Annotated in this window: 51 protein-coding genes (1 of these 51 only partly in view); 11 read left to right on the top strand and 40 right to left on the bottom strand. The window is 44.5% G+C overall.

The window, feature by feature from the left end:
* The first annotated feature begins 113 nt into the window (after positions 1 to 113).
* On the top strand, positions 114 to 1013 hold the full coding sequence (locus EDD67_RS11475; protein ID WP_121440142.1) for an HNH endonuclease: 900 nt from the start codon (positions 114 to 116) through the stop codon (positions 1011 to 1013).
* A 707-nt stretch (positions 1014 to 1720) separates the two neighbouring features.
* Here the strand turns inward: EDD67_RS11475 and EDD67_RS13990 are convergent.
* Positions 1721 to 2095 (bottom strand): hypothetical protein, encoded by a 375-nt coding sequence (locus EDD67_RS13990; protein ID WP_121440141.1) that lies wholly within the window; start codon positions 2093 to 2095, stop codon positions 1721 to 1723.
* Positions 2096 to 2338: 243 nt separating this feature from the next.
* On the opposite strand from EDD67_RS13990, the gene EDD67_RS11465 reads away from it, so the two are divergent.
* Entirely contained in the window at positions 2339 to 3622 is a 1284-nt protein-coding gene (locus tag EDD67_RS11465; RefSeq protein WP_121440140.1) for a flavin monoamine oxidase family protein, read from the top strand.
* A 159-nt stretch (positions 3623 to 3781) separates the two neighbouring features.
* Here the strand turns inward: EDD67_RS11465 and EDD67_RS11460 are convergent, their stop codons facing one another.
* From EDD67_RS11460 to EDD67_RS11450, 3 genes are all read right to left on the bottom strand, one after another.
* Positions 3782 to 4831 (bottom strand): 5-methylcytosine restriction system specificity protein McrC, encoded by a 1050-nt coding sequence (locus EDD67_RS11460; RefSeq protein WP_123875842.1) that lies wholly within the window; start codon positions 4829 to 4831, stop codon positions 3782 to 3784.
* A gap of 5 nt (positions 4832 to 4836) precedes the next feature.
* On the bottom strand, positions 4837 to 6984 hold the full coding sequence (locus EDD67_RS11455) for an AAA family ATPase (protein ID WP_158638229.1): 2148 nt from the start codon (positions 6982 to 6984) through the stop codon (positions 4837 to 4839).
* A 102-nt stretch (positions 6985 to 7086) separates the two neighbouring features.
* Entirely contained in the window at positions 7087 to 7404 is a 318-nt protein-coding gene (locus tag EDD67_RS11450) for a hypothetical protein (RefSeq protein WP_121440137.1), read from the bottom strand.
* 601 nt (positions 7405 to 8005) lie between these two features.
* Here EDD67_RS11450 and EDD67_RS11445 point away from each other — a divergent pair.
* Positions 8006 to 9874 (top strand): sensor domain-containing protein, encoded by a 1869-nt coding sequence (locus EDD67_RS11445; protein WP_121440135.1) that lies wholly within the window; start codon positions 8006 to 8008, stop codon positions 9872 to 9874.
* 340 nt (positions 9875 to 10214) lie between these two features.
* Positions 10215 to 11888: a methyl-accepting chemotaxis protein gene (locus EDD67_RS11440; RefSeq protein ID WP_121440134.1), complete on the top strand. Its 1674-nt coding sequence runs from the start codon at positions 10215 to 10217 to the stop codon at positions 11886 to 11888.
* 164 nt (positions 11889 to 12052) lie between these two features.
* Here the strand turns inward: EDD67_RS11440 and EDD67_RS11435 are convergent, their stop codons facing one another.
* Complete coding sequence (locus EDD67_RS11435; RefSeq protein ID WP_121440133.1) at positions 12053 to 12946, bottom strand: fructose bisphosphate aldolase; 894 nt, start codon at positions 12944 to 12946, stop codon at positions 12053 to 12055.
* A 230-nt stretch (positions 12947 to 13176) separates the two neighbouring features.
* Here EDD67_RS11435 and EDD67_RS11430 point away from each other — a divergent pair, with 230 nt between their 5' ends.
* Positions 13177 to 15054: a KAP family P-loop NTPase fold protein gene (locus EDD67_RS11430; RefSeq protein ID WP_121440132.1), complete on the top strand. Its 1878-nt coding sequence runs from the start codon at positions 13177 to 13179 to the stop codon at positions 15052 to 15054.
* A 97-nt stretch (positions 15055 to 15151) separates the two neighbouring features.
* Here EDD67_RS11430 and EDD67_RS11425 read toward each other — a convergent pair whose 3' ends face one another.
* The 17 genes from EDD67_RS11425 to EDD67_RS11345 all read right to left on the bottom strand — a co-directional run bounded on the left by EDD67_RS11425 (position 15152) and on the right by EDD67_RS11345 (position 30928).
* Entirely contained in the window at positions 15152 to 15358 is a 207-nt protein-coding gene (locus tag EDD67_RS11425; protein WP_307723692.1) for a DUF6366 family protein, read from the bottom strand.
* Complete coding sequence (locus EDD67_RS11420; protein ID WP_121440130.1) at positions 15339 to 15545, bottom strand: hypothetical protein; 207 nt, start codon at positions 15543 to 15545, stop codon at positions 15339 to 15341. The genes EDD67_RS11425 and EDD67_RS11420 overlap by 20 nt, the downstream gene beginning before the upstream one ends.
* A 125-nt stretch (positions 15546 to 15670) precedes the next feature.
* Positions 15671 to 16306, bottom strand: a complete 636-nt coding sequence (locus EDD67_RS11415; protein ID WP_121440129.1) for a hypothetical protein — start codon at positions 16304 to 16306, stop codon at positions 15671 to 15673.
* Between the two features lie 217 nt (positions 16307 to 16523).
* The gene (locus tag EDD67_RS11410) at positions 16524 to 17600 is read right to left on the bottom strand and encodes an ABC transporter permease (RefSeq protein ID WP_121440128.1); all 1077 of its coding nucleotides are present in this window, start codon (positions 17598 to 17600) and stop codon (positions 16524 to 16526) included.
* A 1-nt stretch (position 17601) separates the two neighbouring features.
* A complete protein-coding gene (locus tag EDD67_RS11405; protein WP_121440127.1) occupies positions 17602 to 18843 on the bottom strand; it encodes an ABC transporter permease in 1242 nt (413 codons plus the stop codon).
* 14 nt (positions 18844 to 18857) lie between these two features.
* A complete protein-coding gene (locus EDD67_RS11400) occupies positions 18858 to 19790 on the bottom strand; it encodes an ABC transporter ATP-binding protein (protein ID WP_121440126.1) in 933 nt (310 codons plus the stop codon).
* A gap of 156 nt (positions 19791 to 19946) precedes the next feature.
* The gene (locus EDD67_RS11395; protein WP_093072580.1) at positions 19947 to 20579 is read right to left on the bottom strand and encodes a response regulator transcription factor; all 633 of its coding nucleotides are present in this window, start codon (positions 20577 to 20579) and stop codon (positions 19947 to 19949) included.
* Positions 20576 to 21697: a sensor histidine kinase gene (locus tag EDD67_RS11390; RefSeq protein WP_121440125.1), complete on the bottom strand. Its 1122-nt coding sequence runs from the start codon at positions 21695 to 21697 to the stop codon at positions 20576 to 20578. Before EDD67_RS11390 ends, EDD67_RS11395 begins: the two co-directional genes overlap by 4 nt.
* A gap of 90 nt (positions 21698 to 21787) precedes the next feature.
* The gene (locus tag EDD67_RS11385; RefSeq protein WP_158638228.1) at positions 21788 to 22159 is read right to left on the bottom strand and encodes a DUF4181 domain-containing protein; all 372 of its coding nucleotides are present in this window, start codon (positions 22157 to 22159) and stop codon (positions 21788 to 21790) included.
* A gap of 91 nt (positions 22160 to 22250) precedes the next feature.
* Positions 22251 to 22841 carry a hypothetical protein gene (locus EDD67_RS11380; protein WP_121440123.1) on the bottom strand — a complete coding sequence of 197 codons (591 nt, stop codon included), beginning with the start codon at positions 22839 to 22841 and terminating at the stop codon, positions 22251 to 22253.
* Between the two features lie 209 nt (positions 22842 to 23050).
* Complete coding sequence (locus EDD67_RS11375) at positions 23051 to 23509, bottom strand: hypothetical protein (protein WP_121440122.1); 459 nt, start codon at positions 23507 to 23509, stop codon at positions 23051 to 23053.
* Positions 23510 to 23526: 17 nt separating this feature from the next.
* A complete protein-coding gene (locus tag EDD67_RS11370) occupies positions 23527 to 25701 on the bottom strand; it encodes an MMPL family transporter (RefSeq protein WP_121440121.1) in 2175 nt (724 codons plus the stop codon).
* A 118-nt stretch (positions 25702 to 25819) separates the two neighbouring features.
* A complete protein-coding gene (locus EDD67_RS11365; RefSeq protein WP_121440120.1) occupies positions 25820 to 27229 on the bottom strand; it encodes a HAMP domain-containing sensor histidine kinase in 1410 nt (469 codons plus the stop codon).
* Positions 27222 to 27920: a response regulator transcription factor gene (locus EDD67_RS11360; protein WP_277872130.1), complete on the bottom strand. Its 699-nt coding sequence runs from the start codon at positions 27918 to 27920 to the stop codon at positions 27222 to 27224. The genes EDD67_RS11365 and EDD67_RS11360 overlap by 8 nt, the downstream gene beginning before the upstream one ends.
* 252 nt (positions 27921 to 28172) lie before the next feature.
* Positions 28173 to 28355: a hypothetical protein gene (locus EDD67_RS11355; protein ID WP_121440119.1), complete on the bottom strand. Its 183-nt coding sequence runs from the start codon at positions 28353 to 28355 to the stop codon at positions 28173 to 28175.
* Positions 28356 to 28611: 256 nt separating this feature from the next.
* Positions 28612 to 30114 carry an amidase family protein gene (locus EDD67_RS11350; RefSeq protein ID WP_121440117.1) on the bottom strand — a complete coding sequence of 501 codons (1503 nt, stop codon included), beginning with the start codon at positions 30112 to 30114 and terminating at the stop codon, positions 28612 to 28614.
* A gap of 73 nt (positions 30115 to 30187) precedes the next feature.
* Positions 30188 to 30928 (bottom strand): GTP pyrophosphokinase, encoded by a 741-nt coding sequence (locus tag EDD67_RS11345; protein ID WP_121440116.1) that lies wholly within the window; start codon positions 30926 to 30928, stop codon positions 30188 to 30190.
* Positions 30929 to 31318: 390 nt separating this feature from the next.
* Here EDD67_RS11345 and EDD67_RS11340 point away from each other — a divergent pair, with 390 nt between their 5' ends.
* Positions 31319 to 32206 (top strand): diacylglycerol/lipid kinase family protein, encoded by an 888-nt coding sequence (locus EDD67_RS11340; protein ID WP_121440115.1) that lies wholly within the window; start codon positions 31319 to 31321, stop codon positions 32204 to 32206.
* A gap of 365 nt (positions 32207 to 32571) precedes the next feature.
* Here EDD67_RS11340 and EDD67_RS11335 read toward each other — a convergent pair whose 3' ends face one another.
* Positions 32572 to 33522: an alpha/beta fold hydrolase gene (locus EDD67_RS11335; protein WP_121440114.1), complete on the bottom strand. Its 951-nt coding sequence runs from the start codon at positions 33520 to 33522 to the stop codon at positions 32572 to 32574.
* Between the two features lie 247 nt (positions 33523 to 33769).
* Between EDD67_RS11335 and EDD67_RS11330 the strand changes: the two genes are divergently transcribed.
* Positions 33770 to 33991 (top strand): hypothetical protein, encoded by a 222-nt coding sequence (locus EDD67_RS11330; protein ID WP_123875841.1) that lies wholly within the window; start codon positions 33770 to 33772, stop codon positions 33989 to 33991.
* A 298-nt stretch (positions 33992 to 34289) separates the two neighbouring features.
* On the opposite strand, the gene EDD67_RS14120 is transcribed toward EDD67_RS11330, so the two are convergent.
* Positions 34290 to 34571, bottom strand: a complete 282-nt coding sequence (locus EDD67_RS14120) for a LysM peptidoglycan-binding domain-containing protein (RefSeq protein ID WP_242006033.1) — start codon at positions 34569 to 34571, stop codon at positions 34290 to 34292.
* 7 nt (positions 34572 to 34578) lie between these two features.
* Positions 34579 to 35358, bottom strand: coding sequence for a polysaccharide deacetylase family protein (locus EDD67_RS11325; protein ID WP_242006039.1), 780 nt, complete (start codon positions 35356 to 35358; stop codon positions 34579 to 34581).
* Between the two features lie 431 nt (positions 35359 to 35789).
* Here EDD67_RS11325 and EDD67_RS11315 point away from each other — a divergent pair, with 431 nt between their 5' ends.
* Entirely contained in the window at positions 35790 to 36986 is a 1197-nt protein-coding gene (locus EDD67_RS11315; protein WP_158638224.1) for a DUF418 domain-containing protein, read from the top strand.
* Between the two features lie 138 nt (positions 36987 to 37124).
* Here the strand turns inward: EDD67_RS11315 and EDD67_RS11310 are convergent, their stop codons facing one another.
* On the bottom strand, positions 37125 to 37628 hold the full coding sequence (locus EDD67_RS11310) for a ferritin (protein ID WP_121440111.1): 504 nt from the start codon (positions 37626 to 37628) through the stop codon (positions 37125 to 37127).
* Positions 37629 to 37962: 334 nt separating this feature from the next.
* On the opposite strand from EDD67_RS11310, the gene EDD67_RS11305 reads away from it, so the two are divergent.
* Positions 37963 to 39174 carry a TsoY family (seleno)protein gene (locus EDD67_RS11305; protein WP_121440110.1) on the top strand — a complete coding sequence of 404 codons (1212 nt, stop codon included), beginning with the start codon at positions 37963 to 37965 and terminating at the stop codon, positions 39172 to 39174.
* Positions 39175 to 39228: 54 nt separating this feature from the next.
* Here the strand turns inward: EDD67_RS11305 and EDD67_RS11300 are convergent, their stop codons facing one another.
* From EDD67_RS11300 to EDD67_RS11235, 14 genes are all read right to left on the bottom strand, one after another.
* Complete coding sequence (locus EDD67_RS11300; RefSeq protein ID WP_121440109.1) at positions 39229 to 40554, bottom strand: APC family permease; 1326 nt, start codon at positions 40552 to 40554, stop codon at positions 39229 to 39231.
* Between the two features lie 14 nt (positions 40555 to 40568).
* Positions 40569 to 42263 (bottom strand): FAD-dependent oxidoreductase, encoded by a 1695-nt coding sequence (locus tag EDD67_RS11295; RefSeq protein ID WP_121440108.1) that lies wholly within the window; start codon positions 42261 to 42263, stop codon positions 40569 to 40571.
* Positions 42264 to 42303: 40 nt separating this feature from the next.
* The gene (locus tag EDD67_RS11290) at positions 42304 to 43614 is read right to left on the bottom strand and encodes a YeeE/YedE family protein (RefSeq protein WP_199739611.1); all 1311 of its coding nucleotides are present in this window, start codon (positions 43612 to 43614) and stop codon (positions 42304 to 42306) included.
* 555 nt (positions 43615 to 44169) lie between these two features.
* Positions 44170 to 44523 (bottom strand): (Fe-S)-binding protein, encoded by a 354-nt coding sequence (locus EDD67_RS11285; protein ID WP_307723708.1) that lies wholly within the window; start codon positions 44521 to 44523, stop codon positions 44170 to 44172.
* Positions 44524 to 44588: 65 nt separating this feature from the next.
* Complete coding sequence (locus tag EDD67_RS11280; RefSeq protein WP_121440107.1) at positions 44589 to 46607, bottom strand: DUF1365 family protein; 2019 nt, start codon at positions 46605 to 46607, stop codon at positions 44589 to 44591.
* Positions 46604 to 47890: an NAD(P)/FAD-dependent oxidoreductase gene (locus EDD67_RS11275; RefSeq protein ID WP_121440106.1), complete on the bottom strand. Its 1287-nt coding sequence runs from the start codon at positions 47888 to 47890 to the stop codon at positions 46604 to 46606. Before EDD67_RS11275 ends, EDD67_RS11280 begins: the two co-directional genes overlap by 4 nt.
* 55 nt (positions 47891 to 47945) lie before the next feature.
* Positions 47946 to 49004, bottom strand: a complete 1059-nt coding sequence (locus EDD67_RS11270) for an SAM-dependent methyltransferase (RefSeq protein WP_121440105.1) — start codon at positions 49002 to 49004, stop codon at positions 47946 to 47948.
* Positions 49005 to 49217: 213 nt separating this feature from the next.
* The gene (locus EDD67_RS11265; RefSeq protein WP_121440104.1) at positions 49218 to 49553 is read right to left on the bottom strand and encodes a nucleoside triphosphate pyrophosphohydrolase; all 336 of its coding nucleotides are present in this window, start codon (positions 49551 to 49553) and stop codon (positions 49218 to 49220) included.
* Positions 49554 to 49578: 25 nt separating this feature from the next.
* Entirely contained in the window at positions 49579 to 50694 is a 1116-nt protein-coding gene (locus EDD67_RS11260; RefSeq protein ID WP_121440103.1) for an MBL fold metallo-hydrolase, read from the bottom strand.
* 195 nt (positions 50695 to 50889) lie between these two features.
* Complete coding sequence (locus EDD67_RS11255; RefSeq protein ID WP_121440102.1) at positions 50890 to 53232, bottom strand: ABC transporter permease; 2343 nt, start codon at positions 53230 to 53232, stop codon at positions 50890 to 50892.
* An 11-nt stretch (positions 53233 to 53243) separates the two neighbouring features.
* Positions 53244 to 53942, bottom strand: coding sequence for an ABC transporter ATP-binding protein (locus EDD67_RS11250; protein ID WP_121440101.1), 699 nt, complete (start codon positions 53940 to 53942; stop codon positions 53244 to 53246).
* A gap of 190 nt (positions 53943 to 54132) precedes the next feature.
* Positions 54133 to 54531 (bottom strand): hypothetical protein, encoded by a 399-nt coding sequence (locus tag EDD67_RS11245; RefSeq protein WP_121440100.1) that lies wholly within the window; start codon positions 54529 to 54531, stop codon positions 54133 to 54135.
* Positions 54532 to 54704: 173 nt separating this feature from the next.
* Positions 54705 to 55052, bottom strand: a complete 348-nt coding sequence (locus EDD67_RS11240; protein ID WP_093072557.1) for a DoxX family protein — start codon at positions 55050 to 55052, stop codon at positions 54705 to 54707.
* A gap of 114 nt (positions 55053 to 55166) precedes the next feature.
* A complete protein-coding gene (locus tag EDD67_RS11235) occupies positions 55167 to 56480 on the bottom strand; it encodes a globin-coupled sensor protein (protein ID WP_121440099.1) in 1314 nt (437 codons plus the stop codon).
* Between the two features lie 202 nt (positions 56481 to 56682).
* Between EDD67_RS11235 and EDD67_RS11230 the strand changes: the two genes are divergently transcribed.
* The gene (locus tag EDD67_RS11230; RefSeq protein WP_121440098.1) at positions 56683 to 57060 is read left to right on the top strand and encodes a GntR family transcriptional regulator; all 378 of its coding nucleotides are present in this window, start codon (positions 56683 to 56685) and stop codon (positions 57058 to 57060) included.
* Positions 57057 to 57671 carry the 5' portion of an ATP-binding cassette domain-containing protein gene (locus tag EDD67_RS11225; protein WP_307723709.1) on the top strand. Its footprint extends 273 nt past the window's final position, so 615 of the gene's 888 nt are visible here — the first part of the coding sequence; its start codon is at positions 57057 to 57059; its stop codon lies beyond the right edge, outside the window. The genes EDD67_RS11230 and EDD67_RS11225 overlap by 4 nt, the downstream gene beginning before the upstream one ends.

The raw sequence follows: 57671 nt of genomic DNA, 5'->3' as shown, positions 1-57671 counted from the left end.
GTACTTTAAAGCTGTCTTGGAATTGGACTATCAGAACAAGCTAGCTTTCGACTTCTCTGAAAAATAATTGTAAACAAGTAGTTCTCTTAATATTCAGAAAGGAATGAATTTAAATGAACGAAAACTTCTTATACAACCAAATCTATGAATATGCTTACCCTATACATGGAACACCGCCTCCCAAAGTATTTTTAGGAAATTCTGAAGATAAGCAATGTATTTTTTGTAATAGAGTTACTAGTGAAGTTACTTTCAGAAAAATTGCTCACGTAGTACCAGCAGCGTTAGGTAATAGAAGTCTTTTTAATCATAATGAATGTGATGAATGTAATGAACTAATATTTAGCAAATATGAAAATGACCTTGTTAACTACCTTCAATTAGAACGAATTTTTATGAGAGGTAGACCACGAAAAGGTTCTCCCAAATATAAGCCTAGTGGTGATGAATCATTTATTGCCAGTAACTTTGGGTCAAATCAAGTAAGTATTTTTTTAGAAGAAGAGGAAAAGATTTTTGAATTATTGGATGAAGATGAGCAGTCAAAAACATACACTTTGAAGTGTAACAATCTTCCTACCTATAATCCTGTGGGAATTTGCAAAGCTTTAGTTCACATGGGATTTTCTGTTATCGAAGAAAACATGAGAAATAAATTCACTTATTTATATGAATGGCTGAAAGGTAATAATTCTATTTTACCGATGTATTTAGATATGGTATATATTCCAGGCGGAGGAATGGCTCATGTTATTCTAGAGGTATGGGAAAATAAATCATCTGATGCATTAGATTTTCCACTTGTAATAAGATTTACTTACGGTCATAAGTTAATTACATTGTATGTACCTGCAAATGGAGAAGTAGAAACAAAGCCATCTCATTTCAATTACATTATTCATGGTCCTGAAAACATTACACAAATTGAAGGCAATCGTTGGACTATATCTTCTGATAAGGCTATTCGGCCCGATGATGTTACTTTTAACATCTCATATACTCATAAAGAATAACCTCGTATTTAATAATTACTTAATATTATGACTTTATTTATGCAGTGTTAGTAAAAAATATATAATGATCCGATATTTGGATTTATAAAGCCGAATTCATCTTCGGTAAGGGGATCCAGCTTTAAATGATTGGAGAGCTACAAAATAAAGTCTGATTTCATGACAAATTTGTAAGCTATTCTTTTATCGGGGCTCTTCAGAAAAATGCGGATTTGCAACGTTATACCACTTTTATTGGAGGTTACCTTTAATAGGGTTACTACTGCATGAGTTAACATAATCCCGATTATCAGAAGTAATGCATATTCAAACATTTTCCGGATATCCCCTTAATAATCAAATAACCTATGTCCACAATTTCTGTACTCACAATAGATACTATAATTTTCCCAACATGCAGCAAAGTCAAAGGAGTCTTAGCATGTTGTGACTGCTGGACTAAAGTAGACTTTTTTTTGCTCGATAAATTTGATCACTTTTTACCAACAAATTCAATCTTTCCAACACTCAATAAGTAATTGTTGCAATGTGTTCCACAAGCAGAGTATTATCAAAATACCGGTGGAATTTTTTTGCTAAAAAACATAATGTGTTATTTTCAATTGTTTGTTTACTAAGCTGCATCTCTAATAAAAAGCACTCAGCACACCTCACTTCAGCTGAGTGCTTTTTACTTTCGCTCAGAACTTTTCTTCAAAATTTTATCATCAATAATAAACAGGGTTATTCGCTCCGATCATCGCACCGATTAATACGCCAAAGAGACCGGCAGCGACGCCGACAATCATCAGTACTGTCCCGTGAGTATCTTCGCCTTTCTTTTTCACCATGTATCCCATAATTACGGACAATGCTGCGAATAATATCGGTACTAGCAATAAAGAAAATGCGACTGAAATCCAGCCGATTAATTTAATCGTCATTGTGTTAGATGCTGTGGGAGTGCTTGCAGTGATGTTGGCTGTTTGATTACTGACGATTGGCTCGTTCGTGTTCGCTTGTTGTTGGGTGCTCGTTCCGCAAGACGGACAAAACTTTGGGTTGTTCGTTAATTTATTCCCGCAATTGGCGAAAAAAATCATCGTGACCGCCCTTGCGTTATACATTAATAGAATTCGTATTCATACTCTCAATAACATCCATTCTTCAAATTTAGTAAAACTCCTGTTTCATTCATTCCCATGTATCGTCAATGCAATCTTAAAACAATTATTTCAGCGATTTACTGATTGTGATAAGAGGGTATAAGATGTATGACCCGATGTCTTCAACTAGAACGAACTCAGATTCGAGCAAAGTACATTGCACTGGAGTGAGCAACCCCTATGAACAACCATTATGATGTCATTGTCGTCGGCGCCGGTCTTGCTGGGCTGTCTGCGGCCAATCGCCTGAAGGAAAAAGGATACAGTTATAACGTGATTGAAGCTTCGTCAAGGACCGGGGGCAAAGTCCAGTCGGTGCAGCGTCCAAAGAGCGGCCGTTCGTTTGAACTCGGAGCGCAATTTATCAATCCTGATATGACAGAGCTCATGAAATGGATTGAACGTGCCGGAATGCAGCTGACGGAAACCGCTACGCCGGCAGATGCTGTCAGTATGATTTATCCGGCCAAAGAATTAAGTTCTGAAGCGATCGACGAGCATGAAGAGGAATTAGCTGACTGGCGGACAGATCTTCAAGGTGACGATTTGCGGCTGAGTGATCTCATTTCTCGCCTCTCGCTGACAGATACCGAAAAGCAAGCGGTCGCGAGCAGCTATGCCGAACTGATCAATCTCCCTCTCGATCAGGCCAGTGCCCGGGGCGTGATCGAGCTGATGACGCGCTACACTTCCGAACTGGAAGACAGCCATCAGTTAAACGCTCCGCTAGCTGACTTAATTCAGTATATGACAAATACCATTTCGGAGCAGATCTGTTACGACGAAGCGATTGTTAATATCGAGGAGACCGCTTCCGGCTATCGCGCCGTGTCAGATAACCATTCTTACGAAGCCGACACCGTCATTATGGCTGTCCCTCCCGCTGTTGCCAGCAAGCTGACATACAGCCCTGCACTGGAAAACCGGTATCGCCAGGCGCTCAACAGTTATCTTAACGGGTCGATCATCAAAACGACTTGGGTGTATGATGACCCTTTTTGGTATGATTACAACCTTAACGGCGACAAAGAAGCGATCATGGATGTCGTCTATACCGATCCATCCGGGGTGACTGTCGTTGATTCGTCTAAGCAAGGCGACGGATACCGGCTCACCATGTTTATCGGAGCCGATGCTGCAATAGACATCGCAAAGCAAAGCAGCCGTGAGCAAATGGAGACTGCGCTAAACTTACTGGAGAACGTCTTTGGCTCCCCGGCCCGAGCCTTTAAAGATGCCGAACAAAGCGTTTGGGTCGACGAGCCATTTTGCGGCGGCGGCTACGGCGCAGCCGTTAAATACGGCGGGATTCCGGATGCAGCAGAGATCTTGCGCACCCCGCACGGGCCATTTGCCTTTGCTGCGAGCGAACTGGCCGAACAGTTTCCCAATCATATGGAAGGCGCGATCCGTGCCGGTCAAGCCGCGGTTGAACAAGTCATCAAGCTAAAAAATCAACAATAAATACTAATTTTTATTGCGCGACCTGCGACGTAATCAGTTATTGTATGAGGAATGTTAACGAAGCGAAATAAGCCTATCAGATCAGCTTTTGATTTGATAGGCTTTTACATATTTAAGCTAAGTTTATGAGTCAGCGCTTTATACATTGAATAGCCTTGCTTATGTGATCAAACCTTTTAACCGCGCCGAAATCACGTCCCACTCCGCATTCAAATTCAAAGTTCGGATCGAGACGGTTTGCTCGCGCAGTGAGTAATCGGCATTGATTTCCTCCTCGATTGTCGGATAGAGCAGCATTCCGTTTACTTCACCGGGAAAATCACTTTGCTGCATGTAGGTAAGCAGTTGGTACAAGTGGTTGGAACGGAGCTTCTCCGTTTCCGAGCGGTAGCCGGTCAACAGTGTTTCTGCGTAATACTTTGCGTCAATAATCAGCTGTGTCTCAGTCAGTTTATTTTCAACGACAATGTCTGATTGCATCCGCGGCAGCAAGCGTTCTTCTTTCAGACTTACTCGCTCATCTAACTGCCAGCTGAATTGCGGCGCATGAACCTTATAGTGCTTTTTGTTTAAGTGATAGTGATAGAAGTTCAGAATAAATTTTTCATACAGCTTCGCCATCTGCCCGTCACGGACAAAGTCTGAAAAGGTGTATGCTTGGTTTTCTTCTGTTGTCAGCGAGCGTTCGACAATGAGCTGACTGATGTGCAGCAGCATGCGGTAATAATGATTGTTTCGGTTGTAACGGATCGACGTGAAGACTGTTTTCGTCAGGCGGATGTCTGCAACGTCAGAAAACGCATAACGCAGCTTTTTCAGCTGATGTTTCAGCTTGTCATCCACCGCGTAGGTTTTTAAAAGCAGCGTCAGCGTCGCTTTGACGATCTGATTTAAGAGGATGTCTTCCGAGAATTCATCGTACTCGCAGATCATTTGCCGTTTCGTCAGCGTCCGCTGTTTGACCGATTCCGTCACATTGATTTTTCCTTTCAGCGTGGAAACGGCCGCTTGTTCTTCAATGTAATAGCGATGCAAGCCGCGTTTGATAATATTTTTCGTCCCGTTGATATAGATACGGGCGAATAAGTTGTAAATGTTATCGAATTTTTCACTGCCTGCCAAGACGCGGTCTGATTGATCGAGTTCGTTCCACGCATAACAAAGCATCGCATAAATATTTTTCACAGGGATCTTATCAGCATGGCTCATCGCGATCACCTTAAGAGTTCCTGGATTTTCTGCTCGGCTTTTTCTTCTTCATCAAACCAATATTCCTTGATTAAGGGGGCGATTTCATACTGAATGATCTCGTCGTACCAATCTTCGGAATCGTTGTAATCGGTAAAGTAACTGTGTCCGATGCGAAAACCTGGCCCGAGATTGACATCTTGGCTGATTTCTTCATTCAGCCGGCCGATGCGCCAGTTGATTTTTTCAATCATCTCTTCCTGGGCACCTTGTTCGCGCAAGTGATTGGCAAAGCTCTCTGTCTCAAACGCCGGTTCTAATTCGTAAAAGCTGAAGCGTCGGCGCAGGGCGTAATCGATGATCGCCAAACTGCGGTCAGCGGTATTCATCATTCCGATTAAATAGACATTTTCCGGGACAGAAAACGGCTCGTTCGTGTACGTCAACTTCAGTTCGTCGCCGCGTTTGTCGCCTTCAATCAGCATCATTAGTTCACCGAAGATCTTGCTTAAATTGCCGCGGTTAATTTCATCAATAATGAAATAATAGCTCTGCTCCGGATCATCTGCTGCCATTTTGCAAAACTGGTAAAACGGTCCCTCTTGCAAGACAAATCCGTTCTCATTCGGGCGATAGCCCATAATAAAATCTTCGTACGCGTAACTTTGGTGAAACTGAATCATCATTATCCGCGATTCATCTTTCTCACCCATCTGTGAATAGGCGAGCCGCTTCGCCGCAAATGTCTTGCCGACACCGGGTGCGCCTTGCAATATCAAATTCTTTTTTCGATCCAGTAACGCCGTGATCGTATTGTACGAAGCTTCAGAAATAAAGACTTCGGCGAGGAAATCTTCTTTCGAATACGAATTTATCTCTTCTGAACCTTCGTCGCCGTAAGGTGTTTTTTCTTCAGCCAGGTTCGAATGATATTGAGTCAGTTCGATAGATTCTTGCCAAGCTTTAAACGAGAGATCCGGGTAAGAATCAGACGGGAACTCCTCTTCTTCAAACTTATCATTCAAAAAGTCGATCAGCCGCAAATAGTCCTCCCCGGTAATCGTTTTATTTTTTTTATGAACTGGCACTTCAATCTTTAGTTTATTTTCTAACGCATCTTTTGTACGAGAATCGAGCGGCAGATAATCCCAAGGTCTAATCCAATACAAACCGAATGTGATATTCCATTTAATACTGCTTTGTGTAATTACACGATTAAAATATTCGATAAACTGATTTCTGTTCTCTTCTGAATCTTTTTTGGTAAGTAAAATCGCGGATTCAAATACTTCCCAAAGATTATCAATATCAGATGGTTCGGGATCACTAGTAAAAAAACGCGATGCCATGTTACTGACCACCGGAATACCTTCGAATTGTGTCGGGATTGTTTCCTCAAGGCCGAGAAATTCATTGAGAACGGAAATGATTTTTATACGGTTCTCATCCGTGTACCCTTTATTAAACAACGCATAAAATGTGAACGGGCAAATATCATCAAGTAGAACGCTCTCACCCTCAGCATTTTGAGTTAACAATGGATTGCGTAGATCGAGTTTTTCAAAGGCGGTATTCATCTTTTCAAGCAGTTCTTGGCGCCGGTCTTTATAACTTAAGAGCGCATTCGCCATCTCTTCATAAAACGTTGTCCAAAGAAACATGTTCGGATCTTCATACCTGTACTTCCAATAAGGTTCATCTAAAAATTGTTCGATCATTTGTTCTTCTTGATTAAAAGCGAAGTCAATTAAATTTCTCCTCATCCACGTATGTTGATCAATATTTTTTCTTGTTACCTTCCACACATTTTTCATATTGGTGAAAAAATACCATTCTTTTAAAGTTGAAAAAGGTTCGTCCCAATCGACAAACACTCTTTTTCCGTCTTGCGGGTTTTCTTTGATTACACCGGTGACTTTAATTTTCATCGTTGAGACTAGGCGATTTTGGTCTCCAAACGATAAGCCTTTGCTTTTCGTGTATGTAGATTTGATCGCGATTTTGTCGCCGGGTTGCATCGATTTAACCTCATCATGATATTTTTCATCATGGCCGTTTTCCCAGATACCTTCCTGTAAGAAACGCTCAGTTTGATCCTCACCATCGAAGTGAGACCCGACAAACCAAGCAACTTCAGTCTCTGTTTTGGGATTTTGCGCAGTTGTTTCAGTCATCATTGACCCGTCCTTTCGAAAACTTCATATTTAAATCTTTATCAATTCATCTGTCGCTATTTTAACTTACACGCTCCCGAAAAAATCAGTGATGGATACCGATCAGACAGAAGCGCCGAAAAGAATAAGATACGGCATTGCGATCAGCAGGAGTCCGCCGGATAAAAAGAGCACCGTCGCCATAGACCCTAACTGTTCGGACGGTTCTCGCCTGACCCAGCCGGAATACTGGAGTTTGTTTTTATAAAGCACGTATATGACTATGTAAATGCCGAAGCCGCCCAGCCATTGATGTTGCTGCGCTTGCGCGTCAAATGCATACACATGGACGAGAACCATATACCAAAGCACACCGCCAAGCCCGATAAATATGACAGTGATCCGCAGCAGTTCAAGAAACAGTTTTATTAACGTCGTCATCAATATACTCCTATAGTTTATGATCGTTGTTGACAGAGTTATGTTTTCACGAAATCTATTAATATCATCTTGCACGCGAGGTTAAGCCGGCTTTACGTTTTTCATTACGAGGTGAGAAATGAGCAATGACATGGCTGGAACGAGTGGCAATATAATAAGCCAACTCTCTATTCCGCTAAGATAAAGAACTGTTACCAATAGAGGAATGCTGCCAAATAGTAAGAACAATTGAGATTTAGTTTTCAACCCATGAGCGAACAACAAAAATCCGATCACACTCAATAGTAAAAGGGATAACCAAAGCATGTATTCACCTCCCCATATCTGCCCTGTTAATTTTTTGTCTGCGCAGCCTGTAAAGCGCTGCCTTTCGTTTTGTCATATGTATCATGACACACAAATAGCGATTGTTGGTTTTTAATTACGAATATTGAATGATTTTTTTCCATTCTATTATAATTCTTTCATCCCATCTACACCTTTCTGTCAACTGACAGGGCAACCATAAAAGGGGTGTTATGGTTTGAATCCTCGCAAAAAAGTGAATAGACTTTACTATATCGAACGATTTTCGGGACAACGAACATAGGAGGGCTCAAGCTTGAAATATACCGGACGATTGGCTGTCTGCTTTTCGAGTGTTTTGGTTACGTTAATTGCGATGATTTATCTTGAGGTAACAAGAACCGATGCGATGGCTTACAGCGAAGTCACCATTTTTGTCCTCGTCTTGCAGCCCTTTTTCTGGTGGCTCGGCAAGCAATACGATCAATCAAATGATCTGTCTAAAAAGTATGATTTACAGCAAAGAGAGCTGGAAAGTCTCTTTACGAACAGCGGCGCATTTCTCTGGATGCTCGATGAGAAAGAAAAAAAGTTCTCTGTCTCCAAAGGAATCGAAGATGTCATGGGATTCACGTCAACCGAGTTTGAGCAAGACTTTAATCTCTGGATCTCACGTACATATCCTCAAGATGAGACAAAGGTTGCTGCTCATTATCATGATTTGCTTGCGGGAAAAACCTCCAATTGCGAGTGGCGAGTTTACCGGAAAAACGGGGACTTGCGCTGGTTAGAGGTGTACGGACAGCCGATATTAAATGAAAACGGCGACGTCATAAAATTAAATGGCGTTGCGTACGATATCACCGAGCGAAAACAAATGGAAGAACAATTAGAAAGTATCGCCTATTATGACAGTTTAACCGGGCTGCCAAACCGCAGGTATTTCAAGCTCGCCGCTAAACAAGCGCTCGCACGTTGCCGTGATCAGCAAAAACAATTAGCGATCATGTTTATTGACTTAGACAGGTTTAAGTTCATTAACGATACGTTGGGGCACGACAGCGGCGATGAGCTGCTGAAAAAAGTCAGTCGGAGAATCAAACAAAGTATTCGTGAACAAGACATCGTTGCCCGGCACGGCGGCGACGAGTTCATTATTTTGATCGACGGCACAGATGAAGCAGGCGTAAAAGAACTGGCTGCACGCATTCTCAATCGCTTTTCTGCTTCGTTTGCGTTGAATGGGGGTGAGTTTCATACAACGCCCAGTATCGGAATAAGTATGTATCCAAAGGATGGCGACAGTCTGACACCCTTGATCAAGCATGCAGACGATGCGATGTACTTAGCCAAGGAACGCGGGAAAAATAACTTCCAATTTTACATTTATAAAGACGAGGACATTATTGCCCGAAGAGAAAAAATCGAGCATGAATTGTTTAATGCGTTAAGCAACAATGAGTTTGAACTTTATTACCAGCCGAAAATCACCTTGTCTTGCGGAAAAGCTTACGGGGTTGAAGCTCTGCTGCGATGGCGCCATCCGGAACTGGGGATGATCCCGCCGGCTGAATTTATTCCGATCGCCGAGAGTGCGGGAGCGATGAATACGATCTGTGAGTGGGTGATTCAAGAAGCTTGTGCTCAAATTAAAGCCTGGCAAGCGTCCGGTCTGAATGTAAACGTTGCTGTGAATGTCTCGAGTATTCAATTTGACCAAGACGATTTCGCTACCAACATTTCGGAGGCGTTAAAACGAAGCCGACTATCTCCGGAACATTTAGGCATTGAGATCACAGAGAGCGTGATGTGTCATTTAGAACGAACGAAAAAAACGCTTCAAGAATTAAAGAACCTCGGTGTTCACGTTGCGATTGATGATTTCGGCACCGGCTACTCTTCCTTGCACCTGCTCAGCCAATTACCGATTGACGCAGTGAAAATTGATAAATCGTTTATTCAAGACATCTTAACCGATCCCAACAAAGCATCGTTAGTCAAAACGATGATTTCGATGGCGAAAGACTTGAATTTTGAATTGATTGCCGAAGGAATTGAACACGACCATCAGGTGAAATTCCTCCTCGACAACGGCTGTCATTTCGGACAAGGCTACTTATTCAGCCCGCCTCTTCCGGCAAACGATGCCGAAAATTTCTTACAACGGCAGATGATTAATGCTTAAACGGAGACACCTTGTGTGTCTTTTTTTGCTTTGATATTGCAACTGTGTTCATACACATAAATGCAGGGGTACAGAAATATTAAATTTAAAAATCTGACCTTAAGAAGCTAGAGTCACGAAAAATTCAAACTTACATTTCCCAATATGTATTTTATTCACAGCTTCTTTATGGTTTAATAAGTAAGTATGTACATAAGTACTTAGAATGACATATTTGACAAAAATGTTTAGCATTATGCTTGATTGCCGAGATGAATGCTTCATAATATGGTCAAAATGTCCCGCCTGCATACTCATTTCCGTTATACATCTGCGAGGAAATTAAAACCGGGAGGCTGTTATGAAAATACCATCTATGAAAAAGAGAGTAACAATGTATATGATTGTCTTATTTACTGCCGTGATGCTCGCCAGTACATACTTTCTTTATCAAGTGCTTGAAAATGAAATTATTGATTCCGGAGTCGAGCAAGCGACACAAACAGTCGAGGAAATTGCTGCTCAAGCAGAAATGATCATCGCTCAACACGATGATGTTCCTGTTAATGAATTGCAAGAATTCGTGGACTCGATTGCAGCGAATGACGATTTTGCTTATGCGATCGTAATTGACGAGGAGAATATCGAAGCCGTTGCACACAGCGATACCGAACGCATCGGCACAACGTATGACGATGACAGCTATACTGTAAGCGGAGCAGGTGAAGGTGAAATCATGACCTCACGATTTTTCGCTGACCTTCAAGACTCTTGGGCTTATGACATCATGGTACCGATCGAAGCCGACGGCGAATTATTTGGCGCAATGGACGTAGGTGTTGAGGAGCAGCATTTAACATCCACGATGCAAACATTGTTGGTTGTGCAAGCGCTCGTGATTGCCGCAAGCGTTCTGCTCTTCGCTGCGATAACTTGGCTGATGCTAAGAAAGATGTTCCAGCCGCTGAACCGTTTAATTGACCATTGCAAACGAATCGGAGACGGAGACTTCACGAAAAAAATCAGCGATGACGACAACAGAAAAACATATGCAGAACTTCATGAAGTTGAAGCGGCGGTAGATCAAATGCAAGATTCTTTTGTCGACTTGATCGCCAACACTGTCCGCCGCTCTGAAGATATTGCCGAAATGTCCGAAGAGCTTCACGAAAATACAGCTAATATTGAACAACTATTTGATGACTTGGAAAACACAATGAACGAGATTGCACAGTCCGCAGAGTACGGGGCCGAATCGACCGAAAACGGGACGAAAGCCAACCTGGAAATAGCAGCAAACCTGGAAGAAAGTGCGAAGGAACTTCATGCGTTAAACGCGTCAATGACAGACGTTGCTCAATTAAGTGAACAAGGACAGCAATCGGTAGAACGCGTCATGTCATCGAATGAACATACTTCAAAAGCGGTTAATGATATTGCCGATGTTGTGCAAACGACTAAACACAGCACAGAAAAAATTGAGGCGGCGAGTAAACAGATCGGCTCGATTGCTGACCAAACAAACCTGCTCGCTTTAAATGCGTCGATTGAAGCAGCCCGGGCAGGAGAAGCCGGAAAAGGTTTCTCGGTCGTAGCTGATGAAATCCGCAAGCTTGCGGAACAATCGAACCGTTTCTCGCAAGAAATTGACGGTGTGATTGAGGAGTTGACAGAAAAAGCCGATCGCAGTGTCACGATTATGAAAGACCTTTCCGAAAGTGCTCATTATCAGACTGAGGAAATTCAATCCACCAGTTCCGCGTTTTCAAAAATTAAGACGGGGCTCGATCATAATCAACAAGAGATGACTGCAATCAACGAGCGGACAAAACAATTACTCAGTCAAAAAGATACCTTGGTTGAAGTAATGGAAAACTTGTCTGCATTGTCTGAAGAAAATGCTGCCGGAGCGGAGCAAATGACTTCATCTTTATCAGAATCGGTCAACCGGATTAAAGATGCCTCTAAGCGAGTCGAAAAGCTATCGTCTTTAGCAAAAGAGATGCAAAGTCAAACGTCGACCTTCCGCTTCTAAACAGAATATTTTTTATTTAACGTGAGAGCCGCATCCAGGCTCTCACTTTTTTTACGAAAAAAAGAAAGGCAGAAGTAAATAAACTTAGACAAGATTATATAAAAACAGAAAAAAAACCGATCAAATCAGTTTTTGATTTGATCGGCTTCCTGTATTATTTTACCTTAGTTTTTATTCACGCTCGCGTCATAGATTGATTCCACGGCTTGTTGCAGCGCCGCGTTGAATTCAGCTTCAGTTTGGTTCGCGTTTAAGTCCGCTGTGAGAGCGCGGGAGAAGCTCGCGATCACGCCGTCGTTTTCTTTCAGCTTTTCGTTCGCCCCTTCACGGGTATAGCCGCCGGAAAGAGCGACAACGCGGACGACACGCGGATGGTCGACTAATTCTTTAAATGCATTTGCATTGTCAGGAATCGTCAGCTTTAACATCACATTGTCTTCTGAGGATAAGCTGTTTAAGTGATTGAGCAGTTCTTCTTTTAAGATCTCTTCCGACTGAGCTTTATCTGTGCTGTGAATGTCGACTTCCGGTTCGATGATCGGTACAAGACCGGCAGCAAGAATTTGCTTCGCAACCTCAAATTGCTGCTCGACAACCGCTTTAATTCCTTCACGGTTTGCTTCTTTCACGACAGAACGCATTTTCGTCCCGAAAATATTGCGCTCATTCGCGCGGCGAAGCAAGTCGTCGAGTTCCGGGTTCGCCTTCATCAGCTGCACACCGTTTGACTCCTCGGCGAGCCCTTTATCAACTTTTAAGAAAGGCAGCACGCCTTTATCTTCTAACAGATAATCCGCCGTGTATTTCCCTTCAATCTTGCGGTCCATCGTGTGCTCAAACAAAATCGCGCCCAGGATATGAGTGGAATCAAACGCCGGTGCTGTAATGATTCTTGTCCGCATCTCGTGCACAAGATCAAACATTTCTTCGTCAGTGGAATACGAGCTCTCCGGTACACCGTAATCAGCTAAGGCTTTCGGAGTGCTCCCCCCGCTTTGGTCGAGCGCTGCAATGAATCCTTTACCATTTCTCATTTGTTCCATTTGCTTATCAGTCATTTTCTCACTCCTTCATCATTTTGAATCCATCTCTATAATGAAGGAAGAAACGTCTACAGTCAAACCTCCTAATAACCCCCTTTTTAACCAGCGCAGCAAAATCAGCTAAATTCGTGATAACTCTTTCCAGCAGTAAATTAACGTACACTTCCATAGCGATCTATAGTATAATCAATTTACAAAATATTCAAATAAATAGGTTCGTTGATTTAATTTAAAGGAGGGTTCTTATGAGTAAATATAATAAGTCAACAGCTCCATATAGCAGACCGACCGCAGCAATCAGAAACAAACATCAGGATTTATTTAACAGGTATGATTTTTCAAAACGAATAGCTGAATCGATCTCCGCAAGAAAAGACGAAAGCAGTATTGTGATTGGTATCAATGCGGAATGGGGGGATGGTAAAACGTCCGTATTAAATTTAATAAATCAGAATTTACGCGGTAAACCTAACATCGTACGCTTAAAGTTTAATCCTTGGAGGTTCGGTTCTGAAGAAGAAATCCTTGCCAACTTTTTTAATGATCTCGCAAATGCGCTCGACGCCTCTCTTAAAGATAATAAGGATCTAATAAGAGAAATGCTAGATAAAATCAACCCGCTGGTTAAAGCGTTGGAAAAACTTCAGCCTGCGGCAGGAGCATTCGGGAACGTGATCATGTCAGGAACGAAACTGCTTTTTCCCAAGAAAGAACTTGAGGAAGTTCGCGATAAAGTAGAGCATTTATTAGAGGAAGAGAAAATAAGGGTGGTCGTTTTAATCGATGATATTGACCGCTTAGAAAAAAATGAAATCCATGCCGTTTTTCGGCTCGTGAGACTGACAGCTGACTTTAAATACACCGCTTATATTTTGGCATATGATAAACAAATCGTTACAAGCGCGTTAGCGGATAAGTTCGGGCATACGGACTCTCTCTCAGGAGAAACGTTTATCGATAAAATCATCCAGGTTCCGTTGGAATTACCAAAAGTCATTGAGCATGATTTACACCAATATCTTCTTGATGAAATAGATGAATTGTTGACGTTTTTCGATATTAACTTACCTGCAGCGGACGCAGATGATTTTTATTTTCACATTACTGACTCTTTAAGTCCGTTTATAACGAGCCCCAGTCAAATAAAGCTTTACGCAAACACACTCACCTTTTCGACGCCGATCATCGTAAAGGACGTCAATATGAGAGACCTGATGCTGATTGAAGGGATACGAATATTTGTGCCGGAATTATATGACTTTATTAAAAGCAACAGGAATCAATTTTTATTTCCTGGATCTGCCGGATCCTTTACAACAAATAAAGATATGGCGGAACTTAATGAGAATTGGAAAACTAAGATAGACGGGCATTTAAAAAAGATATCTGCGCCAGAACCTGCAAAACTGTTAAAACTGATAATGACTTTATTTCCTCAAATCGAAACATTATACGGCAGCAAACAGTATGACCTATCTTCAGCAACAAGCTGGGCAGATCATAAACGCATCTGTTCTTCAGAATGCTTCGATCGCTACTTTTCCTATGCAATCACGGAAGGAGACGTATCTGATTTAACGATTGATCAGTTAATCAACGACATCATGGGAAAAAGTTTTGCTGGCGGGGAGTATGCAGATTGGTTTGACAAAAAAATAACGGCATCGAACATTTCTGTATTATTTTATAAATTAAGAAGAAGAGTGTATAAGTTTGATCAGGACCAGTTAGAAAAACTGCCGGTTTCATTAGCACGCTTAAGTCAGGTATTAAAAGCTAAACATACGGATCGAAAACTTGGCACAGCTTATTGGGGCGCTTTTCATTTTATATCTGACTGCTTAGAGAATCTGGATCACAATAAGCGTCTGCCAACAGCAACAAAAGTCATTTCAGAAGCAAGCAGTCTCGAATTTGCTTTTGAGTGGTTGAATTCATTTAAAGGCCGGGTTAGACAAACGCATCATCCCGAGCTGATGTCAAAAGAAGAAGTCGATCAATTAAACCAATTGATGACGGATCAAATTCTTCTCGCTCACCCTGAAATTGATCAAAAGCCGGATGGAACACTTTCTGAAAGCGAACGTTTATTCAAAGAGTTTGTAAAAGAAACCCCGGTGTGAATGACAACACCAGGGAGATCGGCCTCTGCAAACTAATCATAATTTTTCAACGGACCTTCTTTCGCTGCTGACTGATTCTTTGCTGATCTTGATCGAATCACCCGATAATTGCATAGACAACAAGCGCAAGAATCATCACAAGAAGGGCAATACCCATGCCCTTCCATCCTAATGACGTAACGAGGTCAACGAGACTGCCGCGCGAAGCCCGTTGAAAGGAATCACTCATCGTTCCAACCGGATTGTTTTTTAGCTCTTGCTGACGCTGTTTTTCTTGCCGTCTCTCATTGGTTTCTTTGTTCATGATTATCCCCTCTGTTGACGTTGATTTCGCTTTCTTGTTCCTGAAGAAGCGAGAGAATTTCTCGATTCATTTTCACTTGCTCATCCGAATTCTTCTTAATGTTAAAAAGCCATTTAAATGCCAGGATCATGATAATAAACGGCACTAACGAGATGAGTAACCCGACAAAATTAAAAGTTTCCACCATGCATCGTTCCTCCTCAAATTTACAAATGATCTCTTCAATGCGAGATATCTTCTATCATACGCCATACAATGCAGGACGCAATGCGATATATATCAAGGCGCCATTCAACGATGAATCTCTTTCAATTAAAATATTAATACGTTCCACGCAATGATCGCAGCGACAACCAATATGCCGGAAAAAGCAAAGATGCTTTCCCATAGAAGACGGCGTTTTATATTTTTTTGTGCGTTTAAACGGACTAATTTGTCTTTAATCTCCGGCCATTCCTCTGCCAACTCGCTTGGAAATTTGCTGTCGACTTGGAGCGCAACATTATCAGCATAATCGCTGTTTAACGGTGATTTGTCCCATGTAAGCTTCAGCTTCTCCTTCGTGTCTTCGATGATGTATTGGATCTCTGACTTATCTTCATTTTCTTTTTTCTGCAATCGCTCCTCGTAACGGCGCAATTGACTGTCAATCACTTCTTCGACCTCGTGCTTTGATGATTGATAAACTGTCAGCTTAGAAAATCCATAAAGAGACGAATAAATCAACTTACTAACCAGTAAAACGACAATCACAATAATCAGCCAGAAAGCTCCTGAAACGTAGTTGGAGACGATCGTTAATACGCTGATCAAAGCCACGGCCATAACGAGGTACTGCATTGCAGAAGTTTTCTCAGCCAACCCGTAGCGGCGTATTTGCCGCAAACGTACCAGCGCTTCAATATTTAAAAGGATTAACGGAAAAACAGTGAGCCAGAAGTTAGACATATCAACACCTCTTACGTATGTATGTTCGTCGTTACTGATAGGTAATATAGAAAATAGTGCAGCCAAATTATACCATCTGCTTTTTTTTAAAATATACATTTAATTACACGTATGCCTGTACGAAAACATACTTAATGACCTGATAAAAAGCGTGCCGATGAATCAGCACGCTTTACTCTGAAGTTTTCTCATCAGCAAATCTATTTATTAAAACCTCTCAGCGCCGTTCGATTAAATTAAAACCGATACCGGCGAACAAGACACTCATCAACAGCAATATTGAGGCGGACAGCATCAGGCTCTCCAGTGAAGCTCCGCCATAAGTGGTTCCGATCAATAAGTCCATCCCGTGCTTAAGCGGTATCAACTCGCCAATTTGTTGCAACAGCCCGGAAGGAACGAGTTCAATCGGCCAAAAGGCGCCGCCGAGCATGGCCATTGAAACAGCTGTCAGCGGGATGATTGCATCGAGCATTTTATAAGACCGGACCAGTCCGCTTAAAAGGATACCTAAACATACAACCGCGAGCACGTAAGGAATAACTGCTGCGAGCGTGAACCAAAATCCGCCATGAAAATCGACTTGAAACACAAACCGGAACAGAAATAAAATCATATACATCTGCATCAATCCAAATAAGAAAGCGAATGTGACATGACCGAGGTAGAGCTGGATCTTGGTTACCGGCGATAAGATCAATCGGTCCCACGTGCCGTCATTTCGTTGCGCTACGATCGTGGAGAGACTAAACGCGACCGCATAGATGACAAAAAAGAGCATAAAGCCAAACAGTGGATGCAAAGATTGATCGTAAGGAAAGGCTCCTTCGGCCTGTTCAAGCTCATACTGGAATCCATAATCCGCTACCCGCTCCCGCCACAAAGAGAGATCAAGCGACTCGGCAACCGCTGTTTCCATGTTTTGCTCACGGTAGAAAGACTGCACTTCCGACAGAAGCAATGCCGTTTCCGGCGCCTCATACACTTGAATGACAGAGCCTTCCGTTTCTTCAAGCATAAAGCCATAAGGTGGGCTGCTGCGGCGGATTTTCTCCTCCATCTCATTAACGCTCGACGGATCCACACTCAGCCGATTTCCTGCTTGATCTGAGAGTCGTTCAGCGGTCTCGGCTAAATCCTCGTCTGCCAACGTATCGGAAGCTGCCGGAACAGTCAGCTGTCCCCCTCCGCCGCCTAATACAGCAGCAAACAAGATCGTCAAGATCATACTTCCCCAAAATGCGAGAGGACGTCGACGGATCATACATAAATATTGATAAAGAACCGCACTCATTTTAGAGGTCCTCCTTTCTAGGAAATACCAATAACGCCGCACCGGCAAATAACACACTGAATACTATGATAGACAGCAGCATCGGATAAATTAATTCCGACCCCGCTCCTCCCATCACGGCAAGCAAGCTTTGCATAGCTGCACCGTTGGGAAGAATCCGCCCGATCGTGGCTACTGTCTCTGACAGCTGACTGACGTTAAAAAAACTGCCGCCGAGAAAAGCGAGAATCGTTACGCCGACACTGGCAAATAATGCGCTCGCCTGTTCATTGCGAATCCGATAGTTCACCGCCGTCAACAGCATTGACAACGATCCGACCGTCAAGGCTAAACCGCCTGCAATCACAGCTGTCAAACCGAGGTTTTGAAACGAAACATCAAAAACGAGCGAGGAAAAAGTAAAAATTAAGCTAAGCTGCAACAGTGACAAAAGCACCCCTGCCCCGCCTTTACCGGCAAGATACATCCACATCGGAACATTCGATGTCAGTAAACGATGATAAACGTGACTTTTTCGCTCGGTATGAGCGGTCGTCGCTAAAAACGTCGCGGTATAAAGAACGAACATCACGGCCATTCCCGCCGTATAATAATCAAACGACGTGATAACTGAACGGTTATCGAGCTGTTCAACGTTGACTTCCGTTTGAATAGGCTCTGGTAGCGCTTCTCCTTCCGCTAAAGCCAGGTAAGTCGCTTCTTTTTGCCAGTTCAATTCGTTAAAGAATGCGTCACTCACCCCTTCAATAACGGCTGTTTGACCGGAGGCTTCCACTTCTGCCGGCTCAGGTCTCTCCTCTCCGAGAAACATTTGCTTCCAAGCTTGCTCGCGGTAATCCGCTTCAAAATGCCAAACCCCGTCATAGTTGTCTTTTTCAGCAGCGCCTCCTGCGTATTCAGAAACGACCAAAAACCCGTCATCTGCTAACGCATTCAGCGTTTCGGTCAACAACTCAGGCACGGAAACGTTCACCGCCTCTTCAATCAGCGTTTCCCGCTCTTCTTCAGGTATTTCTTGATTGGCGATGTAGTCTGCGAAGTTATTGAGCTCTTCCTCTTGAGAGGTCTCAGAGACAACAGCGGTTGTTACTTTGTCTGTTCCTGCTGAACCGGGGGACATCATATTTTGGAGCGCACTGCCTAAAATAGTGATTAAAATCACCGGCATGATCAAGAGCGTTAACAATTCGCTCCGCTCCCGTAAAAGCTGCTTCACTTCTTTGCCTAGCATTGTTTTAAACATTATTCTCCCCCCCCTTACTGCCGGAGCGTCCGCCCGGTTAAATGCAAGAAAACATCCTCAAGGCTTGGCGAGCGGACTTCGACCGATTTGATGTCGACACCTGCCGCTCTTGTCAACTGAATTACCGATTCCAATACGGGGGTATCTTTGACCGCACGGATCATCGCTTCCTCGCCTGACGTATGAATGTGCGTGATCGCTGGATTCTCACGAAGTTTCTCGGCAAATTTTTCTGCCGGTTCACTCAGCGTAACGACGACGCTGTCTTCTTCCATCAGCATCGCCTTCAGTTCCTTCTTTGACCCCGCTGCGATGATTTCCCCGTGATCCATAATGTAAATGCGGTCGCATAAATACTCGACCTCTTCCATGTAATGACTTGTGTAAATGATCGTCATATTTTTCGTCCGGTTCAGCTCTCTGACGGTTTCTAAAATATAACTGCGCGACTGCGGATCAATCCCGACCGTCGGTTCGTCCATAATGAGCAGTTCCGGTTCGTGCAATAACGCCACTGCAATGTTCAGCCGGCGTTTCATCCCGCCGGAATACGTTTTGACAAATTCATCAGCGCGTTCACTTAAACCGACGATCTCCAATACGTGCTCGACACGTTCTTGAAGTTCGTTTCCTTTCAGCTTATAAGCTCGGCCGAAAAAACGCAGGTTTTCTTGAGCTGTCAAATCTTGAAATAGTGCAATTTCTTGCGGAACAACGCCGATCATTCGGCGGATTGAGGTACGGTCCTTTTTAACCGAATATCCGCCTAAAAAAATTTCACCCGCGGAAGGAGCAACGAGGCTGGAAATCATCGAGATCGTTGTTGATTTGCCGGCCCCGTTCGGACCGAGAAGTCCGACGACCTCACCTTTCTCAATAAAAAAATTTACATGGCTGACTGCGGTCCGCTCCTTAAATGATTTTGATACATCGATCACTTCGAGCATGTGATCCGCCTCCTTTCTTCATCTGTATCCAGTATAGCCTGTATCGTAAATAAATGGACGTAGCGCAAGTCATCAGTTTCCTTGTTCACCCATGACTCGAGTCACCTTATGCAACTCTCGTCTCCAACGAAGCCAAAAAAACCCCGTGTAAATGCTTTACACGAGGTTTTGGCGGATCGCAAAGATCGCAAGCTGCGTCCGGTCTCTTAGCTCCAGCTTATCGAGAATAACTGAAATATGATTTTTCACGGTCCCGACCGATAAAAACAGTTCCGATGCAATCTCTTGATTTGTCCGTCCTTCGCCGATGAGAATCGTAATGTCGCGTTCGCGCTTTGTCAAAGAAATGTTCGTCTGAGGCGGTTTCTCTTTTTTCATCAGATCAGGAATAATTCTTCCGGCAACCCCTTCATCAATCGTGATCCCGCCTTCAAGCGCTTTTTTCATCGCCGTAATCAGCTTCGACGCATCGGCATCTTTCAGCATAAACCCTTTCGCCCCGTTCTCAAGCGCTTCGATCGCATAGGCATCATCATCAAACGTCGTTAAGATCAGAACCGGCAGTTCCGGGAATAGTTCGATCAGTTCGCGGCAAGCGGCAAGTCCTGTCATTTCAGGCATTCGCACATCCAATACGGCAATGTCGACATCGGCGGTTTTCCCTTGCATTACCGCCTCTCTTCCGGTATCAGCTTCGGCCGTTACAGAAAATTCCCCAGTCTCTTCAATCATCATGCGAATTCCTTGCCGTACCATCTTTTGATCATCTGCAAGCAGTACCTTGATCATTGAACATTCACCCTTTCTAGCGGAAACGTGCCTTCTATCGTGAATTTCTCGCCGTTTTGAGTCGAACGAAATGTACCGCCGAGCGCTTCAAAACGTTCCCGCAACCCTGCCAAACCGCTTCCGTCAGAAGACGGGGCCTTATTTTTGGCTAAGCCGCTCTCCAACGTTAATACGGCTTGTCTGCCGCCGCGAATGTGAACGTGCAGGTTCACATGTCGTGATTGGCTATATTTCATCGCATTTGTCATCCCTTCTTGCACGAAGCGGTAGATCGCCGCATGCTGTTCATTAGTGAATGCCGCGGATAAAAACCCTTCTTCCGCTTTCCACTGAATCCGCATCTGTGACTCCCGCTCGAGCCGGCGCAGCAAATGTATCACAGCATGCACACCGACAGGATCCTCGCGATCTCGTATTTGCCGGACGGCTTCTCGCGTTTGTTCCAGAGCTTCACTCGCCGTCTTTTCGATGATATCGGTGTGTTGCCGTGCTTTTCCGTCAACGGAACGTCGCAAAACACCTGCTTGCATCAATAATGCTGTTAAGTGATGACCGACGGAATCGTGAATATCTCTGGCAATGCGGAGCCTTTCTTCTTCACGGACCGCTTGTTCTTGCACGTCGATATTCCGGCGCAGCTGCCGATTTTCACGCTCTGCTTTTAGCACTTGTGACGCTAAACGATCTTTATTGCGCGCTTCGATCGTATACATGCTGATGGTCAAAGCGGCGATGAGGACGAGAAGCGTCAGAGCGATTGTGTGCTCCCACCCCGATGGGTTTGCGAGCCATAACGGAGCAAGCGTCGCGATTGTGCCGCAGCCAGCTGTAAAGACAGGGCGGATTGGATCAAAGATTGCCGCAGCCATGAATAGAAAACCTAACAAAAACGGCAAAAATTCAGCCGGCATCATCGTCCCATACAATAATGCCCATAATAGCTGGACAGTCATGAGGATCAGCGTCCGCTTGCGCCAAAATAAAAGCGAGAAATACAAGCCGTAAACGACACTCGCACCGACGAAAAACAATGAGTTCTCCCAGGGCACATCGCTGCTTACTGCGATCCAAGCGGAAACGATCAACACTAATCCTGCATGGATCATAAATAGCCGCACGACAGCACCTCCTTTAACTGATCACCTCTGACCTCCTGGGATCAGCAGTGTATTGAACGTATATATCATGTGCCGGCGAAACGGATTCAATCATGCGCCGCCGATAATCGGATCTATCAACATGTATACGATCGCACCGCATATTAATAGTCCGCATGTGACGATATCTAAGAGATACATTTTGTTTTCTTTTGCAAAAGTCCACTCCATCAACGCATTAAAGGCAAACATAATAATAAGACTAAGAAAAATAAACACCCGAAACTCATGAAAATCGATGAATGTTAACGAAACCACTGCCAGACTGATTATAAATAAGGCTTGCTCGCCTAAGCGATGAACGCGATTTACATATCGTTCTTTCCAAGCCGGAACTGAAATATTCTCCTTAGTTTTTAAAATCCGATTAGACATTAGACTTAAAACTAAAATTGAAAACAAAATGATAATGATCAATAACATATTTGCCTCCTTGAGCTGCGTCGTTAAGTGAGAATATCGCAGAATTAAGCTGCGTTTGCGGCAGCCGCTCCTGCGGTGAGAGCGAGAAATATCAGCCAGCCAAACATAAACAGCCCCTGCCATCGAAGCCGGCGTTGAACGTTTTCTGTTCGTTGAGCTTGATCAATTTTGCTTTGATCTCCGGCCACTCATCGGCCAATTCACCGGAAATGTTACTTCTCATTTGAACGTCGACGGTATCAGCATAATTGCTGTTTAACGGTGAGAGATCCCAGGTGATTATCAGCTTTTCTTTCGTCTCTTTAATGATGTATGTCAGCTTTTTGTTCGTTTCATCTGCTTTTTTCACTATACGTTCTTCATAAGGCTGCAGATGATCATCCATCACGTTTTTGACTTCATCCATGTCTGTTTGATAAACCGTTACGTGATAGAGTGGATGGATAAACGAATAGATAAGGTAACTGACCAGCGCCGTCCCGATAGCGGCAATAAGCCAAATATATTCGGAAAAAACGTTCGAAGCTACAGTAACCAGACCGATGATCGCGATAATTATTGTCAGATTATGCATAAACGGATTTTTTTCTGCTAATCGGTCGCGGCGAATTTGAAGGAATCGCACCGCCTCTTCCACGCATATAAAAGTTAGCAGTACGATAAAGAATAAGACATTGGACATATAAACCCCTCTTATGTAAGTTCATTGTTTCTCTGTTGCACAATAATGACTATTATTCACGAACATATGCAGGCTAATTATACCATTAAACGATGTTCTTAATATGCATTTAATGACAATTAAGTCTATATAATAACACAGTTTGTTATCATGTAAAAAAAGCGTGCCGATCAACTCAGCACGCTTGTCCTTAACGTTTTATTATTCGGTTACGTCACTCGCATTCCTGTAATGATCACGATCACTAATCCTAAAGCCGCGGAAGTAAACAAGTAATTGGTGTACATCAAACTTAACGATTCCAATGTTTTTTCCTTTTTAAGCTGTTCGCCGTTAAGTTTCTTTTTCAATTTCCGGCTGTACACAGATAAGACGATCACGGTAAATAAAATAATAATTGATCCTGCCTGTTCCATAAACAAAAGATAAAACGGCAGATTCGCTCGATCGAATTGCAGAATCATAAATACACCAGTGAGCATAACGAGAACCGCTCCCGGCAAAACACCGGCATTGATCCATTTTCTTATTTTATTCACTACAGAAGTGTAGGTGTCCAACGAGTTTTCTGAGCTGACGAGGGAACGGAGCAAATACCCGAATGCTACGAATGAACCGAGCCATAAAGCCACGCCGGCAATATGCAAAATATACATCAGCGAATACATAAATCATTCCAACCTTTCTAACTATTTTTCTTATTCAACGGCCGCCAATTCCATTTTCCTAACAGTGTTACAATCGCAGGGACGAGGATTCCTCTAACCAAGAATGTATCGAGTAAAATGCCGATACCGACAATAAACCCGAATAAATACAATTCTTTCAGCGGCTGTGTCATCAAAACACCGAATGTCGCGGCCAAAATCACCCCGGCCGAGGAGATCACACCGCCTGTCTTGGCGACTCCGCGTTGAACAGCGTAGCGTATTCGATGCTGCTTGTTTTCTTCCATGATTCGCGATACGAGCATAATGTTATAATCTACCCCTAAAGCGACAAGAAATACGAACGCATAGAGCGGAATTCTGTAACTAAATGCGCCTACATCGGTGAATTGATCAAAAATAAACCAGCTTAGTCCGAGCGCAGATAAGTAAGATAACAAAATCGTTGACATCATATAGAGCGGGGCGATCAGTGACCGCGTATGCCATACAAGCATCAATGTAATCACGATTGTTACGACCGACGCGACAACGAGCGTATCTTGACTGTTATAAGCTTGTATATCCGCTTGCGTTGCAGATTCCCCGGAAAAATAAAGGTTCGCGCCGGCTTCATTCAATCCGCCGGCAACTAACAAGTCATCTTTCTCCTCGTTTAGCAGGTCCACGGTTTCAAGAGAAGCCAAATCATACGGATTATTTTCCATAATCAATTCTGCGTGCACAGCCTTGCCATCATCACTAATGTCGTCTCCTTCTTCAGCATCATCTAACTTGGGAAAGCTGACATCATTCACCCCGTCAAAAGCGATCAGACGTTCTTGCAGTTCCTCAATATCCTGCCATTGTTTCTCATTCAGCGTAAATGCATCGTCTTGCTCTAAAAGCACGGATACCGGAGCTAATTCACCCGAAGGAAACCTCTCTTCAAGAATGTCGAAGCCGACTCTGCTGTCTAAGTCTTCGGGAAACGAATCGATCAAATTGTAAGACGTTTGAATCGAAGGGACATTGAAAGCATTGATGATTAGAAACAAAAGAACGATACTTCCAGAAACGACCGGTTTCTTTGTGACAAGCGTTCCGACGCCTCCCCAAAAACGGTTTTTCTTAAGCGTTTCTTCTCCTACTTTCGGCACGGCAGGCCAAAAGGCTTTTCGGCCCGCAGCCGTGAACAAAGCCGGAATCAAGGTTAAACCTGCCAACAACACGATCGAGATCGTAATTGCAAATGTCCAGGCAAAATTATTATAAGGACCGTATTGTGCCAAGAGTAAAACGAGCATTGCAGCAGCCACGGTGGCACCGCTGAAAAAGATCGGTTTGCTCACTCCTCGTTGAGCTGCATTCATCGCCGCATATTTATCATTTGTCTGTCTCAGCTCTTCTTTAAACCGTGAAAAAACAAATAAGCTGTAATCAGTCGTCGCACCGAACAATAAAATCATCACAATAGATAAAGATTGAGCTTCAATCGTAAAAACGCCATTAGCTGCAAACAATCCAAGCAAACGATCTGCAACTTGATAAACAAACAAGGCGCCGATCAATGGAATTGTTGCTAGTAGCGGTGATCGATAAATAGCGATCAGCAATACGAGCACTAGACCGATCGTAGAGAACATCAACGTTAAATTCGCCTCCGAGAAAATCGCAGTTGTGTCAGAGGCGATCCCTGCCGGACCTGTGATAAACAAATCGCTTGATTGAAGCGTTTTATCACTATATTCGTTGATCATTGCAACAGTATCTTGGATGTCTTCTGTTTCCAGACCGCTCTGAAATGTGACCGTCAACACTGCCGCTTCCCCATCGTCTGACGTAAACGATGTTCTTATTTCATCAGAAAAATGGTGAAAGGGAACAACTGAATCGATCGTGTCAAACTCAGCCTCTTCATCCAGCCATTCGGTCACTTCGGCCAGTTCCTCCAAGTCGATCGACTCAGGCCCCTCTTCTTGCAATTCAAATACGAGCAAACCGAGCTGGCCATCATCGTCCGGAAAATACGATTCAACCGTCTCATCTGCAATAACAGATGGAGCGTTATCCGGCAAATCGTCATCGCCATTATTGATTGTGTAGTCTCCTGCCGAAGGAGCAAAGCTTAATCCCGCGGCGATCAATACCCAAACGATGATCGTTATCCAGACAGCTCGTCGATTCGATGTCAGTTTTGATAATACCCTCATTGCCTAACCCCGTCCCTTACATTCAATATTGTCGATGTCATATGCGACAAATAATATCGTAACAAGCATGTATGAACGGAATGTTAACAGTTGTCATTTGAAGCGTTTAGTTATGTGATCACGTTATTTCATCGGCTTTTGGCAAATTGAATGAAAATACTGTCCCGCTTCCCTCCACGCTTTCGACTCGAATCTCGCAACCGTGCAAATCAATAATTGATTTAACAATCGATAGACCAATACCTGTTCCGCTTTTATTCGTTCGTGACCGATCGGCTTTGCTAAACCGTTCCCAAATATAGGGCATATCTTCCTCGGCAATGCCTTGACCGTTATCGGCAATCGTTACAGTCAGTTCGTCGGTATGTTCCTCGATGCTCACAAGAACTTCAGATTTTTTTGGGGAAAACTGAATCGCATTTTGCAGCAAATTTATTAGCACCTGTTCGATTTTATCGCGGTCCGCTTCTGCATAGAACTCCGTCGTTTTAGGTTCGATTATGATTCTCATCGATTTTTTATTCAGCTGCGGTTCGAGTTTCGTGACAATTTCTTGCAACTGCTTCGTTAAGTTGTAAGGTTCAATCAAAAGTTCAACTTGTCCGTTTTCAAGCTTGCTCATATCCAGCGTGTCATTCACGAGTTTGATCACTCGATCTGTCTCGTCTTTCATAAGAGTATAATAATGTTCACGCTTCTCATTAGGAATCGTTCCATCAAGAAGCGCGACTAAAAAGCCTTTCAACGAAGTCAGCGGTGACCGCAGATCATGAGAGACATTAGCAATAAAATCTTTTCTCATTTCTTCAAGACCGTTCAATTCTGCGGCCATATAGTTAAATGTTTCTCCTAGCTGGCCGACTTCATCTTGTGAAGAGACTTTGACAGTTTGCGAAAAATCCCCTTTTGCCAATTTGAGGGCAATCTCATTCATATCTCGCAGCGGAGCGGTAATTTTTCGTGAAATAAGAAACAGGATTCCTCCGGCAAATGCAATCGTAACTGTGAAGGGAAGCAAAATCATCGCCCCCATTTGATAATACTGATGGTCTAAATCATGAAAAACCATCGCTGTTACAAATGTTTCACCACCGGTTTCTTGCACGTTCAATTTGTCTGCGATGACATAGCTTAAGCTTCCGTTTAAACGCGTCCCTGCTGACACGGGGTTACCTTGGGCGGCGGTTCTGATGTATTGCTGATCCAAGTCATCAATATTTGTACGTGAACTCTCCGGGGTAAAAAGCGGTGAACCGTTATCATCATAAATAATAATGCTGTAATCACGATGACTAAGGCTTGTTTCCAGCAAGGCGCCGGTTTCCTCATCCGTCCAATTGTTGTCCAAAGCATATTCAAGGTTTTCTTCGAGCTGTTCAGAATGATAAACATACAACTCTTCATAATCTTCATATAAGTTCAGATGGAACATATAAATAAAAACGATACCGAACAAAAGAAAAGATAAAAAAATGATTAAGGCGTAACTAAAAAATAATTTAGAAAAGATCGTTTTTGTATTAATCATGTTGTTTTTCCTCAAATCTGTATCCAATCCCCCGGACTGTTGTTACAAACCAGTCTGCACCGTTCTTCAGGAGTTTATCTCTTATTCTCTTAATATGAACATCGACCGTTCTCGGATCTCCTTCAAATGCATAGCCCCAAACATTATCCAACAGCTGTTGCCTGGAAAAAACTTGGCTCGGATAAGAGGCAAAATAATAGAGAAGTTCGATTTCTCTTCGCGGCATTAATATATCACGGTCATTGATTAACACTTTAAATTCTTTAAGATTGATCTGAAGGTTCGAAAAGGTCAACACTTCTTCCTGTCCATGCAATAATCCAGTTCTGCGCAGCACGGCTTTGACACGGGCCATCAGTTCATTCGGATCAAACGGCTTCACGATATAATCATCTGCACCTAGATCAAGACCTTTAACAATATCATAACTTTCCCCTTTTCCTGTCAGCATGAGGATCGGCACATGCGAATCTTCAAGCCTGATCGCACGGCAAACTTCCCACCCATCAATCTCCGGAAGCATCAAATCAAGGATGATACAGTCAGGAGAATGCTCATAAAACATCTCCAAACCGATCTCACCGTCATGTGCAGTAATCGGTTCAAACCCTGCTTTATTGAGATACATTTCGATTAGTTCAGTAATGTTAGGATCATCTTCGACGGTTAATATTTTTATCGAATTGCTCATAACTTCTCTCCTTTCAAACAATCGACTTCTTGATAGATCATACGTCAACGTCACAATTTTCACATATGAATATGAACAGAATGTTAACAACTGAGTATTCGCTTATTTTATAAATTGCTATTCCCAGTGAAATTCAATAAAAAAGTCAGTACAAGCAGCATAACTCTACTGGTACTGACTGAATCTCGTTAAACATTCTAATGCTCTGATTTAATCTGAAATATTCATCGTTTGCTAATAGATCGCTTCCCGTCAGGTTGACTCCGGGTTTTCCCGCTCTCCTTTCGCTGTCACCTTGTCAAACAGCCATTTAAACAAAGTAGCGAAGATCGCCACACCGATCGTTCCGGCAAACGGATGCTCAAATGACGCGACGACGAGGTGCCAAAAGGTCAAGCCGACGAGCATACCTAAAAAGAATTTCAAATATTGCACTATTTCGTTTCCTCCTTCTTTTCACGTTCTATCGTTCACAATCCACCGACCAACTCGCTGTCCAAATATCGAGTTGATGCTCCGTGATTGTTCCGTCATTTGCCAAGCATTCCTGTTTAGCTGCTGTGTAGCCGCTGTAACTAAAATAACTGCTTTTACCTAATACCGTTATGGCCATAAGTGCAATTAAACCATTTCTGACCGATTTTCTTTTCACATGACCCCCACCTTTCTCTTCGTGGTTTTGCCGTCATGTTCACAGCTGCATAAACGGATTGTTATGGACATCCACCCATTGGTCCGAGGCTTCAAGCGCGCCGGCAAGTTGAACCAGCAAGTCTTCTTTGCCGCGGGCAGCGATAAACTGCACGCCGACCGGGATTTGTTCTGCGGTTTGATAGACGGGCACGCTCATCGCCGGCTGGCCGGTCAGGTTAGCGAGCTGAGTAAACGGCGTTCGTTTCAGGCTTTCTTCGATAAGTTGGTCGATCATGCCGGTTTTTAGCAACGCTTTTCCCGCGCCAAGCTTCGTAACGAGCTGGATGAGCCGTTCTTCGCCGTTCGATCTCGAAAGTTCGCCGATTTTTGCCGGCATCATCGCGGCAGTCGGGGTGAGATAAAGATCGTATGTTTCGTGAAACGCCTCCATCTGCATCGCGGCTTCATCCCACGCCGCCAGATCTGTAACGAATTTTTCTGCCGAGATTGCCCGGCCCAGTGTGCCCAGAAGCATCGTTACCGGCTCGACATCGGCTGTTGTCATTTTCCGCCCCAACGACGTCTCAAGCGCTGTAAGTTTTGCTGCTACTTCGCCGAAATACAGCGACATATAACTGGCGGCAATCCGCTTCCCGTCGACGGACGCCGCTTTTTCTTCGACGTGATGGCCGTTTTCTTCCAACCACTTGACCGTTTGCAGCACCGCATCGCGGCACGGTTCATCGACGTGCGCGCCGATCGGCGAGGCAGTCGAAAAAGCGATTTTCAACCGTTTTTTTAGCGGCTTTTTAAGCACCTCGGTGTATGATTGATCATTAGCGGGGGCGTGAAAAGCGCGCGTCTTTTCAGCGACATTCAATACGTCTAAACAAAGCGCGCTGTCACGGACGGATTTCGTCACGACGTGCTCGGATGCTGCCCCTTGCCAGACGCGGCCGCGCCCCGGCCCTGTCGGTGTCCGGCCGCGCGTCGGCTTCAAACCGAACAAGCCGCAATAGGCTGCCGGAATCCGGATCGATCCGCCGCCGTCATTCGCACCGGCAATCGGCACCATCCCTGAAGCGACGGCTGCGGCAGCGCCGCCGCTTGAGCCGCCGGGGGTGACGGTAAGATCCCAGGGATTTTTCGCCGGTCCGTATAAAGCCGGTTCCGTCACGCCCATCAGGGCAAACTCGGGGACGTTGGTAAATCCGAGCATCGCTGTCCCGGCTTGTTTGAGCTGTTTCGTGAACAGCGCATCTTCTTTTGCCCGATTATGCTTTAGGGCACGCGAGCCTTCTGTCATCTTCTCGCCCGCGATTTCTTGCGTTACGCTTTTTAACAGCATCGGCACGCCCGCAAGCGCCTGATCGGCTGTGTTGTCATCCGAATCGTTGAGCGCCTTCTGATAACAGCGTTCAACGACTGCGTTCAGCGCGGGATTCACGCCTTCAATCCGCGTTATTGCGGCAAACAGCAATTCCTGCTTCGTCACTTCTTTGTTGCGGATCAGCTCCGCTAACGCCGTCGCATCAAACTTCTCGTAAGGTAATCCCTCCATTGTGACCGCTCCCTTCCGTTTTTTTAGGCGCGATTGAAGCTTTTTCCCCGCACTCGGTCTGAATCAAGACCATCTACTCGTCCGATGGTTTACGTCTCGCCATTGACAAGAGCCGCTCCAGCGTTTCTTCTGGCAAATCAAACGGTTCTTCTTCAGCGGGTTGGACAGATCGATCTTTTTTATGCAATTCTTGATGAATCCGCTCCATTTTTTTATCTAAGGCGTCGACGGCTTCCGCGGCGCTCGTCAGTTCGGCGATTAACTCTTTCGGCGCTTCTTCTTCATACTTATAATAAATTTTATGCTCCAAGCTCGCCCAAAAATCCATCGCAATCGTCCGAATCTGCACCTCGACGTACGGATATTCAACGTGATCGGACATAAATACCGGCACCCGCACAATCATGTGCAGACTTTGATAGCCGTTTGGTTTCGGCTTCTCAATGTAATCTTTCTCATCGACAAGTTCAATATCCTGCTGACTTAACAGCATGTTACGAATTTCGTAAATGTCCGAGCGAAATGAGCAGGTGATCCGGATCCCGGCAATGTCGCGGATTTCCTCGCGGATTACCGCCGTTTTCACCGGCAGATTTTTTCGCCTGACTTTTTTTATAATGCTCTCAGGCGACTTGAGCCGTGATTTTGTATGCTCTATCGGGCTGTAATCATGAGCAACTTCGAACTCTTCTTGCAGGATATCGATTTTTGTGACCATTTCTTCTAGGACAAACCGGTACGCCATAAAAAACCTTGTCATTTTCATCTGCACGTCCCGCAGCTCACTCAGCTCGATGTACGGTTGATCTGCCATACGTCCTCTGCCTCCTTCGTCGTTATAAAAACTGCGTTTTCTCTACGGACGATGCCGCGGGAAAGATTCACATTTGACCGACAAACTTTATTGCTGATTATTGTATAATGTTCTCTTTCATTCTATCAGTTTTTTCCTTTCAGACGTCACGTCGATTTGATTTATTCCCGACGAGCGGAAAGATACTGACAAAGGTTGGAAGAACGATTATACTATAGAAAAACAGCAAACAGCCTATTTTTATACAATTAGGGGGGACGCTGAATTGGATACAGTGGCGATTGCCGGTATGGTGATATTAATTATCTTCAGCGGCATACTGGGAACGGCGTTTTATTTTTTATATTATAAAGACCGGCTGTAAAAAACTAAAAAAGGCAGGCGGGGCGTATGTATGGCTTGATCGTCAATACAGCTGCGGGCGGCGGGAAAGGGCGGCGCATGTGGCGAAAAATCGAACAGGAACTGCAAAAACAGGGGCTACCTTGTCTCGTGGCGTTCACTGCTAAACCGGCCGATGCGACTAAGCTGGCTGCGATGCTTGTTGAAAATGGAGCGGAGACGATCGTTATCATCGGCGGCGATGGCACGGTCAGTGAGGCAGCCGAAGCTCTCGTATTCACCGGTGTGCCGCTTGGCATTATCCCTGCCGGCTCCGGCAACGATTTTGCCCGTTCGCAAGGGATCCCCAAGCAGGCTGATGCAGCGCTTAAGATCGTTTTAGCGGGAAACGAGCGTACGATCGACGTGCTGCAAATCGCCGAGCGGTACGGGCTAACCGTCGCGGGGATCGGCATCGACGCGCAAGTGGCGCAAACCGTCAATGAAACCGGGTATAAACAATGGTTCAACGCCGTTCGGCTCGGCCGGCTGACATATTTTGCCTGCGTGTTTCAGGCGTTAAAAACGTTTCGACCTGCAGAAGTAACCGTCACGATTGACGGGGAAAAACAGCGATTTTCCCACGCTTGGCTGATTGCTGTCGCCAATTCACCGACCTACGGGGGCAACATTCCGATCTGCCCCGAGGCGATATGCGATGACGGGCGGCTTGACGTTTGTCTGCTCCAAAGCAAGACGGCCGGTCCGCTCCTGCGTTTATTGCCGAAGATTGTCCGCGGCAAGCACGCAGCGAACGATCATATTCATTTTTTCAGCGGGACGCACGCCGTCATCGAGGCTGATCCGCCGCTTCGCGTGCAAAGTGACGGCGAATATATTTGCGAAACACCCGTTCAAGTGAACATTATCAAAAACGCTCTGACGGTCATCTCCTGACAGTGAGAGCTTAGTTTAAAAAAGTACAGACGGAAAATTCCGTCTGCAGAAAGTGTAGACAAAGTCATGACACCGATAAATATCATATTAAAACGTACGGATGACGGTGCATCACCCGGCTTTGAAGCAATTGTATTGATCATAAAGGTAGCCATGCACCCACTTCCTCCGACGCCTCCGGGAAAGCAAGAGACGAAGATCCGGATTCGGCGGTATCAGGCCGCCGAATCCTAGCTGAGTCCTTGCCCGGGGCAAGCGGAGGTTAGTGGCTGCGTGGCTTACGTCTAAATAATAGTTTTGCCACAGTCAGTGCAGACGGAAAATTCCGTCTGCACTGACTGTTTACTGATATGGTTTTTTAACTGTTACTGTGTCTCGCTAACCCATTCTTGGATCTTTTCTGCAATTGCTTCCGGCTGATCAAGATGAATATAGTGCCCTCCGTCAAACACCTCGCTCTTTCCCCCGGCATCCTCGGCAAATGATTGAATGAAGCTTGCACCATCCTCGTTTTCACTCGCAATTGCGGCGTAAAAAGGCGTCTCCGGAAGACCCGTCCCGCTGACGGTCTCGACGTTTTCCGTTAACTTCTCCGCTTCATTGGCCATATTTGTTGTCTGCACACGGCGGAGAAATAGAGTTCTTGCCACTTCTGCATCAGCTTCTGTCAATAAGCCTTTCTCCATCGCATGGAAATTCTCGTCAAACACCTCCGGCTGCTGACGCATCAAACCCGAGCGGGCAAGAAACGTGGTAACGTTAGACATTGACGGGGCTTCCCCTTTCTCTTCGTAATACGACGGTACTAAAGGATCGAGCCCAATCACTCCGTTCACTTCCTCCGGATAACTTTGCGCCCAGTGAATAGCCTCGATACTGCCCATTGAATGGCCCGCGATCACAAAAGGGCCTTCTTCGCCTGCCTCAAGCAAGGCTGTTCTTGTCTCGTCAACAACCGCTTCAATGTCTCTGTCATGATCTGACACGTCGCTCCAGCCGTAGCCGTAACGTTCGACGATCACCGTTCGGTAATCGTCTTTAAGTTCGTTTGTAAGCGTCTGAAAATCATACACCGGAGAAGGTGTCCCGAATCCGGCTAAAAAGACGATCGTTTCTTCGCCGTCTCCTTCAGAATAGACATGCATCGTATGACCGTCATTATAAACATCGACCAGTTCACCGGGCGCAGGATACGCCTCTTTCTCTTCCGCTACCGCATCCCGGTGCTCAAAGTAGCTTCCGCCGACGACAAAAGCTGCAGCCGCTATGACCAACAGAGGAATCACAATTAAACTCCATTTAAACACTTTTTTCATAAGAAATCCCCGCCTTTCTGATTACAAAGTAACAATCGTTCTAAGTTAAGCTTACATGATTATGGATCTTTTGTTGCAAATAATTGTGAAAGTTATTTAACAAGTCATCGGCACACCTGTCTAAAGGCTGATAAAAGATGTCACTAACGATTGCAAACGCAGCAGCTTAACGGCCGCCGTTACCTAGAGTTTTACTGCACAAAAAAACAGCGTATATTTTTACGCTGTTTAGAGTGTTGACAAAGTCATGACATCGTTAGATGTCCTATTAAAAGGAACGGATGACGACGCATCGTCCGGCTTCTTTCACCTGAAGGTATCACTGCGACATCGGCTCAAAAAGACTTCGCCGTGTCTTACTAGTCCGCGGGCGAGCGCCGAGCCGCTTCGGGCTTATGCCCTGCAGGGTATCGTCTATCTCGCTATCCCGCAGGAGAAAGCCGGGATGCTGGGTCATCCTCTTTTTTGAAGCGAGTGTATTGATAAAAAAAGAAGCCATGCATCCACTCCTCCGACGCCTCCGGGAAAGCAAGAGACGAAGATCCGGATTCGGCGGTCCGAGGCCGCCGAATCCTAGCTGAGTCCTTGCCCGGGGCAAGCGGAGAGTAGTGGCTGCGTGGCTTACGTCAAAATAATAATTCGTCTACAATCTGAAACAGCGTATATTTTTACGCTGTTTTTTAAACGGGGATCATAACAAGCAAAGGCTATTGATCACTCTACAGCACTTGTAAAATCCTCGAGCGTCGAATGAATATATTGCTTTGTTATTTCGGAATTTTCAGTACTTGACCGATCCGAATCACATTAATGTTGCTTATATTATTGGCAGACGTGATCTTCTGTACGCTTGTATTGTAGCGTCTCGCGATCGCGTAAAGCGTATCGCCGGATTTCACCGTGTAATTAGCGGTCGAAGGTGAAGGCGACGGGGACGGTGATGCAGTTGCATCTTTTTTCAATTTCAGCACTTGGCCGACTTGGATCAAATTCGGATTGCTGATTTTATTCAGCGAGACAAGCTGACTGACCGTCGTCTTGTTTTTCAAAGCAATACTATAAAAATGTATCTCCCGTCTTCACGGTGTAGGTCCCGGAAGAAGTTGCCGGAGGCTTTTCGGCGGGCGCAGATGAAGGTTTAAGGTTCAACAGCTCAGAGACGGTAACAAACTTGTAGCCTTTCGCTTTCAGCTTCTTAACCATTTCCGGAAGTACTGCCGGAGTCCCTGAAGCACCGGCGCCAGTATGCATCAGGACGATCGATCCGGGCGTAATATTGTTAACAACTTTATTGACAATCTGTGTTTTGGAAACACCTTTCCAATCGACGGTGTCAATATTCCATTGAATCGTATGGGTATAACCGGCCGCCCCGACCCCGGCAAGTACACTGTTATTCGAAACCCCGTACGGCGCCCGGAAAATCGGCTTCGTTGATTTACCGGTTACTTTTTTCGCTAGCGCTTCGGTTTTATCCAATTCGCTTTTCATCTGTGATGCCGTCAGTTTCGTGAAGTAAGGATGAGTATAGGAACGGTTGGCGATTTGGTGGCCTTGATCGGTAATTCTTTTGATATTTGCGGGATGGTGCTTCATACCGGTTCCGGTAAGAAAAAACGTTGCCTTGACCTTATGTTCCTGAAGCGTATTCAAAATCTTGTTAATGTTCGTTCCGTCAGCACCGTCATCAAATGTCAACGCGACGACCTTCTCATTCGTATTTCCTTTAGTAACAAACTGAGAACTTGCAGCATCTGCACTATCCGGAAAAAAAGACAAGGCTGCAACAAACAACAGAATCAGGGTCAGTGAAAGCTTAAGACACTTCTTAACCATTTGCCTCACTCTTTCTTTGTTTTTATGCCGCAAGTTCCAGCATATATACAAAAGGACGCTTGTCGTCAATTATATATACCTTAATATTAATCTTTATGTTCCAATATTACCAGTTTATTTCCATCTATTTATGCAGATTGTTCGATTGGACGTCTTAAAATAAGTAGATGTGCAGTTCTCATAGAGAGATTGACAGAAAAACGCTGCGAAAACCGGACTGCTAAAGCTGGTCGGCACCGATCTGTATAAGCAAATGACCATTCGTAACGTGAATACGGTCAGGAAGATTTACCGTCTCATGCAAGAAATCGAAGCGGCGAATAATTGAACAGCTGACATGAAGCATAGTACTTTTCACCAGCTTCATGTAGTATAATTATTGTCCAAAACACGTTACAATGGTGGCAACTAATAAAAAGGGGCGTTCGATTATGGATCCATCGAAACGCATCGATTTGCTTGATATTTTAAGAGGATTCGCCTTAATCGGAATTTTTATTGTCAATATCCATTTAATGCGGGGACCGGATGCGCTGAAAATTTCTTACGGATTCGCGCCCGCTTATGACGGCTCGCCCCAACTTCTCAGTCTCGTCACGACCGTATTTTTTGAAGGCGCCTTCATCTCTTTATTCACGTTTTTATTTGGTGTCGGCTTCGGGATGTTTATGCGAAATGCGAAACAAAAACAGCTGCTTGCTTTCCCGCTGTTTCGCCGCAGAATGAGCGGCTTATTAATCTTCGGTCTTATCCACCTCGTTTTTCTCTGGCTCGGTGATATTCTCACACTTTATGCGATCAGCGGTTTTCTTCTATTGCTATTTTACCGCCGAAGCGTCCGCTCATTGTTCATAACGGGCACCGCGCTTCTTGCCGCGTTTATTCTGCTGCTCTTTTCCCGCCTGGCTGTTTCTGATTCCATCTTATTTGATATAAAACAAACAGGTGCACAACAAATATCTCAATCCCCCGCTGTCTACGAGACTGCGCCTTCAGTCGAATGGCTCGTTTTCCGTCTCATTTACGAAGTGCCTGACATTGTGCTGAGCAACGTCTTTTTAATCCCGTTCGCGCTCGGAATGTTTTTAATCGGTCTTGCTTTTGATCGTGCCGGCGTCTTCACGAATATCAGTCAATTTATCCCTAAACTTAAACGTTTATTCGTCTTTTCACTGCTGATAAGCATTCCGTTAATGATTGTCTTAGGGGTCGTCTATACCGGAGTTCTCTCTCTCGAATACTTCCATGGGCATCTCGTTGATTCGTTGTCCAGAACGGCCGGAATTCCACTCGCCTTTGTTTATTTATCCGGGATCATACTGTTGTTTCATTACCGGCGCCTGCCTGATTTATTCAATCAGCTGTTGTCGAGTTTCGGACGGATGGCGCTGACAAATTATTTAGGTCAAACCGTTCTCGCCCTCGGCATCCTTTATACGTTCGACTTATATAATGACATCAGTTACGGCCGCTCGCTTCTGCTTGTTTTCGGTATTCTCCTCTTTCAAATCGGCTTCAGCCGTGTTTGGCTGAAGCGCTTTCAACAAGGTCCGCTCGAAGGCATATGGCGGTCCTTCACCTACCGAAAACCGCGCCCTGATGCATCTTCCGCTCGTGAAAATGAATAAAAAATCCTCCTCCACGTAACGTCCGGTGGAGGAGGATGTCGGTTCTATTTGTCTGCTTATTCGATCACTTTATCGAGCACAATTAATGCCCTTTTGGATGAAAATTTTCAGATGTGTTCAGCTTCCCTCGCGCTCCGGCTATTCTTGCGGCGTAAAGCTTCGCTGCGCCAACTCAATATCGAGCATTTCAAGCGCATGGCTGTCTGATTTCATCCGTTTAATCCGCTGGATCAATGTATCAAACGAGGCCTCTTCTTCTACTTGTTCATCAATAAACCAATTTAAAAACGTCATCACTGCGTGTTCCCGCTCATCCATTGCGAGATCAGCCAAATCATAAATTCGTTTCGTCACCTCGCGTTCATGCTCCAGTGAATCTTCGAATGTCTGCAAGATCGATTCGAACGTATTGCTCGGCTCCGGCATACTTTGAATCACAGCCCGTTCGCCCATATCGTTAATAAAATTATAAAACTTCATCGCATGAAACCGTTCTTCCTCTGCCTGAACGAGATAAAAATTCGCAAATCCGTCCAAGCTCTCTCCGGAACAATAGGCTGCGGTTGCTAAGTAAACATGAGCTGAATAAAACTCATAATTCATCTGATCGTTTAAGGCTTGCGTTAACTTTTCGCTTAACATTATTTACGGCCTCCTCGTTTGTTTAAATCTGTGCAACAGGTCGCTAAGATCATCCAATGCAGACGTCTTTGCACCTGTTACATTTCAGTGTAACATGACAACGCCGCTCTGACATTATTCGCTGCAGCGTTTCAGCACTTCTTGAAGCGGAATTCGCTGAATTTTCCGCCGGCTTACCCGATGCTGACGAAATAGATCACAATCAAAAGGTTTTTTTCACTATTTCCATATACCCCGCCCCCTATTTTCCGAAAAAGGGTTTACAGCATTTTTGGCAGATGGTAAGATACTAACTATCAGATACCCGAAGGGGTATAAAAAGGAGAAATGATTTATGAATCAAACGTATCATCCACTTTACTTTCTTGCCGCATTGGGTAACGGAGGTTTAGCTGTCTCATTTTTTATGTACTTAATGTTTATGGTTCCGCATCCGGATACACCGATGGTGACATTCAATCACATTTATCCTTATGTCACAGCTGGAAATATGTTTGTTCAAGTCTCAATTATCACCGCCCTCCTCGGCCTGGTTTTCTTTACAATTCGTCACTTCCAGAAGCTGTTTTGGAATTTGAGTCAATGGAAAGCTTTTAAACAGACAGACGCTTATAAAAAAATGATTGGAACGAACGGTGAAGTAAGTTTTATGGCTGTTCCGCTTACATTGTCTATGACCGTTAACGTTTTGTTTGTTCTCGGAGCTGTATTTATTCCAAATTTATGGTCAGTCATTGATGTGTTGCTGCCATTCTCTCTTGCAGCATTTGCCGCTATCGCCTATTATGCGTTAGTGTTATTTATCCCAATGATGACTAGATTTTTCACTGAAAAATCGTTTAATCCGGATGCAAATAATAACTTCAGCCAGCTTTTATCCGTTTTCGCTTTCACAATGATTGCTGTTGGTCTTGCTGCTCCAGCTGCTATGAGTTCGATTCCTTTTGTATATGTTACTGCCATGCTGATGTCAATTTTGCTATTCACGCTGGCTGCTGGCTTACTCGTTATCCAGGGAACATTAGCGATTGAATCCATCTTTAAGAATGGTCTTGCTAAGGAAGGCAGCCCGACTGTCTGGATGATTATTCCGATCTTAACATTAGCAGGTATTACTTTTGTCCGTCTCGCATCCGGTGTTTCACATAACATACTGGATACAAACCCAAGTGCTGTCATGATGTTTATTGTTCTCGCGGTATTTCTAACCGCGCAAACCGTTTCCGGACTTTTCGGCTATTCTGTTTTAACGAAAAACGGCTATTTTAGTGAATTTGTTAATGGTGAAGGGAAAAGCCCGGCTAGTTACGGTCTTATTTGTCCAGGGGTCGCCTATTTTGTGTTAGGTATGTTCTTTATTCAGTGGGGGCTTGTCAATCCGGGCATAGTCGACAAGTTTTCAGCGGTTTACTTCGCTGTCATGATCCCGTTTATTGCTGTTCAGTTTAAGACGATCGCTGTCCTCGTAAAACTAAACCGAAAGCATTTTGCTCATTCCTCTCTACAAAACAGTGCGGATTATTCCGGGCAAGCGGCCCGTTCTTAACCTTAAGTGAAAAAAATGCCGCCAGGCTTTAAGCTTGGCGGCATTGAATAATTTTTAAGCGAAACGGACATACTTTTTGAAATAAAAATAACCGGCGATCGCCCAGATAATCATGAAGATCATCGATGGCGTGCTTAACTGCCCTGGAGAACCGGGAACCAGCAGCAAAAGCATAAAGCCGATGCTGATGACAGCGCCTGTGATCGAGAGATACTTTTCACGCATCCCTGAAGCCTTTTTGACACCGATATAACATGTGTAAAAATAAGCGATCGCAGCGAGCAGAGAGGCCATATCCACAATATAGATAATCACTTCCCGTCCAATCCAAGGAGCAATCAAGCTGATAGCTGTGACAAATTTAATGCTGTCAGCATAAACACCATTCTTGTTTTTTTCTTTGAAACGCTCTGGAAACATGCCGTAAGAAGTAATGGCCGCCAACAGTTTGCTGCTTCCTATCATAAATCCGTTGATTCCTCCGGAAATCGCTGTCGTCAGAGCTATGACGAGCAAAAGGAACATAACCATTCCGATGTTATCGACCACCGCTGTTCCAAGCGCCCAATCTTGTTCAACCGCAGCTTGAGCTCCATAAGCAATAGACGTTACGATGTTTAACATATTGTAAATGATAACACCGGCAATGATCGAAATAATTGCCAGCCTTGTCGCTTTTTCAGGTTTAAAATTCATATCGGCAGCGACCTGCGGAATAACGTCAAATCCGACAAACAGGAAAGGAATAATGGCGAGAATTTTCGCTACTTCGCTGAAGCTGAACGTATAATCGGCGATGTAGTTGTTAACAAAAATTGTCTGGTCTGTATTGCCTGAAAAGATCATCGAGATAAAGACAATCACAATATTGATCATCAATAACAGAACCATAGTATTTTGCACGCGGGCGCTTTGTTTCAGCCCTTGAATGTTCACAAAAGCGAAAGTCAATATCACGCCGCTCGCAATCAAAACTTCAGATAAATAAATCGGATAGCCAGAGATTTCATACAAATAGACAAGTTCAAGGGATGATCCGAATAAAATTTTAAGCACGAGGACAAATGCCGTTGCATTAAGAGGAACGATACTTAAATAACAAAGCATTAATGCCCAACCGGCTGTAAACCCGTGGGCTTTCCCCATCGCCTTATACGTATAGGTAAATTCTCCGCCCTCGATGCCGTGATGTTTCATCATAATGTGATAACCCTGCTGGATAAAGATGACGGCCAGCCCGCCGAGAGCGAGACCGATAGCCGTATTGATCACACCGGCTTCCTGGAGAAACTTCACTCCCGGGAGAGTGAAGGAACCCCAGCCGATGATCGAACCTAATACGATGCTCAAAATATCCAGCCGGTTCAGTTTTTTAGTCATGGTGTGTGTATCCTTTAATTAAAATTGTATTCAGTGACGATTTTTTCTCGACCTGTAATCTGATCATTGTAGTATTCATGCTGGCATATCCCGAGATAAGAACCGGACATATTGTATACGTTGTGATAGCCTTTATTCTGCAAGGCCATACAGAAGTTATAGCTTCTTTGACCTGAGCGGCAATGAACGTAAACAGGCTGATCTGTTGGAATCTCGTCAAGACGCTCTCTAAATTCGCTCAGCGGAATGTTAACGGCGTTGATTAAGTGACCGTTCTCGTATTCATCTTTTTCTCTCGCATCAATGATAAAGGCATCGTTTTCTACCAGTTCTCTTACTTCAGGAACGGTAACTTGTTTGTAAACCCCGTTCAGCAGGTTCAAACCGACAAGCGCAGCAAAGTTGACGACGTCTTTGGCCGTGCCGTACAAGACGGAATAACACAACTCGAGTTCTTTTAAGTCTTCGAGGGTTGCGTCTTTAGTGATCATAGCCGCGATGATATCGATGCGTTTATCGACATTTCCTTTACCGATTGCCTGCGCACCGAGGATTTTCCCTGTCGGCACTTCATAGAGAAGCTTAAAATGAAGCGGATTACTTTCTGGCATCAGTCCGACTTTATCGGCTGGGATAATATAGACGAAATCATATTGAATCCCCGTGTCTTTCGCGCATTTTTCGTTCACACCGGTGGAAGCTGCATTTAAGTCAAATACTTGAATGACAGAAGAACCGATCACGCCGGTATTTTGATGCGGAAGGTTGTACATATGGCCGGCAGCAGCCCGTGCCTGCCTTTGTGCAGGTCCTGCTAATGGAAGCTTCATTCTCTGACGTGTCTGACGGTGATAGACTTCGATCGCATCGCCGACAGCGTAAATATTCTCGTCGTTCGTTTGATAATTATGATCCACTTTAATCGCGCCTGTTTCACCAAGCTCAAGACCCGCTTGCTTTGCCAAGCCGGTTTCCGGTGCTACACCGACAGCCATAACAACAGCTTTGGCAGGCACTTTTTTACCGGCCTTAAGCTCTACCGTATCTTCATCAATCTTGACAATCGCATCGTTCAAAATCAGGTTAACTCCCTGATCATGCAGTTCCTTATGCAGCAACTGGGCCATATCAACGTCAAACGGCGCCATAACCTGATTTTGTGCTTCGATCAAGGACACGTCTTTGCCGGCATGCTTAAGGTTTTCCACCACTTCGATGCCGATATAGCCGGCGCCGACGACAGCAATATCTTTTACGTCTTCATTTTGCAAATAGTTTTGCAGTTTACGAATATCGGCGACATTTCTGACCGTGAATACGTGAGGACTGTCAATCCCTTCAACAGGCGGCATGATCGGTTTCGCACCTGGAGACAGGAACAGCTTGTCATACGCTTCTGTATATTCCTCACCGTTTGCATGATTTTTTACTGTAACGGTTTTTTCCTCACGGTTAATCTTCATCACTTCACTGTTTGTTCTCGCATCAATGTTATATTGTTTTGCGAACTTATCCGGGTTCATCAGCACCAAATCTTCACTGTTTTCAACGATACCGCTTAAATGAAAAGGAAGCGCGCAATTTGAAAAGGAAACGTGAGGCCCTTTTTCAAACATAGTGATTTCTGCTGATTCATCCAATCTTCTTGCTCTTGCTGCCACAGAAGCTCCTCCGGCAACGCCTCCAACGACTAATACTCGATTACTCATAATTAATATCCTCCTTGTGTTTAAACGCTCGATTCTCTTGTTACTTCTTTAGGTATCTGTTTGGCGGAATAATGTTAATTTTACCTTCAAACAGCTTTAAGCCTGCGATCCCTCCAAGAATGAGCGCGATCATGAACACCCAGCCGGATAGGGAATGATTGCTGATAGCTGCAAACAATCCGCCGATATTGCAGCCGGAAGCAAGCCGAGCACCAAAACCCATAAGCAGTCCGCCCAGGCTGTAAATCACGACATCTCTTAGTTTGAACTGATAGTTTAATTTAAATTTCGCTGCTAATAACAGCGCCAGCGCAGAACCTAAAATAATCCCGATGTTTCTTAAGGTTCCGTTGTGATTCAAGAGCCCGTTTTCAATCGTCTCCATGTCACCCGAGAAAGCCGGAGAGGTCAGGTCGAGACCAACGGCGTTCATCATCGCCACGCTCCAAGTCTGAAACGGAGTTGTCACGCCCCAGCTAGATCCGGTCGTGTTAATAATAAAAATAAACATTACTGCGAGCAGGACCCCGCCGGTGACATAGCTCCATTGCTTGACGAAAAACTGATGGTACGTCTTTAAACTGAACAGCTTAAATTCCGCCCCCTTCGCTGCAGGCAGTTCGTTTTGCAGCGGGGCGCCATCGATGAAATGTCCTTCTCTGCGGCGAAAAGCCTCGTATTTTGCAGCAATCGTATAAAAGCCGATAAGAAGAAGCAGCGATGCGAGGACGCTTCCTGCATAACCGAACAGATCGGGTAAATAAACGGTCGTGCCGGCACTGCCGATCGATGTTTCGAGCAATTCATAGCGTGCAAAGGCTCCCGGCGCACTCCCCAATACAAAGAAGAAGAGCACAATGACAGCCCTGACGGCGCCTTCACCTAAATCGGTTAACGTCCCTGAAGCACATCCTCCTGCCATAATCATCCCAGTACCGAAAATAAAACCGCCGAGGATCAAGGCAAGATTAATCGCTTTGACAGAGCCTGATCCCGGGATGATATCCGCTGAAGCCGCAGCTCTAAAAGCCGGTTCGGCACCATCAGCAGCAGCACCCCAGTGAATGCCGGCTGTGGCGACGATCGTAATCGCAAACATGATGAGCAAAGCTTTCGAAAGACTGCTGTCTCCCGTGACATAAATTCGTTTGACACCGCCGGCAAATCCAAAAATCGAACGGGTTAATATATAACCAAGTGCGACACCGGTGACGAGAAATAACGACAGGGTGTTGCTTGTTGAGCTCAAAAGCACACCGAAAAATGCAATGAACAGAATAAGAGTGAATCCGAGCAACGGTTGTTTCATGCTTATCGGTTTACTGCCTAAACTTCCGCTTAATGTTTCCATAATTAATATTCCTTTCAGACACGTATTTGTGAAATGCATCACGTTAAAGAGCCTAGCACGGATGTGATCATTTTCACAATGAAGGCTCCTGCAATAGATCCAAAGAATCAAAAATGATGGATTTCAAAATAAATGCATAATTTTAAATAGTCGCACTTTATTGTCTCGATACCTTAATAACAGGGTTATAAAGATTCATGATTGGAATGACAAGAATTTATCACCTTATTTTTACTTTGTAATAAAACTTAAGTAGCGGTTATTAGGTTCAGTACAATATGAGAGCAATGTGAAAGGATTTTACCGGGGAAATTGCTTTACAAAGAATTCACTTATTTTACACGCAAACATCACATAATTGCAGGTAACCACGCCCTTTTTCTCTATATAATGTCATCTTCATGGATAAAAGTGTCAGAAATACCTTGAGCTCATCGGCGAAAATAAACGTGCCTAATCTCTGATGCATGAAATAAACACATCGGAGATTAGGCACCGTTTTGAAATGTCCCGCGATTTTTTTCTGCCTATCGGGTTAACAACATAAATCGATCATCATTGACTCTTCGCTTTCGCTCCGGCTTCGATCAAGAGTTCGACTAAATGCACGGCGCGTGAGCCGTCGCTCATTTTTTCCGCCCCGTATTTCATTTGCAGCAGGCAGCCGGGATTCGTCGTCACGATCGTCTTCGCGGATGTCGCGTTGACATCGGTCATTTTTCTGTCCAAGATTTTCATCGATTCCTCGTATTGCACGAGGTTGTAGATCCCGGCGGAGCCGCAGCAAAAGTCGGGATCAGCTAATTCCTCCAGCTCGTCTCCGGGAATACTTTGAATCAGCCGGCGCGGTTCGTGAATGACGCGCTGCACGTTCGTCATATGCTTACCGGACAAACCTTGACATAGCAATGTTTCAGCATCCTCAAACCATAAAAAAGCACTGTAAGAACATTCCTTACAGTGCCGGCTTCCGCTTATTCTTCATTCGGCCGTAAAAACACAAGCTGATAATTGCTGACTTGGTTTGATAAAAACCCGGCCTCGCTATAGCATAAATAATACTCCCACATACGCATGAATCGGTTATCAAAGCCTAACTCTTTGATTTCTTCAGCTTTATTGAAAAAGCGGGTACGCCATTCTTGCAGCGTGTAAGCATAATCAATCCCGATGTTATCAATATTGTTCACTAAAAACGACGAATCTTTTTTCATCGCCTGAGTCATGGCTGTTAAGGATGGAAGCATACCGCCGGGAAAAATATAGGCTTGAATCCAATCGGTTTTGCTGCGGTACGTATCATAAAATTGATCGGCAATCGAAATTACTTGCATCACCAACTTGCCATTCGGTTTTAACAGCCGGTCGCACGTACTAAAGAACTTGCCGTAGTTTTCGTGGCCGACAGCTTCAAACATTTCAATCGAAACAATCTTATCGTAGCTGCCGCCGATATTACGGTAGTCACAGAACTCAAAGGTGATCTTATCTGATACCCCTTCTTTTTCTGCTCGGGCTTGGGCGTATTTTAACTGCTCTTCCGATAAGGTCACCGAGGTGACGGTGCAGCCGGTCGTTTTAACCGCTTCAATGGCTAGACTTCCCCACCCGGAACCAATTTCGAGTACATGATCTGCTGCTGTGATCTCGGCTTTTTGAATGACCGCCTGGAGCTTGTTTTTCTGCGCCTGCTCCAAGGTGTCTGTTTTATCATGGTAAATTCCGCCGGAATACGTCATGCTTTCATCTAAAAAAGTTTCAAAAAAATCGTTGCTCAAATCATAGTGAGCTTTAATATTTTTTCGGCTTCCTGATAAGTTATTTCGGCGCAGAAAGTGGCGCAGGCGTACGGAAGCGTCTATCAGCCATTTTCGTTTCACATGCGCGTAGTTTAAATATTTGCGATTCAATAAGAACAAGCGAAATACACTCGTCAGATCCGGCGAAGACCAATCGCCATCCATATATGACTCCCCTAAACCGATATCCCCGCCCTTAATCACTTTTGTAATAAAGGCAAAATCGTGGACATTAAGCTCAGCTGTGAAACTCGAATGGTGATCACCAAACGTCTTCACACTTTTATCCGGAAATTCGATCTTTAACCCCCCCACCTTCAGACGCTCTAAATAACGAAACAGCAATCTCATGCGAAAGGACAAAAATACAGACGGCTTGGCCGTTGAGAAGGTCAGCTCACTTGACGGTTTTGGTTTCATATGAAGCGTCATTCCTTTCAAAAAATAAAGTTTCGCGGCTTGCCACAAGATTTGCGGCATCGCAATCGTCGCTGTAAAAGGGATCTTAAACATGCTGGTAAATAATGTTTTGTCTGTAAAAGGCAGAGCATTGACGTCTAAGTTTGTCGTTAATACGGGAGCATCTTCCCGGTGCAAATGGATATGAATCTGAACAGCATCTTTTAAATCGGTCAGCTGAAAGCGGTAATAACCTTCCATATTGTTAAACGGCGAGACATGAAATGCCTTGTTCTCTTTAAACCTCATGTTCGGTTCATATGTGATTTCAGCATGATCCCGCTCTATGAGTCTGATCGAGTTTTCTAATTGATTGTTGTTGTCAAGAAAATACAAATGCTTTTCGCTAAATGTATTGCTCACTTCGACAACGATACAAAGAAGTTCGCCAACGTTATCGTAACAATAGAAGAAACTTACAGGGTTAAATATATAATTGAAAAACCGCGGCATCGTCAACAAGCGCACCGTTGCGATCTTATCAGCATACGGCTTATCCGCCTCTGTCAAACAGCGCTGCAATTTCTCCTGAATCGTGCCTTGCCCAAGCAGGTAATCTTTGTCATGGATCGAAAGCAGATTGAAGCTGTTATAACTGAATAATGTCGTTTCTTGATCCAAGCCGGGCAGCTGCCCCAAATCAACCGATATGAAATAAATCGGATATTTAAATTCGTGTGTGACAGGACGAATCCTCGCGTGCATCATCTCCCCTTTGTAAAGGTTTGCGATCATAAGTCCAACCCCATTTTTCTCGCAACTTCAACACCGGATCTTACTCCGTCTTCATGAAAGCCGTAACCGAAGTAACTTCCGCAAAAATAAGTGTTGTTTTTCCCGTTTAATTTCGGCAGCTCCTCTTGCGAACGGATAGCTTCAGCGGTGTAAACCGGATGGCGATAACGGATTTCTTTGATCACCTTTTCAGGGGAGATTGCTTCTGCTCCGTTTAGAGTGACACAGTAGTCATGCGCCGTCTTCAATCCTTGCAAAAGATTCATATAGTACGAGACAGATACCGGTTTAGCGTCCGGCGCAGAAGCCTGATGATCGCGAACATAATTCCACGAAGCCCAAGCTCGCCGTAAAGACGGCAGCACCGATGTATCTGTATGCAAAATTGTATGATTTTCCGAATACGACCATGTTTCTAACCACTTTTTCTCCTCGGCTGTCGCATCAGCTAAAAGGTTCAGGCTTTGGTCGGCATGCGCGGCAAGGATAACGTCATCGAATAACTGTTCACTTCCATCTGCCATCCGCAAAATAACGTGCTCTTCGTTTCTGCGGACGTTCTCAATCTCCGCTTGTAAATGGATCTGACCGTTAAACTGTTGCCGAAAAGCATGAACATACGCATGACTTCCGCCGATAACCGTTTGCCATTGCGGGATGTCCTTAAAAGAAAGCAAGCCGTGATTTTTAAAAAAGCGAACAAAGCTTTGCGCCGGATAGTCTAAAATATCTCTGTTAGAAGACGACCAAATCGCTCCGCCCATCGGGATTAAAAAGCGGTTTTTTCCTTGTTCATTGATGCCGATTTTTTCAATGTATTCGCCGAGAGTCTCTCCTTGAAAACGATCATGCTCCAAATCGAATAAAGCTTGCTTGCTGAACTTCTTGATCCCTGAAAGCATTTTATAAAAAGACGGGCTCAGCAAATTTTTTCGTTGCGCAAACAGACTGTTTAAGTTGGTTCCTTTATATTGAAAACCATCGCGCTTGTCAAAATAGCTAAATGACATCTCACTCTTTCTTGTAGAAACGTTCAACTGATCCAGGAACTGATTAAATAAAGGGTAAGTGCGATCGTTTAAGACGATAAATCCGGTATCAACAGGCGTCCCTTGATCAGGTCCATCCGGAATCACGATCGTGTTCGTATGGCCGCCCAGATAATCATTTTTCTCAAATAAGTGCACCTCATATTTCCGCTGCAAAATATGAGAAGCGACGATCCCGGAAACTCCGGCTCCGATCACAGCAATTTTGCGTTGGCTTGGTCGTTGTTCATTCATTTGCAAGGCTCCTATTCTGTCAAACTGTTAACACCGAAACGATTCGGCAAGTCTTTTAACGTTCCAGTTGTCTTTTCGAAAACCGATAGTGTCCGACGTACCACTCATTTCCGTTATTCGTGGCAAACAGCTCTGAACAAGCGATGAAAAATATTCGCCAAAACACCCACCAACGTTCTCCTTCTTCTTCACCGTAGACCTCGCGGAAAATCGGAAGAATTGTATCTTTTTGCTGATCCATTTTTTGCAGCCAAGCTTCGCACGTTTTATGGTAATGAAGACCGCTTACAGCCCAATGCTTCTCAATCGCTAGATCGTCTGCAAAATAAAGCGGCAAATGGGCACTCGGCATCATCCCGCCGGTAAAGAAATACTTTGCCATCCAATCGCCGCTGCTTTTAACTTCAAACAAGTAAGGCGTTCGTTTGTGGCAGAAAATATGAATAAACAGCTTTCCGTCTGGGTTGAGGAAACTGGCGACCTTCTGCATAAGAAGCTGATAGTTTTGCATATGTTCAAACATTTCAACCGAAACAACCCGGTCAAAACGGTCAGTCGTCGTGTAATCATTTATATCAGCAGTGACAACGGTGAGGTTAGTCAATTGTTGTTCAGCCGCCTGTTGATCGATGTAAGTTTTTTGCGAGGATGAATTCGATAACACGGTAATCTTACTGTCTGGGAACTGACGAGCCATATACAAGGACAGCGATCCCCAGCCGCAGCCCAATTCCAAAATAGATTGTCCATTCTGCAAATCGGCCCGCTCACAAGTGAGTGCAAGCATATCCTCTTCAGCTTTATTAAGCCCCTCACTGTAACTTAAAGATGTTATATCGTCGTGCCAATAACTGCAGCTGTACTTCAAATGAGTACCAAGGACTTTTTCAAAAAAATGAGCGGGGACTTCGTAATGCTGCTCATTAGCGTCCTCAGTATGTACAGCAATCGGCTTTTCTTTTAAATCTTTAATAAATGAGTCAATATACGCTTGTTCCTCTTCAACGGTCGAAAAGGATTGTTTTTGCAAGCGGGTCTTGAGTAAACGGCGAACCGCAAATCGCAACGTCGTATCAGGTACAAGATTCTTTTCTAAAATCGGTTCATACCACATTTTGCCGGTCCCCTTTGTTAATTATTTGTTAAACTTTATTATAATAGTTGGATACCCATTTTGGAAATTTCAAAACTGGTAAAGCGTTAACAACGATAATCGTTTATCATATAGAACAAACAACGGCGGCAGTTAAAAATTTCAACTGCCGCCGCTGTTTATGCTTATAAGACTAAGATCTTTAACAACCGTGCTAAACTTCAGCAAAAGGATTTATTCGTAGGTGGAATCGATTACCATGTCTAAAATGATTCGATTTGTAAAACCGCCGCGCTCCGCATATTTAGCCGCTTTCGCCTTTTGAACATCAGCCGTATCTAACTGATAGACTGCTGCCAATCCATCAATCACTTCTAAAATGTCGGCTAATTCATCCGCTGTCGGGTTTTCTTTGAACTCTTTGAACTCTTCAAGCAACTTTGCAGCTAACTTTTCTTTCATCTCTTCGTCATCAGCCACGTGCGTAAGTGCGTACTTATCGGTTTTATTAATCATTTCGGGGATTTTATCGCGCACTAATTTATCATATATTTCTTTATCTTCGCTCATTGCCGTCACCTTCTTTGCTATTGAATCATCTCATTTGTTTTTTATTCTCACAGTTCCTCTTCTGCCACCATCTAAGCTGCTGCGAAACAGCGCCGTGGATCGGGACAGTACGGCCGATCTCCGGAGTTAAAAGCGTGACATTTTCTTGTTCCGCTGCGTGAAGCGCCCGCTCAATCGGCTCTTCCCAGCTATGAAAAGCAAGCGTGAACCCCGCCCAGTGAGCGAGCAGCAGTTTATTGCCGCAGACATCTTTATGAGCCTGCACGGCTTCTTCCGGTCTCATATGCACCGACTTCCAACGGTCATCGTACTGTCCGCCTTCCATCAGCGTCAGGTCAAACGGACCGTACTGTTTGCCTAGCGTTTGAAAATGTTCACCGTATCCGCCGTCACCGCTGGCGTAAACCTTCGCATTGTCAGAAGCGATCACCCAACCGCCCCAAAGCGTCTGATTGCGGTTTCTCACCCCGCGGCCGGAGAAGTGGCGCGAGGGCGTCAGTGTCAACGTGACATCTTGTTCGCTTGCGCTTTCATGCCAGTTTAATTCGCTGATTCGTTCAGCGTTTACACCCCAATATCTTAAATGGGCTCCGACACCGAGCGGCACAACAAAACGGCGGACTTTTTCTTTTAACCGCCTGATTGACCGATAATCCAGGTGATCATAATGATCGTGTGTCAAAAGAACGATGTCAATTTCCGGAAGCTCAGTGATTTTGCCGAGCAAACTGCCGGTATAACGTTTCCCCGCCAAAAACGGCATCGGGGCCGGAGCAGGACCGAACATCGGATCAAGCAGCATCTTCACGCCCGCGATGTTCAAGTAAAACGCGGAATGACCGAGCCAAGTGATGCTGTCCTCCTGTTCCCACTCGCTCGCAGCCACGGGAATGAGATGACTTGGACCGCGGTGTTCTTTCCTCTTTAAAGAATCCTTGATTAAAGACGAAGCATCGCAAGGGTTTAACTTCCGATGAAGGGGTGTATCATTGACAAATTGACCGTTTTGACGGTTCGGCAGCGAATCAAATCGCCGCTGTTCCATCTTCCCCGGAGATTTTCCGAAACCGGGATGAAGATTGACAACGGCAGCTGCTGCCGCAGCTGTTACGGCGGCGAATTGGATAAAAATTTTCAACATAGTCTCACCTTCTCGGGCTCCGGCATGCTTTGAATGACTGCCCGTTCGCCCATATCGTTAGTTAAATTATAAAACTTCATCGCATGAGAACCGTTCTTCTTCTGCCTGAACGAGATAAAATTCGCAAATCCGTCCAATGCAGAGATCTTTGCACCTAATACCTCTAAAGTGTAACATGACAGCGCCGCTCTGACATTATTCGTAATAGCGTTTCAGCACTTCTTGAAGCGGAATCCGCTGAATTTTCCGCCGGCTTATCTCGGTGCTGATAAAAAAGATTACAATCAAAATCATTAACGTGAAAATGAGCGAGACCGGTTCTAATTCTAGCGGCAATACGACACCGTAACCAGCCATAAATACGACGAGAAAATGCAGGGCAGCGAGGGCAATTGGGATGCTCAGCACATACGAGAGGAGCATATAGACAAAATAACTGTTTAATATCATGCCGTTCACTTCCCGGCGGCTGTAGCCAAGCACTTTTAAGAGCGAAATCGCATAGAAATTTTTCTCCACCGTAAACGAAGTTAAAATAAACATGATACTTGCGGCAATGATACTCGACCCGGCAATTAATATCGTTGTCATGACGTCTAAATATCCTTCGAGCGACTCGTTTTGATCGATCATTCCTTGCTTGCTGATCACCGTGGCAAAATCATCTTCCGGCGGAGCTGAGAGCGAATACACTCCGCTGTAAAGCTCGGTTGATTCGCCGTCAGATACGATAAGACTGAGTTCTTCCAGATCAAAATAGACTTTGTCAGTCAAATATTCTGCGGTAAAACCGCGGACTTCCGCCTCTGTTTTCTGCTGATTAACCTTGAGGACAACGGTATCACCGATCTCAATGTCAAATTTCATCCGCATCGTTTCGCTCATCACTGCTCCGTCATTTATTTCCCGGGTAATATTCTCATCCTTTTCGTTATACAGATGATGAAGGTCGTTGTCTGCTTCAATCCCTTGCAATATGACGGTTTCTTCTTCATATTGCGCGTAAGGATAAACAAGAAACGGCTCTGTTTCCGGCGGCAATTCGTCCAGTTCCAGCGGTTCCTCGGGGTACGCTTCGTACTCATAAGCCATTTTTTCTAAATACTCGGTTGTCATCCGTTCCATCATCCCGTTCATCATAAAAGCGAATAAAATTAAGATCGTCGCAAACATGATGCCGAGAAAAAAGATTACAAAGCTTCCTGTACTCCTTACCGCGTGCAAATATTTAAACTTCACCGCTCCTTTTGCGCGCGTTAAGCATTTGCTCACAACGCGCGTTAACGCGTTGACCGAATCCGTTTCCTTAGGATTTAACAAAGCTAACGGCCGTTCACCCAGGATACGGTAAATGATCCAGCCTGATACGAACGTAAATACTGCGAACGGGGCGAAAATCGCGAGCAAAAATACATCCAGTCGCTGGCCGATCGGCGTTTCCGGCAGCAGATAAAAATCCAAATACACATTTTTCATCGGCTCGGCTGCAGCGTATCCGGCCGCATAACCGAGCACCAACATCCCGAACGCAAGGGGCAATAAAGCGAGCAAGTACGGCAGTGCAACATTTACCCTTCTGTAACCGAGCGCTTTTAAAATTCCGATTTGTCCGCGCTCAGCCTGCAGAAGGTTTTGCATTAACATCGCGACGATGATCACTGCGATCAATGAAATAAACAAACTTAATCCGAGTCCCGCCGCCTTGCTTCCGGACAATTCATCATAAACGGCTCCGCTCCGCATATTCGATTTAGTATCGATCAGGTGGGTCACGAATGCTGTTCCCTCTTCTTCCGCAGTCAGCTCACCTTCCTCATCGGTCCAAGTGCCGGCTAATCTGAATGATTCATTTTCACTTAAATCCTCATACGCGTTATCGGTGAAAAGAAATAGCGTTTGCTTCCCGGCATCAAGCGCAAAACTCTCATCAAACATCGGCAGCGTATAATCAGGAAACAAGACAAAGCCTGAAATCGTATAGCGATCCCCGTGCAGAAAAACATCATCGTCGATTGCCAAACCGTTTTTCTCTGCGTAGATTTGTGTCAGAGCGACCTCATCATCTGCTGCTGGTTTTTGCCCGTCTTCTATGAATGAACGGTTGATCGACGCAGCGTCTTTCAGTGCCAGCGCTTCGTGTTCACCATTGGAAGCGTCAAAATAGAGCGTCTTCATTTCGCGCAGTTCAAGTTCAACACCGCTGTTTTCCTCTTTGAACGCCTCTTTGCGCTCATGAATGATCTCCATGAATAAATCCGGATCTTCCTTTTTAACGTCTTCGAGCGTTACTAAACCGACTCCCTCAAGGTCTTCGCCAGAAAACTCAAGCCATTCCCGCTCCGTCAGCCGGTTCATCATTTCAACCGCAAAATCTTCTTGATTGTGATCAGCTAAGTACGTCTCCGTCGGTTCTTCAATCCCGCTGATACCATAAAATAGGGCTGTGTAAATAAACGAACTTAGAAAAATAATCAGGCTGATCGCTGACAGCTGCATCCATTTTTTCGAAAGGGTTCGCCGCACATTTTTCAGAAGCATGCCGTTGCCTCCTAGCCCCAGCTGATATCCTGGGCATCTTTTTTCACATCCTGATAGATCAATTCGATGATTTCGCCAGAGTTCATTTTGATGACTTTATCCGCCATTTCTGCGATGCCGGCATTGTGTGTGATGACGACAATCGTTTTTTCATAAGCAGTATTTAGTTCCTGCAAAAGCTTGAGGACTTTTTTCGAATTGATTTCGTCAAGAGAGCCTGTCGGTTCATCACAAAAAATAATATCGGGATTTTTCGCCAGGCTCCTGGCGACAGAAACACGAAGCTGTTCGCCGCCTGACAGCTGATACGGATATTTATCCCGAGCTTTTGTCAAACCGACTTTTCCGAGCAAATCATCGATCGGAAACGGATTTTGGCCGATATCCGCGCCGATTTGGACATTCTCGTAGGCGGTTAAATTTTGCAGCAAATTGTATTGCTGAAAAATGAACCCTAAGTGATCGCGGCGAAACTTTGTCATCTCCCGTTCGGATAACGCAGTCAATTCTGTTTCAGCAAAGAAAATCGTTCCTTCTGTCACCGTATCCAACCCGCTGATCACATTTAACAGCGTGCTCTTGCCGCTCCCGCTCGGTCCAAGAATCACAATAAACTCCCCGTTTTCAATCATGACATTGATCTTTTTCAACGCGTGTGTTTCCACCTCGCCGCTTTGATACACTTTACTGACATCGGTCACCGTGATCATCGCGCTTCCTCCTTTTCTAATGATTGATTCTGCTACCTTTTATTATATACTGCCGACAGGAAAAAATGGGAAAATCAAACTAAAAAAACAGCCGCGAGGATTCGCAGCTGTCAGGGTTTAGAAAAACTATTATTTTGACGTAAGCCGCGCAGCGGCTCCCCTGTTTTACATAAAAATATACAAACGGTGTTCAATAGAAATAAAGCAAAATCAAAAACAACCCGAAAATAAACATGATCGTTGCAGAATAATACAACACTTTTTCTTTTTCACTTAAAGCAATATCAACATAATCGTATTCATTGTCTTCAACACGCGCTTCAAAGTAGGAACGGGCCCCTTCTGACACCTTCACATCAATCGTTAAATTCTCAAGCGTGCGGGCCGGATCGGAGTGATAAACACGAAAAAAACTGTCGTACAGTTTCGGTTTTTTGATGTAACGATGATCCGACGTCTCGATAATATCTTGCCGACCTTTTTTGAGCTCGTCGTCATCAACTTCAAACTCATTACTGATGTACACTGTAATATGTGTTATGTCCTCCGTAAAATTCGAGGCATCGATTTCTAATAAATGGTTTTGCACATCAGGTCCTCCTTATGTTCCCTCTCGCTGTCCGTATTTCTTCTGCGCTTCTTATATACTGCATCTTATCATAAATTGAATCAAAAGTCCGTGCAAGACAATTGCTGGAAACCATCATTGCATAACAAAACAGCAGCTCCGGTGCCGCTGCTGTCTATTTGTGATCGTTTCGTTTATCCCAGTATACCGCTGTGATAGGCAGCGACAAAAAGCGAGAGAATTAATAAAAAGAGAGACGGCATCTTTTTGATCCAAGGATTGTTGACTTTAAAGTGCGCCGCCTGGGCACACCCCATTAAAAACGCCATAAAAAGAGCAGGAATCACAACCGGAACAGGATACCAGATTGCAGTGACGAGCAGTGTTGACAGAGCAATTTTGATCGCGCCGACAGCATCGCGGGTCAAGTCCGATAAACCGTACTGCTTAAACTCTTTTACGATGTTATCAAATCGAAACACCCAGACGATCACGATCGAGACGGCAATAATAAGCTGAAAGAGGATCGATAAGAATTCCATATTCATTTCTCCTTTTGAGTAAAATGATGATGAATTACTATTTCCTTATCCCTTTTTCATCCTATTCGAAACCCCTTTTTAAAAATTTGGAAATTATTACGGTGAATGTGCTTTTTACTCGTCTGCAAACTTTTGTCCCGCATCAAGCAGCTGATTGGAGACGTTCGCTAAACTTGTCGTCGAATCAGCGAGCTCCTTGACCGAGTTGACGATTAAATCGACCTCATTTTTGTTTTGCTCGAACATGCTGCTGTAGTTTTCCATTTCTTCTTTAACACTGATGAAACTGGCTTTCGTATTGGCCATATTTTCATCTGAAGCTGCGGTCGCTTTGTTCATCATTTCCAGTGACGTGACGAGCTGATCGGTATTGGCGTTGCTTTCAGAAGCCAAAGAAATAATCGAAGCGGTAATGTTTTTCGAGTTTTCGGCGAGCTTGCGGACCTCATCAGCGACGACGGCAAATCCTTTCCCGGATTCTCCGGCCCTAGCGGCTTCAATCGAAGCATTTAAGGCTAATAAGTTCGTTTGCTCCGCAATATTTTCGATTTGCTTCGTCATATCGGAGATGCTTTTAGAAATCCGCTGCATTTCCTCGATTTTGCTTGCGCCGGTCGTCATTTCATCGCGCAGCACACTGAATGAATCGGTCATTTTTTCAATGTTTGCCTCGCTCGTTTCAGCCAGTTCCAGCACACTGTAGTTTCGGTTCATCGTCTCCATCGTATCGCTGCCGATTTTCTCCGCACGCTCTGCCGTCTCTTTCAGGGAAGCTTCATTTTCGTCAACCATCGCTGCCAGCTCTTGACTCAGTCCGCTCAGTTCTTGCTGCAAATATTTCTGTTCATCGTACAACGATGTTATCTCTTCCATCTTGCTCTCTAAATACGTTTCCACGACGAGCTGCGCATCGAAGTTCATCACATCGCTTACAGAAACAAGTATATCGGACAATTTCTCCGGGTCGTGAGCATACCATTCAACGATTTTCGGAATTAACAAACTGTTAAAAGCTTGGTATGTAGCCAAAAACCAGCCGACCGGCAATTCGACTCCTTTATGCGTTTTACCGATTCGTTTGCGGATCTCCACGTGCTTATCGTTAATCTCTCCTGCAAAAAGCGAAACGAGATACATCGTAAACACTTCTTTCAGTTTCACTCGTGTCGTATGCGTTTCGGCAATCTCTTTAATTGCCGGAACTTGATAGGCGTGATCGAGCACGGCATCTAAAAATTCATCTTTAATCTCGAGAATGTTCGGCTTCACATCTTGGAGAATGCTTAATTTCTCGCTTGTCACGTTCATATACCGGAGACGTTCGGTTAATTCACGCTCTGATAGGTGATAGCTGCTTCCGTTTGCATACGTCATCGTTGATTCAAATCGGGGTTGCGCCTTTTTTTGTGTAAAGGAAAATAAACTCATACTTTGGCCTCCTGCCGGTTAGGTTCAATCGCGAATCGATCGGTCATTGTTAGTTCTTTTTGCTCATTCCCTGCTTTCAATATATTAAACCTTTGTCGAGGTATTGTACAACGAAATGCTCATTTAAAAACCGTGGACAAACATTCGCTTGTGATATATACTTATATACAAAGGTATATAAGTATAGGAGGTGGACCGGGCAGTGAAACCTGCATTTGATGATCGCAGACCGATATTTTTGCAAATTAAGGAACAACTCGAAGATCAAATTGTCAATGGTCAGCTTCAAGAACACGAACAAATACCTTCGACTACAAAAATGGTTCAGTTTTATGAAGTCAATCACTTAACGATCGCCAAAGGGATGAATCAACTCGTTGATGAAGGGATTATCTATAAAAAACGGGGGGTCGGCATGTTTGTTAATGAAGGAGCGCGTGAGAAATTACGGCAGAAACGAAAGGAAGCGTTTGCCGATACGTATGTGCGTCCGATGCTGCAAGAAGCCAAAAAGATCGGATTGTCAGAGCAGGAGGTCAAACATATCATCAAAACGATCGAAGAAGGGGGCGAGACATGATGACAATGTCCGTCGAATTACAAAAGGTTTCTTATCAAATAAAACAAAAAGATATTCTTGCAGACATTTCGCTCGAGCTGAAGCCGGGCGTAACGTACGGCTTGCTCGGAAGAAATGGAGCAGGCAAAACGACACTGCTCTCGCTGATTGCTTCCTATATGAAACCAACTCAAGGTAAGGTCCGCATAGACGGCGAAGATCCGTTTGAAAATGAGCGGACTTTCCCGCACGTCTGCTTTATGTACGGCGGTGATTATGCTGAAGAAAGCGAACCGGTTTCCGTTTATTTTGACGCGGCAGCCAGGTATCGGCCAAATTTCGACCGGGAGTATGCCGAAGAACTCGCCAAACGATTCGAACTGCCTTTGGACGTGCCGATTAACCGTCTGTCCGGCGGGATGCAATCGGCGATGGAGGCGGTCATCGGCCTGGCCGCTCAGGCACCCGTCACACTGTTGGACGAAATTTATACCGGAATGGATGCGCCGAACCGCAAGAAGTTTTACGAAGCGGTGATTGAAGATCAAGCTGACAATCCGCGCATCATTGTTCTTTCAACGCACCTCGTTTCAGAAATGGACTATTTATTTGACCATGTCTTTGTCCTTCAC

This window comes from Salisediminibacterium halotolerans (assembly GCF_003814815.1).
In the GTDB taxonomy this organism is placed as follows: Bacteria; Bacillota; Bacilli; order Bacillales; family Salisediminibacteriaceae; genus Salisediminibacterium; species Salisediminibacterium halotolerans.
The sequence above is the reverse complement of the archived record's forward strand: the minus strand, read 5'-3'. Positions and strand labels throughout refer to the sequence as shown.

What these genes read in the sequence shown, in the direction of transcription:
- EDD67_RS11475 (WP_121440142.1), top strand. Translation starts at nt 114, where the DNA reads ATGAACGAAAACTTCTTATACAACCAAATCTATGAATATGCTTACCCT.
- EDD67_RS13990 (WP_121440141.1), bottom strand. Translation starts at nt 2,095, where the DNA reads ATGATTTTTTTCGCCAATTGCGGGAATAAATTAACGAACAACCCAAAG.
- EDD67_RS11465 (WP_121440140.1), top strand. Translation starts at nt 2,339, where the DNA reads ATGAACAACCATTATGATGTCATTGTCGTCGGCGCCGGTCTTGCTGGG.
- EDD67_RS11460 (WP_123875842.1), bottom strand. Translation starts at nt 4,831, where the DNA reads ATGAGCCATGCTGATAAGATCCCTGTGAAAAATATTTATGCGATGCTT.
- EDD67_RS11455 (WP_158638229.1), bottom strand. Translation starts at nt 6,984, where the DNA reads ATGACTGAAACAACTGCGCAAAATCCCAAAACAGAGACTGAAGTTGCT.
- EDD67_RS11450 (WP_121440137.1), bottom strand. Translation starts at nt 7,404, where the DNA reads ATGACGACGTTAATAAAACTGTTTCTTGAACTGCTGCGGATCACTGTC.
- EDD67_RS11440 (WP_121440134.1), top strand. Translation starts at nt 10,215, where the DNA reads ATGAAAATACCATCTATGAAAAAGAGAGTAACAATGTATATGATTGTC.
- EDD67_RS11435 (WP_121440133.1), bottom strand. Translation starts at nt 12,946, where the DNA reads ATGACTGATAAGCAAATGGAACAAATGAGAAATGGTAAAGGATTCATT.
- EDD67_RS11430 (WP_121440132.1), top strand. Translation starts at nt 13,177, where the DNA reads ATGAGTAAATATAATAAGTCAACAGCTCCATATAGCAGACCGACCGCA.
- EDD67_RS11425 (WP_307723692.1), bottom strand. Translation starts at nt 15,358, where the DNA reads ATGAACAAAGAAACCAATGAGAGACGGCAAGAAAAACAGCGTCAGCAA.
- EDD67_RS11420 (WP_121440130.1), bottom strand. Translation starts at nt 15,545, where the DNA reads ATGGTGGAAACTTTTAATTTTGTCGGGTTACTCATCTCGTTAGTGCCG.
- EDD67_RS11415 (WP_121440129.1), bottom strand. Translation starts at nt 16,306, where the DNA reads ATGTCTAACTTCTGGCTCACTGTTTTTCCGTTAATCCTTTTAAATATT.
- EDD67_RS11410 (WP_121440128.1), bottom strand. Translation starts at nt 17,600, where the DNA reads ATGAGTGCGGTTCTTTATCAATATTTATGTATGATCCGTCGACGTCCT.
- EDD67_RS11405 (WP_121440127.1), bottom strand. Translation starts at nt 18,843, where the DNA reads ATGTTTAAAACAATGCTAGGCAAAGAAGTGAAGCAGCTTTTACGGGAG.
- EDD67_RS11400 (WP_121440126.1), bottom strand. Translation starts at nt 19,790, where the DNA reads ATGCTCGAAGTGATCGATGTATCAAAATCATTTAAGGAGCGGACCGCA.
- EDD67_RS11395 (WP_093072580.1), bottom strand. Translation starts at nt 20,579, where the DNA reads ATGATCAAGGTACTGCTTGCAGATGATCAAAAGATGGTACGGCAAGGA.
- EDD67_RS11385 (WP_158638228.1), bottom strand. Translation starts at nt 22,159, where the DNA reads ATGTTATTGATCATTATCATTTTGTTTTCAATTTTAGTTTTAAGTCTA.
- EDD67_RS11380 (WP_121440123.1), bottom strand. Translation starts at nt 22,841, where the DNA reads ATGTCCAATGTCTTATTCTTTATCGTACTGCTAACTTTTATATGCGTG.
- EDD67_RS11375 (WP_121440122.1), bottom strand. Translation starts at nt 23,509, where the DNA reads ATGTATTCGCTGATGTATATTTTGCATATTGCCGGCGTGGCTTTATGG.
- EDD67_RS11370 (WP_121440121.1), bottom strand. Translation starts at nt 25,701, where the DNA reads ATGAGGGTATTATCAAAACTGACATCGAATCGACGAGCTGTCTGGATA.
- EDD67_RS11365 (WP_121440120.1), bottom strand. Translation starts at nt 27,229, where the DNA reads ATGATTAATACAAAAACGATCTTTTCTAAATTATTTTTTAGTTACGCC.
- EDD67_RS11360 (WP_277872130.1), bottom strand. Translation starts at nt 27,920, where the DNA reads ATGAGCAATTCGATAAAAATATTAACCGTCGAAGATGATCCTAACATT.
- EDD67_RS11350 (WP_121440117.1), bottom strand. Translation starts at nt 30,114, where the DNA reads ATGGAGGGATTACCTTACGAGAAGTTTGATGCGACGGCGTTAGCGGAG.
- EDD67_RS11345 (WP_121440116.1), bottom strand. Translation starts at nt 30,928, where the DNA reads ATGGCAGATCAACCGTACATCGAGCTGAGTGAGCTGCGGGACGTGCAG.
- EDD67_RS11340 (WP_121440115.1), top strand. Translation starts at nt 31,319, where the DNA reads ATGTATGGCTTGATCGTCAATACAGCTGCGGGCGGCGGGAAAGGGCGG.
- EDD67_RS11335 (WP_121440114.1), bottom strand. Translation starts at nt 33,522, where the DNA reads ATGAAAAAAGTGTTTAAATGGAGTTTAATTGTGATTCCTCTGTTGGTC.
- EDD67_RS11330 (WP_123875841.1), top strand. Translation starts at nt 33,770, where the DNA reads ATGACATCGTTAGATGTCCTATTAAAAGGAACGGATGACGACGCATCG.
- EDD67_RS11325 (WP_242006039.1), bottom strand. Translation starts at nt 35,358, where the DNA reads ATGGTTAAGAAGTGTCTTAAGCTTTCACTGACCCTGATTCTGTTGTTT.
- EDD67_RS11315 (WP_158638224.1), top strand. Translation starts at nt 35,790, where the DNA reads ATGGATCCATCGAAACGCATCGATTTGCTTGATATTTTAAGAGGATTC.
- EDD67_RS11310 (WP_121440111.1), bottom strand. Translation starts at nt 37,628, where the DNA reads ATGTTAAGCGAAAAGTTAACGCAAGCCTTAAACGATCAGATGAATTAT.
- EDD67_RS11305 (WP_121440110.1), top strand. Translation starts at nt 37,963, where the DNA reads ATGAATCAAACGTATCATCCACTTTACTTTCTTGCCGCATTGGGTAAC.
- EDD67_RS11300 (WP_121440109.1), bottom strand. Translation starts at nt 40,554, where the DNA reads ATGACTAAAAAACTGAACCGGCTGGATATTTTGAGCATCGTATTAGGT.
- EDD67_RS11295 (WP_121440108.1), bottom strand. Translation starts at nt 42,263, where the DNA reads ATGAGTAATCGAGTATTAGTCGTTGGAGGCGTTGCCGGAGGAGCTTCT.
- EDD67_RS11290 (WP_199739611.1), bottom strand. Translation starts at nt 43,614, where the DNA reads ATGGAAACATTAAGCGGAAGTTTAGGCAGTAAACCGATAAGCATGAAA.
- EDD67_RS11280 (WP_121440107.1), bottom strand. Translation starts at nt 46,607, where the DNA reads ATGATCGCAAACCTTTACAAAGGGGAGATGATGCACGCGAGGATTCGT.
- EDD67_RS11275 (WP_121440106.1), bottom strand. Translation starts at nt 47,890, where the DNA reads ATGAATGAACAACGACCAAGCCAACGCAAAATTGCTGTGATCGGAGCC.
- EDD67_RS11270 (WP_121440105.1), bottom strand. Translation starts at nt 49,004, where the DNA reads ATGTGGTATGAACCGATTTTAGAAAAGAATCTTGTACCTGATACGACG.
- EDD67_RS11265 (WP_121440104.1), bottom strand. Translation starts at nt 49,553, where the DNA reads ATGAGCGAAGATAAAGAAATATATGATAAATTAGTGCGCGATAAAATC.
- EDD67_RS11260 (WP_121440103.1), bottom strand. Translation starts at nt 50,694, where the DNA reads ATGTTGAAAATTTTTATCCAATTCGCCGCCGTAACAGCTGCGGCAGCA.
- EDD67_RS11255 (WP_121440102.1), bottom strand. Translation starts at nt 53,232, where the DNA reads ATGCTTCTGAAAAATGTGCGGCGAACCCTTTCGAAAAAATGGATGCAG.
- EDD67_RS11250 (WP_121440101.1), bottom strand. Translation starts at nt 53,942, where the DNA reads ATGATCACGGTGACCGATGTCAGTAAAGTGTATCAAAGCGGCGAGGTG.
- EDD67_RS11240 (WP_093072557.1), bottom strand. Translation starts at nt 55,052, where the DNA reads ATGGAATTCTTATCGATCCTCTTTCAGCTTATTATTGCCGTCTCGATC.
- EDD67_RS11235 (WP_121440099.1), bottom strand. Translation starts at nt 56,480, where the DNA reads ATGAGTTTATTTTCCTTTACACAAAAAAAGGCGCAACCCCGATTTGAA.